This is a genomic window from Sphingopyxis sp. sgz302558, from assembly GCF_057220455.1.
On record NZ_JBXPUZ010000002.1, the window covers coordinates 112,427 to 170,097 of the forward strand.

The window sequence follows — 57,671 nt, forward strand, 5'->3', positions numbered from 1 at the left end:
GATCGAGTATAAGGACTATATGACCACCGCGCAGCAGGAAGCGATGCGCAAAAAGGTGCAAGCCGCGCTGGCGCTGGACAATCGCACGGCCGCCGCCGGCAATGCCGAGCGCATGAAGATGCGCGAGAGCCTTGGCTCGACCGAATATCAGGAATTGGTTCTGAAATAAGCGACCCATTCGGAACCAATGGCGGGCGGCAGTCATCCCTGGTCGCCGCCCGCCACACCCATTTTCCCAGCCATCGCCTGTAAAGGAGTGCCGCCATGGCCAGCACGCTTGCCCTGCCGATGCCCGCACCGCAGCTTGCCCTCAGCGAGCATCGCACGCTGCGTGTCACGACATTGTTCCTGCTCTACATTGCGCAGGGCTTGCCGCTCGGCCTCATCAACTTCGCGTTGCCCGGCTGGCTTGCACAAAATGGCGCGTCGGCGGCGGCAATTGGCGCATTGCTGGCGATGGCCAATCTGCCATGGACGTTTAAGCTTGCCTATGGCGTAGTGATGGACCGCTATGCCTTCCTCGCCATGGGGCGGCGGCGGCCATGGATCATTGCCGGTCAGCTGGGCATGATCGGCACTTTTGCGGTGATGGCGGTGATGAACCCCGACGCGGCAGACATTGCACTGGTCACCACCTTTGCCTTCGCGCTTGGCATGGGGTCAGCCATTCAGGACGTTGCGGTGGACGGACTCGCCGCCGACATCTTGCCCGAAAAAGAGATTGAGCGCGTGAATGGCGTCATGTTCGGCGGCCAGATGGCCGGTATCGCCGTTGGCACCGGGCTGGGCGGCACCCTGATCGCCTATCAGGGTGTGCCGACCGCTGCGCTCGCGCTGGCCGCAATTCTGGTGATGATTCTCGCGCTCGTGGTGGCGGTGCGCGAACGCGCGGGCGAGCGGCTGCTGCCGTGGACGGAGGGACACGCCACGCAGCGCAATCTCGACATCCATCTGGGCGCATTGTGGCCGATCATTCGCAACGTCTTTGCGGCCATGTCACAGCGGCAAATCCTGTTCCTGATGCTGGCTTTCGTGACGGCGCTGTCGGCACCCGGGATTTTGAACGGGGTCAAACCGATGTTCGCTACCGACGTGCTAGGGTGGCAGAAAGATACCTTCACCATCTGGTCGAGCCAGGCGCAGTTGCTTGCCGGACTGCCCACCGCGCTCGTGTTCGGCTTTGTGGCTGCGCGGTGGGGAGCGCGGCAGGCCTTCATTTTTGCTGCTTTGATGACGGGGCTTTGCGCGCTGGTGATGCTGGCGCTGCAATCACAGTGGGCCAGCCCTGCCGTCTTCATTGCCTTCATCTTTGCCACCGAAATTGTGCGCGCCATGCGGCTCGTTGCGGGCGGCGCGCTGGCGATGCGCTTGTGCACGCCCGCAATCGCCGCGACGCAGTTTGCGGTGTTTATGGCGGTGTTCAATCTGGGCTCGGTGCTTGGCGGACTGATGCTCGGCTGGCTCGACGGCATTGGCGGCATCCCAGCCATGTTGACTGCAGCGGCGCTGTTGAGCTTTGTGGCGGCCGGTCTGGCATTGACGGCGAAGGTGGGGCGGTAATGATCGCCGCACCAACTGCCGCAGCCAACCTTATTTCAGCCAGCCGCGCCGCGCGGCGAGGCGTGCCAGCATCAACAGGCCGACGGCTATCGCTACCACACTCGACAGGATAACCACCTGCGGGGTCCCGAATGCGGCGAAAACGCCTTCCGTCATGTCGCCGATGTAAAGGACGATATAGCCCGCCAGCGACAGCCCAAGCACCGGCGTGGCCGATTGGCGCCCTGCCAGCAGCAGCAGCGTTCCGATCAGCCCGCCAATCGTGCCGACGCCAAAGGCAATCGGCATCCACACCGGCAGCCCGGCATAAAGCGCGGCCTGTGCCGCCGTCATGCCGCCGTTCAACAGCATGGTCTCGTCGGCAAAAGTCTGAGTCGCGAACTGGTAAACGCCAAAGACGTTCCACAGGATGCCCAGCCCTATCACGGCGCGGAACCAGACAGGGGTGCGAGCAAAGGTCACTTGTTCGGACATGCAAAACTCCTCGGGGGCGGGTGTGCAGGGAGTTGCAGACCCTTGCCTTGGAGACGCGCACGGTCCGGCAGATTCGACAGGACGTCGAATTTATTTCGGCGCGATGTCGAAATGCATCACATCTTCCCGGGTGCCGAGCTTGGTATAGAGCGCAATGGCGGGGTCATCGCCATGGTCGGCCTGGACATAGATGACCCACGCGCCGATTTCGCGCGCCATGTCCTGCAAATGGCCAATCAGCGCAGTGGCGATGCCGCGCCGCTGGTGGCTGACGGCGACGGCCAAGTCATAGATGTAAATCTCGCTGCGCTCCTGTTCCAGCTTCGCCAGCACATAGCCGGTGAGCGCGCCAACGACTGCTTCACCGTCCAGCGCCGCCAGCGCTATTACCGTGGGATTGGCCAATTGTGCGCGCAGCCATTCGTCGGCGGGCGGCGTACTGGCATAATGCTCGGGATCTTCGAAGACATCAGCGAACAGCGCGTTGATGCCGCGCATTTGGGTGATGTCATTCGGGCCGAGGCGCTGTATCGACAAGGTCATTGGGTGTCGCCTCCTCGCTGATCACCGGCGTCTTTGTGCGCCCGCGCAGCGCATCAATCTCGGCCTGCCGCCGCGCCAGATATTGCTCGCGTGTGGCGCGATAGGGGTTGGCACTGTCTTCGTTGAGCGCGCGGATAGCCTCGTCGTTCTCGATGCGGTAATCCAGTGCGCTCAGCGTGCCCGCCGGGATGGCAACGATTGGCTCGTTGATCGGCGGTGGCAGGATGCTCCCCAGAAACAGCGCATCGACCGTGCCGCCGAACAAGTCACGCACCGTGGTCGATCCGATCAGCGGCAGATAGAAATAGGCCCCCGGCTTAACGCCATAAAAGCCCAGCGTGTTGGCAAAGCCATTGGGACGGCGTGGCAGGTTGAAGGGCTTTTTCTTCGCGACGTCGATGATGCCAGCCAGCCCGATGGTCGAATTAATGCCAAAGCGCCCGACCGTCTCGAACGCCTTGCCGACCTTCAATTGCAGCAGATAATTGACCGCCGCAATCGGCTCGCGCAGGTTCTGGAACACATTGCGCAGCGCCTTGCGCACCCCGCGCGGTGCGGCCTTTTCATAGGCGCGTGCCACTGGCGCGACCAGCGCCTCGTCCATCTCCTGCACCGCCTCAAAGCTCTGCACATTGACCGCTTGCAGCGGGTCTTCGGGCGGCGGCGCTGGCTCAGCGGTGACGATGATTTCGCTGTCAGCCGGCGGCTGGGGGGCAGGCGTCTGGGTGGTCGCCGTCGGCGCGGGCGCGGGCGCGATGACGGGTTCGGCCACCGGCTCGGCGACCAGCAAGGCAAGCGGAAGAAGCCAAGACTGCATGCTGTTGCACATTTCCTTCGGCCGGGTGGGAGGGGGTCGGCCAGTCGCTCAGCTTATCGCACACCAGCACCGATGCAACGCCCTTGATCGGCAAGGAAAATCCCGTCGTCGCGGCTCCGCCTCGCCTCAGCGATAGGTGACGCGGACCTGCGCGGCCGCTGCAACCGCTGCGGCGCGCGCGTCGTCCAGCGTACCTCCATCGACGCGCGCCAGCGCAACGCCCATGCGGCGATAGGGCCGGGTCATCGGTTTGCCAAAAATGCGGACATCGATGTGCGTCGCCGGATCAGGCGGTGCCAGCGCGGCGGCGAGGCCGGAAATGGCAAAATCATCGGCATCGCGGTCGGCCAAGATAACCGCGCTGGCGCTTGCAGCGGGCACCGCGATGGCGGGGATGGGCAATCCCAATATCGCGCGCGCGTGCAGATCAAACTCGCTCAGCGTCTGCGACACCAGCGTCACCATGCCGGTGTCATGCGGGCGCGGGCTGAGTTCCGAAAAAATGACCGCATCGCCTTTCACGAAAAATTCGACGCCGAAAATCCCGTGGCCGCCCAGCGCATCGACCACTTTGGCCGCCATCGCCTGCGCGCTGGCCAGCGCGACGGGTGACATGGCGGCGGGTTGCCAGCTTTCGCGATAATCGCCGCGTTCCTGCCGGTGGCCAATCGGCGGACAAAAGGTCACGCCATCCTTGTGCCGCACGGTCAGCAGCGTAATTTCATAATCGAAATCGACGAACGCCTCGGCAATCACGCGCAGCCGGTCACCGCGCATGCCCGATGCGGCATAGTCCCACGCCGCACCGATTCCGGCAGCGTCGCGCACGGTGCTTTGTCCCTTGCCCGACGACGACATGACCGGTTTGACAACCAGTGGAAAGCCGATCCGCCCTGCCGCCGCCGCCAATTCGTCGCGGGTCGTCGCATATTCGAAGCGTGAGGTGGCGAGGCCCAGTGTGCCCGACGCCAGGTCGCGGATCGCATCGCGGTTCATGGTCAGCTGCGCCGCGCGGGCGCTGGGCACAACGTGAAAGCCGTCGGCCTCTACCTCGGCCAGCACCTCGGTGCGGATCGCCTCTATCTCGGGCACAATATGGTCGGGACGGTGCCGAGCAATGACGGCGCGCAGCGCATCGCCGTCGAGCATCGAGAAAACCTCGCTCTCGTCCGCCACCTGCATCGCCGGCGCGGCGGCATAGCTGTCACAGGCGATGACATGGCAGCCAAGCCGCTTGGCCGAAATCACAAATTCGCGCCCTAACTCGCCCGACCCGAGCAACAGGATTTTGGCCGTCGGAGTCATGCGGGCCAGCTTGCCGTATCGTGATCGGGATGCTGGCGGTTCGACGCGCTGATGCTGCCGACCTGTGCCGCCATGGTTTCTTCGGTGGTGCCTTCATCGGGCAGCGCGGGCAGGCTGGCGATCCACGGCAACCGCGCCTCGATCCCGAACTGCATTTGCGGGGCAAAGGCGGCGGGCTGGTCGAGCGAGCCGGTGGTCACGCACAAATGCTTGCTGGTGCGATAGCTGTAGGTCAGCGGCGTTCCGCAATCGCGGCAAAAGCCGCGCGTGACATCGGCGGAACTGGCAAATTCGGCCGGTGCACCGCGTGTCCAATCGATCTGGTCGCGGTCAACACTGACCAGCGCCGCAAAAAAATTGCCCGCCGCCTTCTGGCACATGCGGCAATGGCAGATGTGCGACGTTTCCGCCTTTGGCACCGCGCGATATCGCACCGCGCCGCACTGGCATCCGCCGGTTACTGCCTCGATTGCCGTCGTCATCATCCTGCCCTTCCTCCGCGCGTTGGCCTATAGCGCCAATGCGATAGCAGCAAGGGGTGTCCGACATCAGGGTCGCAGGCGCAGCGCCCCCGACTGGAACAGCAGGACGAACAGCATCCCGCCGAGCACAATCACCAAAGATATGGCAAGGACATAGCGCAAACCGACGCCGGTCTTGCCCGCGCGCGCCTCGTCGGTGTCAACAACGGTGGTATCGCCTTCTTTATGGGCTGTCATGGTCCTGTTCCTCGCGCTGCCATGGCTGGTCACTGTTATACAGCATTGGCCCAAACCCTGGAAAATGTTTCGGGTAGTTGGCGGTTTCTGCCGCCGCTGGAGTGACAATCGCGGTTCACTACTTGACCGGAGGCGTCTCGGCTGGCGTTTCCCCGGGATAGTCCACGTCTCCGCCCTCGCCAGGAATCTCATCGGGCTGGTTTGGAGGAAGTTCGTTTGGGACCACCGGCTTGGGGTTGGGGTCATGCATGGCTGTTCCGATCGCATCGCGCGGCCAATCTTGCGGCCACGCCATGTCAACCGCTCAAGGCCGTGATTGTTCCGCCGTGAAGCAATGACGGAACGCTGCGCACGTTTGCTGTCAGATCAGGCCAAGAAGCCCAGATTGGCGCTGGCAAAACGACCGATATTCGGCGTCACGCTGGGCAGTTCGCTGGCCGACACGCCGAACCAGCTGGCCATCGTGGCGGCATATTGATCGGTGGCGATGGTCGGCAGCAGGCGGCCTTGACCAACCTGATCGTCGCTGCGCACCGAAATTTGCGGCGCCACGCCATAATAGCGCCCGCCATTGACCGCGCCGCCGATAACAAAATGGTGCGAGCCCCAGCCATGGTCCGACCCGTCGCCGTTCGATTGCAGCGTGCGGCCGAAATCCGACGCGGTAAAGGTCGTCACCTTGTCGGCAATGCCCATTTCGACGGTGGCACGGTAAAACGCATCCACGGCGAAATCGAGTTGTCCCATCAGATTGCCCTGATTGGCAATCAGATTGTCATGCAAATCGAACCCGCCCATGCTGACGAGGAAGACTTGTCGACGCGCGCCCAGCGCCTGTCGCGCTGCAATCATCCGCGCGACGATCTGCAATTGGTTAGCGAGGCCGTTGTTGCCAACCGCGGGGCGGAAGGATGTGGTCAGCGTTACCCCTTGCAACGCTTGTGAGACGACGCTTTCCGCATCGATCGACCGTTTGGCGATCCGGTTATATTCGGCTTCCAGAACATGATTGCTGGTCTGGGTCATCAAATTGCGCAGCGCGGCGCTGGCAGCAGATGAGCCGAATAGCGAATTGTTGCGCAGACTGTTCACCGCAATCGCGCCGCTACTGGACACTTGATAGGACAGGGCCTGCTGGCCCGACAGGAACACCGCGTTTCCGGTCGCCGATATGCAAGTGAACAGGCTGTTGGCGTTACTCGACAGGGCAAGGTCGCCCATGCGACCGCCCCAGCCGTCGGTAGCGCCCTCGGGCTTCGATGATTGCCACGTCGATTGCTGGTCATTGTGTGAAAACAGCTTCGCCGGACGCGGATTGGCTGCGTGGTTCGAGCTGTTATACTGCGCCAGCGTCAGCGGCGCGATGAGCGGTCCTACGTTCAGCACCGGCGCCATGCGCCCGGCATCAAACAGTGCCTTCATCCGCGTCATTTCAGGCGCGAGCGCATATTGCAGATTGTTGGTCAGCACTTGGCCGCCCGCCGGGGTCAGCGCCGTCCCCGCCAGCGATGCACGCGCCGGGGTGATGCCGCCCGCCGTTTGTCCCGGTCCGCCGCCGCGGATGGCGCTGTACAGATCATAATTGGTTGAATCAAAGGGGATCAGCGTGCTGTTGTGATCATTCCCGCCATAAAGAAATATGCACACCAGCGCCTTGTAATCATTTCCGGCACTGAAGGCGGCGGCTTCACCAATGCCGACCAGCCCGGTGGCCCAGGCCGATGCCGTTCCGGCAATCGCGAGTTGTTGGCTGCGGCGAAGGAAGGCGCGACGCGAAATTTCATCCATTCGGCTGATATGCATGACCGGACGCCTCTATTTCTGAACCAGATATTCGGGGGAAGCCATCACCAGCGTGATGGCGGCATGGATACGGCGCAGCTTGTCGGTATCGCTGCTGGTCTGGGTGACCGTGGTGGCGTCAAGCGCCGTCTTGATTGCCGTTTTGTTGGCGTCGGACAGTTGATTGGCCGTCAGCAACAGCGACAGGCGGTCGAGTAACGCCGTGCTGTCATGCGCGATCGCCAATTCGTTCGTGTAGTTCGGACGCACATCGTTGTTAACGCCATTGGTGGTGCCAATCGACGATGCCATGAAGTTGACATAGCCCGATGTGCTGGTTTCGTTGACGATCTGGAATTCGGGCGCGACCAGCGAATTGGTGGCGATGGCGGTGTTCGCGGGCACATAGCCGGGGCGGAAGAAATTGAAAACCGACGGCGATCGTAGCGGGCTTTGCCCCAGCCGTGTCGCAGCGTCCGACGTGTTGGCGATGGTCCAGTTGCCGCTGGTCGACGTCGCGCCAAAGGTCCGGCCCCACTGGGTGAAACGCAGCATCGGTTCGCGCACCTTGCCAAATGTGGGCGCGGTCAGGCTGGCCGCGCTGCGGGCGTCGCTGTCCATGAAAATGGCCTTGAACACCGCGCGCAGATCGCCGCGGGTTCCGCTGCCATTGTTGTTGAACACCCGTGCTACGCGCTCGACATAGGCGGGGCTGGGGTTACTGGTCACCAGCCGCTGGATCATCTGGCGCGCGAAGAACGGGCCCACATTGGCATGGTTGAACAGCGCGTCCAGCGCAGTCTTCAGCGCCGCCGTACCGTCGGTGTTGGCGGGGATGTTGGTACCAAGGAAATTGACCTCCAGCGTCGAATGCTGGCTGGTGGTCGAGGGGCGTTCCCATTTGGTCGGGTCCAGCGTCATCGGCTGTGTGACATAGCGGGTGTTGTTGATCAGCCGGTTGGGATCACCGGTTGACGGGGTGCGGACATTGCCGGTGAAATCCCAGTCATAGCCAGTGAACACCCGCGCCAAATTGGTCACGTCATTATTGGTATAGGTTTCAATGGGCTGGCCATTGCTGCCCAGCCGCGGCGTGCCGTCGATATTGAGTTCGGTAAGGCCGATGGTGAACAGCTGCATCACCTCGCGCGCGTAATTTTCGTCCGGCACGCGGCCCGTACGGGTATCTTCCTTGCGATTGCCGCGGGTGCTAAGATAATACCCCATCGCGGGGTTGAGCGTTACGTCTTCCAGCATCTTGCGGAAGTTGCCAAACGCGTTGGCGTTGAGCTGGTCCCAATGAAAGGCGATGGCCTGTGACCGCCAGCTGAAATCAAGCCCGGTCAGCGAAACCACGAAAAATTCGGACAAGGCCAGCGCTACCCGCTTGCGAACACCGTTCGGCTGGGACAGCAACTGGTTCCAAATCATGTAATCGCCAGGATATTCATTGTCGAAGAAGTTGGCCGACGTAACCTGATCATAGCCGCGCGACGCCAGCCAGGCGACACCGGTCTGGGCGATGGGCGCATTGATCTGTTCGTCGAGCCAGGGTTCAAACCCGATTGAACGGATGCTTGCAATTTCGGCAGTCGATACCGAAAGGCTGGCTTGCAGGATGAAGCGCGCCGCTTCGGCATCGGTCGCCGGTTTGAGCACGGTAGCGGCTGGCGGAGGCGCGCCGCCACCGCTATCTCCGCCGCCGCCGCCGCCGCATGCGGCCAGCAGGAGCGCTGCGGCCGGCGCCGTCTTGCTGCCCAGCGATGGCGTATTTTCCAGATCAGAGGCGATGACCGCAACATCATCGGGCATCGCAACTTCGGTTGCGTCCTCGGTATCCACGCGATGCAATGCGTCCTTCATTCTGGCCCCCTTGATGAAGCTGCAGTCGCCTCCGTCAGCAACGGATTCGGTTTCATCAGCGTGGAGAGATGGCAACGACGCTTGAAATTAGTCTTACGGCAATTGGTTAAGCCCGATTAGCCATGGCGGCGCAGGGTCGTTGTGGTTAAGATTTTTAACCGATTTTCAACTACTGGGGCGTAGGCGTTCTGTATGCCGTCAAGCCCCGCCTGTGCCAAAGTCATGTCCCTTTTCGGGGCACTTTTGTTGCCCGCGGCGGCGCATGCCGACGTGTTCGAATTAACCAACAGCGGCGAGCTCGTCCAAGTTTCGCAGCCCGTTTGGCAGCCCGAGGTCGCATCGCCGGTCGCACCGTCCTCCGGCATTGGTTTGGCTCCCGGTGCAGAAGGGATTCGCCAGAAAATTCAGGCAACTGCCGAGCTTTACGGGGTTAGCGGGGCTCTGGTCGATGCCGTGGCGTGGCAGGAATCGCGCTACAACGCGCGCGCCAAATCTTCAGCCGGGGCGATGGGTGTGATGCAGCTGATGCCGGGGACCGCGCGGCAGCTGGGGGTCAGCGACCCGCACGACGTTCACCAAAATATCGCGGGCGGCACGGCCTATCTGCGCGAGCAATTGCTGCGTTTTGACAACAATGTTCCGCTGGCGCTGGCGGCCTATAATGCCGGGCCGGGCGCTGTGCTGAAATATGGGGGAATCCCGCCCTATCCCGAAACCCAAGCCTATGTGCGCACGATCATGGGTCGCTTGACGACGGCCATGGCACGGCGCGGCGAAGAATGAACGAGGTCGTCATGACAGCCCTTATCCGCTCTATTCTGGCCCTAATCGCTGTCGCCGCCGCGATGACATCGCCCGCGCTGGCGCAGGTTGCGGGGGCCAACCCGCAGGGTTCTGGCCCGATCATCAACGCAATGGCGTGGATGCAGGGTACGCTGCTGGGCAATGTCGCGACCACGGCGGCGGTCATTGCAGTTGCGGTGGTCGGGCTGATGATGCTGACCGGCCGGATGAACTGGCGCTTTGGTGCAACCGTAATCATCGGCTGCTTTATCCTGTTCGGTGCGACGGCGATTGTTTCGGGGATCCAAGCTGCCGCCGTTGGTGGGTAGACCATGACCCCGCTCAACCGCACCCCCATCTTCCGGGCACTGACTCAGCCGCAGATGTTCGGCGGGGTGACCTACAGCTATTTCGTCATCAACCTTGTCGTGACGACAGAGATTTTCTTGATTACCCGGTCTTTCTGGGCGATCCCGGCGGCGGCGGTGATCCATGCCATCGGCTATATGGCGTGCCTTAAGGAACCGCGCATTTTCGACCTGTGGATTACCAAAGTCAGCCGTTGTGGCCGCACCCGCACCCACGATTTGTGGCGCTGCAACAGTTACCGGCCCTGATCCCCGATGCGCCGCTCCGCCGCCAGCAAAGTTGCCACGCTCGATCCCCGCGCCGGGGATCGCTTGCCCTATGCCGGGCATATCAACGGCCATACGCTGGCGACACGTGACGGCGCGCTGGTGCAGATGATCCAGATCGACGGTCTGGCGTTCGAGACGGCGGACAGCGAAACGCTCAACCATATGGCCGCAGTGCGCGACGTGGTGCTCCGCGGCATCGCCAATGCGAACCTAATGCTATACTGCCACGTCAACCGGCGGCGGGTCACGGCGGAATTGTCCGGCGAACAGCCTGCCGGTTTTGCCCGCGACCTCGACGAAGCCTGGCAATATCGGCTGGCGCGCAAACAACTTTACGTCAACGACATCGTGCTGACGCTGGTGCGGCGCCCGGCGCGGGGCAAGGTCGGGCTGGTCGAGCGGCTGACCAAATGGGGCAGCGGCAAGGCGGGCAGCGCGCAGCAACTGGCTGAACAGGCGCGTGACTTACGCGAACTTGATGCGGCACGGGTCAACCTCCTTTCGGCGCTCAACCGCTATGGTCCGCGTCTGCTGGGCTGCTACGAAGGTGCGGCAGGTGTGTGTTCCGAACCGCTCGAAATCCTCTCGGCGTTGTTCAACGGGGAAATGCAGCCAGTGCTCGAACCCGGCGGCGATGCGGGGCAATATCTGCCCTATAAACGCATCAGCTTTGGTCTCGATGCGCTGCATCTGAAGGGCGCGACCGAAGCAGTCTCGCGGTTCGGCGCCATGGTGTCGATCAAGGATTATCCGGCCAGCACCAGCCCCGGCATGCTCGACAATCTGCTGCGCCTGCCGCACGAACTGACGCTCACGGAAAGCTATGCTTTTGTTGACCGCCAGATTGCCGATGAACGCATTGGCCTCGCGCTACGCCGCCTGCGCGCAGCGTCTGACGAGACGACTTCATTGCGCCAGGGGTTGCTGGGCGCAAAAGACGAACTGACCGGCGGCGCGGCCGCTTATGGCGAACATCATTTGAGTGTCCATGTCCGTGCCGACAGCTTGTCTGCGCTGGACGCAGCCGTTGCCGATGTGCAGGCCGCGCTCGCCGATATTGGCGCGGTTGCGGTCCGCGAAGACATCAATCTGGAAAGCGCATTTTGGGGCCAATTCCCGGGCAATGCTGATTTCATCGCGCGCAAGGCATTGGTGTCGACCGCCAATCTTTCGGGGCTGATATCGCTGCACGGTTTTCCCATCGGCGTGCCGGCCGGCGGGCCGTGGGGCGAGCCGATGACGGTGCTCGAAACCACCTCCAGCACTCCCTATTTCTTCAATCTGCATGTTGGCGATCTGGGCAATTTTACGCTGATCGGGCCATCGGGGTCGGGCAAAACGGTGGTCCTGAACTTCCTGATTGCCCAGGCGCAAAAATTCGCCCCGCGCACCTTCTTCTTCGACAAGGATCGCGGCGCAGAGATTTTCATTCGCGCCATCGGCGGCCATTATGATGTGCTGCGTCCGGGCACGCCCAGCGGCTTTAACCCGCTGCAACTGCCGCGCAGCGCCGGCAATCAGGCGTTTCTACGGCAATGGCTGGCGCAGCTGCTCACTCCAGCGGGCGGCCAGCTGACGGCCGATGAAAATGCCATCATCGCCAGCGCGGTCGATGCCAATTTCGACCAGCCCACCGAATATCGCCAGCTGCGCTATCTGGTCGAGCTGCTTGCCGGCGGCACGCGCCCGGTGCGCGGCGACCTCGCCTCGCGGCTCGCGCCCTGGTATGGCGCGGGTGAACATGCGTGGCTGTTCGACAACCCCACCGACCGGCTGACGCTCGACGCGCGCACTTGCGGTTTCGACATGACCGCGCTGCTCGATCATCCGCTGCTGCGCACCCCGGCGATGCTCTATCTGTTCCACCGTGTGGACGAACGGCTCGACGGCCATCCGGCGATGATTGTGATCGACGAAGGGTGGAAGGCGCTCGATGACGAAGCCTTTGCCTACCGGCTCAAGGATTGGATGAAGACGATCCGCAAACGCAATGGCGTCGTCGGCTTTGCCACGCAAAGCGCCAGCGACGCCATCGAAAGCCGGATCGCCGCCACCATCATCGAACAATCGGCCACGCAATTGTTCATGAGCAATCCCAAGGCGCAGGCCAGCGACTATTGCGGCGGTTTCGGTCTCACCGAACATGAACTCGACCTCGTCCGTTCGCTGCCCGAGCATCTGCGCTGCGTGTTGATCAAACAGGGCGGCACCAGCGTGGTCGCGCGGCTCGACATGGGTGACATGCCCGACGCGATCACCATCCTGTCCGGCCGCGAAACCAGCGTCCGGCAATTGGACGCCATCCGCGCCGAACATGGCGATGCGCCAGATGCCTGGATGCCGCAGCTGCTGGCCGCTGCCGACGATGGGCCGGCCGTCTTGTGGGCGGGGGGCCGCCGCTGATGTCCGCCTGCGCCCCTATCAACCCCGCAGCGGGCAGCGCCGAAACGATGGTCGCGACCGTCGATTGCTATGTGCAATCGAATGTCCAGGCGGGCTATGCCAGCCTGATGGGCCCGGGCAGCCCATTCGGCACGGCGCTGACCATCGCGCTCACGCTCTATGTCGCCTTCCTTGGCTATCGCCTTATCTTCGGCCGCGCTGGCCTCAGTATGGGCGACATGGCGCCGCGAATGCTGCTGATCGGGGCGGTGCTGGCGCTGTCGAACAATTGGGCGACTTATCAGGTGCTGGTCTATGACGTGCTGACCGACGGCCCCGAGGAGATCGCCAGCGCGATCACCCCTGGCGCATCCACCGCTGACCTTAATGAACGGGTCGATGTGCTGGCGGGACGCATGGTCGATCTGGCCGACGCCTGGACCGAGTTTGACGCTCAAGTCATGGCGCAGGCACCGGCGACACCAAATGCGCAACCGGGTACCGCGTCCAACACCGCCGTACCGACGCCGGAAACGCTGTCTCCAGCGTCCAGCGGCGCACTTGGCCTGATTGCGCCGCGCGACTCCTTGGGTCCCAATATGCTGCTGGGCAGTGCGCTGCTGCTGGTGCTCGTTTCGGCTGGGGTGCTGGTAATTGCCAAGATTATTTTGGGTTTGCTGCTGCTGCTCGGGCCAGTGTTTGCCATCTTGGCTCTGTTTGCTGGCACGCGCGGGCTGACGCTGGGCTGGGCGCGCGCGGCCTTGATGATGGCACTCGTGCCGCTGATGGCGACCATGACCACGGCGGGCGCGGTGGCGCTGCTTGAACCGATCTTGACCGATATGTTTGTCGCTGCAGGGCAGGGTATATTCTCGCTGCGCTCGGCGCTGGCGATACTGGTCGTGCTGCTGGTGATGGTCGCGGTCGCGGTGCAGTTATTCCGCATCGGCCGCACCATTGTCGGTGGCTGGACGATCCAGTTGGGCGGCGCACCGGCTGCGCCATCACCCGCCGCCGCGGCGCCTGCGATGGCGGGCGAGGGCGGTGCCCCCACCATTTACAACGAACGCATGCAGGCGCTGGTCGGGTCGATCGAGCGTGCGGCGGTTGCCACCGGGTCGGTTGCAGCCGCGCCGCAGCGCCAGATTTTGTTGCCGCAGCGCAGCGAATTCGCCGCGACGCCAACGCCTGCGAGTGTGGCTAGCACCGACCGTCGTATCACGCGCGGCCGCGTTGCCGCCGTCCGCGCGCCGATTAAACCAGCGAGGAACGCCGCATGACGCCCCATCGCTCCCTTCTCCTGCTCGTCGCATTGGGCGCCGCCTTGCCGGTCGCCGCGCAGCAGGTCGACCCCGCACCGGTGTCGCCCAACATCCGCTATGTCGATTACAACGCCGACAGCGTCGTCCGGCTGACCGGCCACACCGGTTACCAGATGATGCTGGAGTTCGAACCCGGCGAGCGCATTGAAACGGTTGGCATCGGCGATGCCTCGGGGTGGCAGGTGACGCCCAATGGCGCAGGGACCGTGATGTTCCTGAAGCCCGTCGGGCTGCCGCAGGCCACCAATCTGGCCATCGTTACCAATCGGCGCCGCTATAATCTGGAACTGGTCGCACGGTCGGGGGCCAAGGTGCCGCAGCATCAGATCACCTATGCGGTGCGCTTTCGCTATCCGGCAAAGCCGACCGAATTGGTTCAGCCCGCCGCCGCGCCGCTAATCACGACGCCGCCCGAACAATGGAACCGCGCCTATAGCTATGACGGCGCGATCGGCACGGTGCCCGAACAGGTGTTCGACGATGGCAAGGCAACCTATTTCCGTTTTGCCGCAGGTGCGCCTGCACCGGCGATTTTCAGCATCACGCCCGATGCTGGCGAAAGCATCGTCAATTTCGCCATCCGCGGCCCCTATACGGTGGTCGAACAGATCGCACCGCAATTTGTGCTGCGCTCGGGCAAGGATGTGACTTTCATTTTCAATGATGCCTATGCCGCACCAACCCCAGGTGCTGACGCGCCGAAAAAGCGCGAGAAAAAGAAGAAGCGCGGTCTTTTCGGTGGCCTGCTTGGTGGCGGGCAAGCCGAACATCGCCCCGGCTTTGCCGCGGTTGTCAGCCCGACCGGAGGCCAGCCATGACGCTGCTCAAATCCGCCGACACCGATCCGCGCGCCGCCATGGAAGTCGACGATCTGAAGGCTGCCAATGCGCAACTTGCCTCGCCTGTCGCTATGCCGCCGGGTCTTTCGCCGGGGCTGAAACTGGGATTTGTCGGCATCGGCCTGCTCGGTATTTTGACCTTTACCACGCTCGCAACCAATCGCAGCGACGCCAATGTGCGGACCGCGGCGCAGCAAAGTGCGGCGGCGGTGCCGACGGCAGTGCCAAAAGGCGGCTTCGTTCCCCCCGCACCAACGTTGAAGCCCGGGCCACCTGAACTGCCGCCACCGGTTCTGGTGCCGCCCCCACCCAACGGGGCGCCCGTCCTGGGCATTGTCGGTCCGAACAATGCGGGCACGGTAAGCCGCTTCCAGTCGCCTGGCGTGGTGGTCGACCTCACGAAGGGCGGTGCGACGCCGTTGCCACCGACCCCTGGACTGGCAGGGACGAAGGAGGACGGACTGAGCGCCGAAGACCGCTTTGCCGACCGCGTCGCGCGCGCCGAAAATGCGCCCGCACGCGCCGTGCGCATCGCCAACAGCAGCTATACCGTGCCCGAAGGGGCGATTATCGCTGGCGTGCTCGAAACCGCGATTAACAGCGACCTGCCCGGATACGTCCGCGCGGTGGTCAGCCGCGATGTCATGGGCTTTGATGGGCGCCGCGTGCTGATTCCGGCGGGAAGCCGCCTGATCGGCCAGTATCGCAGCGGGTTGGCGGCGGGGCAGACGCGCGCCTTCATCGTATGGACGCGGCTGACGCGGCCCGACGGGGTGACCATCTCGCTCGGCTCGCCCGCCACCGACACGCTCGGCCGCGCTGGGCTGGGCGGCAAAGTTGATACGCATTTCCTGAAACGCTTTGGCTCGGCGATCCTTTTGTCGGTGGTGCAATCGGGGCTCGGCCTGCTTCAAAACAACAACAATGAAGTGGTGGTGCGCACTGCCGACGATGCCAAATCGGTGGCTGGAACCGCGCTGCAGAACGACATCAACATTCCGCCAACGGTAAAGGTGGCGCAGGGCACCGCGATCCGCATCTTTCTGGCGCGCGATCTTGATTTTTCGGGCACCGACGGCGGCGCGCCATGAACATGATGAGCGCCGTCGCGGCGGACGACGCCAATGTCTATTTAAGGTCATATCTCGCACCCCTCGGCCAATGGTTGGAGGCAGCGGACGTGACCGAGATATTGGTCAACCGTGCCGGCGAAGTGTGGGTCGAACGCAGCGGCGCGGCGGCGATGGAGCGCCACCTTATCCCGGCAATCGACGCGCAATTGCTCGAACGCCTCGCGCACCAGATCGCACGCATCAACCACCAGGGGGTCAGCCGCGAGACGCCGCTGCTAGCCGCGACGCTACCCGGCGGCGCACGGGTGCAGATGGTGCTGCCGCCCGCGACGCGCGGCGCGGTGGCGCTCGCCATCCGCAAACATATCGTCCAGGACATGTCGCTCGACGATTGCCTGGCGGGCTGCACCGCGCCAGTCGCCAACCCCGGTGCCGATACGGGATTGGCGGCGCAGCTGCTCGACGGCGATCTGACCGGCTTCTTGCGCAGCGCGGTCGCGGCGCGCAAAACCATCTTGCTATCCGGGGGTACCTCATCGGGCAAAACCACGCTCCTCAACGCGCTGCTTAAGGAAATTCCGGCGCATGAGCGGGTTATTGCCATCGAAGATACGCCCGAAATTCGGCTGGATCGCCCCAACGCTGTGGGGTTGGTGGCGGTCGCAGGCGATCAGGGTGAGGCGCGGGTTACGGTTGACGATCTGATGCGCGCATCGCTGCGTATGCGGCCCGATCGCTTGCTGGTGGGCGAACTGCGCGGCGGTGAAACCGTCACCTTTCTGCGCGCGATTAACACGGGCCACCCGGGGTCACTCAGCACCATCCACGCCAGTTCGGTCGATGGGGCCTTCGAACAAATTGCGCTGATGTGTATGCAGGCCGGGCTGGGCCTGACGCGAAGCGAGACCGTCGATTATGCCCGCTCGATGGTGGATATTGTCGTGCAAATGACGCGGCAAGCGGGGCGCCGCCACATCAGCGACGTTCGCTTGCTGAGCTGACGGGTCAGGCCGTGGCCGGACAATATTGCCGCAGATAGTCGCCGTGGGCGGGCATATGCTGGACCACATATTGAATGGATTGCTGGATCGCATCGATTTCGCGGCCCGTCGATGGCTCCTTCAGCGCATCGGCCATTGCATTGTGGCCGCCCATCATAATGCCCTGGCCCATCATGACCGCGGCCCAGCTGGTCTCGGTAAACAGCTCGTCATCCTCACGGAAAATCTGGCCATTGTGGCGGAACAGTTCGACCTTTTCAGTCAGGCTATCGGGCACCGCCATTGTGCGGCAATGGTTCCAGAAATCACTGTCGTCGCGCGTCGTCGCATTATAGTGGAGCACCAGAAAATCGCGGATGCGCGCATATTCCTTGGCGGTCAGCCGGTTGAAGGTTTCCTCCTGTACCGCCGTCACGCCGTCCAATGACAAAAGCGCGATCAGCTTGTTAATGCCAGTATTGATCAGGTGGATGGAGGTGGACTCCAGCGGCTCCATAAACCCTGCGGACAGCCCGAGCGCGACGACATTCTTGTTCCAGAATTTCTTGCGGCGGCCGGTAACGAAACGCAGATAATTGGGCTCCGCCCCCGGCTTGCCGGCCATGTTACCCACCAAAATGTCGAGCGCCTCCTGATCCTCCATAAAGCCGCTGCAATAAACATGGCCGTTGCCGTTACGGTGCTGCAGCGGCACCTGCCACTGCCACCCGGCGCTGTGCGCCGTAGCGCGGGTGTAGGGGAGGGGGCCGCTGCCGTCCTCGCGCACACAGGGCAGCGCGACGGCGCGGTCGCACGGCAGATAATGGGTCCAGTCCTCATACCCAGTTTTCAGGGCCTGTTCGATCAGCAAGCCGCGAAAGCCCGAACAGTCGATAAACAGATCGCCGGCGAGCACCGAACCATTGTCCATGGTGACGCTGGTTACAAAGCCGGTTTCGCCATCCAGCGCGACATCGGCGACCTTACCCTCAACCCGCACGACGCCGCGCGCTTCAGCATAGCCGCGCAGATATTTGGCATAGCGGCCCGCGTCGAGATGATAGGCATAGTTGACGGGTGGCAGATCTTCGCGCTGGTAATCCTCGGTGCGCGCGAATTTTCCGAAAAAGGCCGCCATGGTTTCCAGATTGAACAGCTGGATGGGCCGCTGATCGCCGCTGCTGCGATATTTGTGCCAGACATGATGGAAGGAGATTCCTTCCATCTGATAGCCATAGGCACCGAAAGGGTGAATATAACTGTCGCCCAGCTTGCCCCAATTGACGAACTGGATACCCAGTTTGAAGCTGCCCTGCACGGCAGCCAGCATCTCGCGCTCGTCAACGTCCAGCAGCTTGTTGAAATCCAGAAAGGGCGGGATCGTTGCCTCGCCGACACCCACGGTACCAATCACTTCGGATTCGATCAGCGTGATTGCTACCTGACGCTGCGCGCTCAGCCGCGACAGCGCGGCTGCGGCCATCCAGCCTGCCGTCCCGCCGCCAACAATGATGATCTGCTCAATGGCCATGGTGCACCCCTTGCTGCAGTCATGCTGCACGCATCACCTTATCGCAACACTGTCAAATGTGAACGTTCATTTTCCTGCTTGTGAACGCTCTCAATTATGATAATGTTGTGCACGACGGTGGATAAAAAATTTGCCGCAACAGGGATTATAGGGAGGATAGCTTGGCTCGCACAGCAGCAGCAGGGGCGTCGCGTCTGGCGGCACTTACCACAGCATCGACATTGGCATTGTGCGCTTTTGCTGCGCAACCGGCGCTGGCACAGGACGCCGGCGAAGCCGAAGAAACGCCGCCTGCCGCCGAACAGGAAGACGAAATCGTCGTCACCGGTTTCAAGGCGTCGCTGCAAAGCGCGCAGGGCATCAAGCGCGATGCCGACACTTTCGTCGACGTCATTACCGCCGAAGATATCGGCGCGTTGCCCGACCGCTCGGTGGCCGAAGCGCTGCAACGCGTGCCTGGCATCAATATCTCGCGCTTTGAACAGCGCAACGACCCCGACCGCTTTTCGGTCGAAGGGTCGGGGGTCATTATCCGCGGCCTGCCTTTTGTCCGCTCGGAACTGAATGGCCGCGACATTTTCTCGGCCAATGGCGGACGCGAGCTGTCGTTCAACGATGTCTCGCCTGAGCTGCTGGGCCGGGTGGAGGTGTTCAAGAACACGACCGCCGACATGATCGACGGCGGCATTTCAGGCACAGTCAACCTTGTTACCCGCAAGCCGCTCGACAAGCGCGGCTTCAATATCGCTGGCACGATCGAGGGCAATTATGGCGACCTTGCCAAAGAATGGTCGCCCGGTTTCTCGGTGCTGGCATCGAATACGTTCGAGACGGGTGCAGGCACGTTCGGCATCCAGCTCGCCTATGCCCAGTCGGAGCTGGTGACGCGCACCGACGCGTCGCAAATTACTGACCCGTGCTATCGCGCGCCGACGCTCGACCAGCCGTGCATCCGCATCCGGCCTGTGGGTTCGGGCGGTTTTGGCGGCACGCCGGGCGATCCGTCGACCTTCCCGCCCGCAAACGCCGTGTTCGTACCCAAGGGCGCAGGCGTCCGCACCACCGACCTGACGCGCGATCGCAACGCCTATTCGGCGGTGGCGCAGTGGGAAAGCACCGATGGCCGCGCGCTGGTGACGTTTGAATATCTGCGCGCCGAAACCGAAGCCACGCTGAATGAATTCGCCGCGCTGGCGCTCGTCAACGACGACGCGCTTTTCCCCGTGCTCGCGCCTGGCACCACGGCGACCTATGACGGCAACCAATTTGTCGCGGGCACACTGACACAGCTCCAGCCGTTCACCGGCGGGCGCGGCATCCCGACCGAGCTGCTCCGTTTCCAGCGCGAGGATGAAGCCAAGACCGAAGATTTCTCGCTGCACATCAAGCTCGATCCGACCGATCGGCTGCGCTTCAACTTCGAGGTGCAGCATATCAACAGTGACCGCACCGAGGACGGCTTCATTTCGGCGATGCAGACCTACACCGACGTCGCCATCGACAACAGCGGCAGCACGCCGCAGGTGCAGTTTCTGGAACCCGGCACCACGGGGTCTCCTGCGGGCTATTTCAATGATCCCGCGCGTACCTTCTACTGGTTCTTGATCGACAATCGCGTGCGCAACGAAGGCGACCTGACGTCAATGCGCGCCGATGTCGAATATGATGTCAGCGATGACGGCTTCTTCAAAAAGGCGCGCTTCGGGGCCCGTTGGGGTGACCGCAGCCGTGTCACGCGCAACGCCAATTTCTCCAACTGGGGCAATTTGGGCGCGCCGTGGACCGGGCGTGGCGGTAACTGGAACTGCGCCGATTTCCAAGCGTTCGGATGCGGCGGCGCCTATGTCCGCGATTTCCCCAATTCCGCGGCGCTGCGCAATCCGTTCGGCAGCAATTTCCAGCGCGGCAATGCGCCGGTGCCGTTCGGCGATGGATCGGCCTTCTTCTTTGGCGGCGATAATCTGGTCGCCGATTATCTGAGCGGCGCGATCCAGACGCAGGCGTCAGCCATCACTGCCTTCACCCTGACCCCCAATGCCTGGTTCCCGATTTCGGCGCGCACCAACGCGCTGCCCGGCGGACCTTGGACTGCAGGGGAAATTTCGGATGTCGAGGAGAGCACCTTCGGTGCCTATGCCCGCGCCGATTTCGGTGCCAATCTGGGCGGCGATATCGAGCTGGTTGGCAATATCGGCGTGCGCTATGTCGAAACGACGGTGCGCAGCGGCGGCTCGATCAGCTTCCCCACCGGTCAGTTTTTCGACACACCTCCCGGTGGCAATGGCGATGGTCGGGTAAGTGTCGCCGAGATATTGGTCGCTTGCGGCGCGGTCCAGCCGGGGCAGGTGGCACCGGGCTATTGCAGCCTGTCACCCGCGCGGCAGGCGCAATTTGCCTCGGTTTTCACCGGTGAGGTGATCGACGACAGCGCGAACATCAAGTTCGACAATTGGCTGCCCAGTTTCAACGCCCGCGTCGATTTCGGCAACGGGATGATCGTCCGCGCGGCGGTGTCCAAGGGGATTTCGCGCCCCGATCTCTCGGCCTTCGCGACCGGCGGCGGCATTTCCGACAATACCACCAATTTGCGGTCGGGCGGCACACTAGAGACTGGCCCGCTGTTCCAGATATTCACCGGCAACCGGCTGCTCAGGCCAACGTCATCGTGGAACTATGACCTGTCGTTCGAATGGTATTTCGACCGTGTCGGCTCGATAACCGTTTCGGGTTTTGTGAAAGACATTCAAGGCATTGTGAACGGCGGTGCCAATGTGCGCAGCTTTACCAGCCCCAGCGGTGTGACCACCGATGTGCTGGTCAACGGGCCGGTTAACAGCGACGGTGGCACATTGAAGGGGGTCGAGGTTGCCTACCAGCAAACCTATGATTTCCTCCCCGGGTTCCTCAGCGGTTTGGGGTCGCAGCTGACCTATACCTATGTCGATGCGGGCGATTTCAACAACAGTTCGCTCGGCGCCGAACAAAGCCCCTTTGCAGGCGGGCTGCCGCTGGCGGGCGTTTCCAAGCACACGGTCAACGCCACCATCTTCTATGAAAAAGGGCCGCTGTCGGCGCGTGCTGCCTATAATTGGCGGTCCGACTTCCTCCAGACGCCGCGCGACGTGATCTTCCCATTCTCACCCATTTATGGCGAGGCAACGGGACAGCTCGACGCGTCGATTTTCTTCGCGGTGACGCCCAATGTCAAAATTGGGGTGCAGGGCGTGAACTTGCTCGACGAGGTGACGCAGACCAGCCAGGTCATTGATTTCGATGGCACGCGCGTTCGCCGTTCGGCCTTCCGCAACGACCGGCGCTTCACCTTCCTGGCGCGCTTCGACTTCTGACCGGCGCGGCCGGGTGCTTGCGCAAGCGCGCATCGAAGATGCACGGTGGCGCAAGCATTGGAGTATGGCGTGATGCAAAAAATGATAGGTGCCACTGCGTTTGCGGCGCTGCTGGTGTCGGGGACGGCTGTTGCCGAAACACCGCGCGCCGATGGCGGCTGGCAGCTTGTCTGGTCCGACGAATTTGACGGGTCCGAACTCGATCGAGAAAAATGGAAGCCGGAAGTATCCTGCTGGGGCGGCGGCAACAACGAACGGCAATGCTACACCGGCAGACCCGCCAATGTCGAAGTGTCAGGCGGCATGCTGCGGCTGAAAGCGCGGACCGAGCGCTACACCGGTCCCGACCGGCCGCCCGAGATTGCCTCGATGCCCAACCCCAAGGTCACGCAGCCCTTCACCTCGGGCAAAGTGCGCACGCGCGGCCTCGCCAGCTGGCGCTATGGCAAGTTTGAATTCCGCGCCAAAATCCCAACAGGGCAGGGTACTTGGCCGGCGGTGTGGATGATGCCGGCGGACGACCATTATGGCCCATGGCCGCTGTCGGGCGAGATCGACATATTGGAGGCGGTCAACATCGGCGCCAGCTGTGATGTTTGCACCGGCGGCGTCGGCGAAAATCGCACGCTGAGCGCGGTTCACTATGGCGACCTTGCGCCAAAGAACGACCATATCCATCAGCGCGTTGGCTTGCCGGATCAGGCGCTGCCGTCTGACGATTTTCACATCTGGACGCTGGAATGGGGAAAGGGGCTGATGCGCTTTTACCTCGACGGGCGGTTTTACTGGCAGGTCACGGCTGACCAGTGGAACACGGCCTCGAAGCGCGCCAAAGGCAATCCCGTCGCGCCATTCGACCAGCCCTTTTACATCATGGCCAATCTGGCCATCGGCGGGCGCCTGTCCGAAGAAAATAATGACAAGGGCATCATTATGAACTCGCTGCCCGCTGAATTTCTGATTGACTGGGTCCGCATTTATCAGTGCAAGGATGATCCTGAAACGGGGTTGGCCTGTATGAAAGGCGTTACAGGGGACTAGGCGCAGATGGCGAGACGCCGCCAGGCGGTCACGATCAAGCATGTTGCGGCCGAAGCGGGGGTGTCGCTGCAAACGGTCAGCCGCGTCATCAACAACGAACCCAATGTCCGCCCGGCCATGCAGGCGCGGGTGCAGGCTGCCATCGATAAGCTGGGCTATGTTCCTTCGCTCGCCGCGCAGCGAATGAGCGGGTCGCGCAGCTATCTGATCCTCGCCATCAACGACCGCGACCGCACCATCGCCGACTGGCAGGCGCGTCAGGGCAGCGACTGGGTCGACCAGATGCTGCTTGGCGGCATGCTGAAATGTGCCGAATATGGTTATCGGATGATTTTCGAGCTGGTTGATACCCACAGCGACCATGTCGAGCGCGAACTGGGCGCGGCGCTGGCGGCGTTGCAACCCGACGGGGTGATCCTGACTCCGCCACATTCGGAAAATCCGCAAATCACCGGGTTGCTCGCCGCGCACAAAATCCCCTTTGCGCGGATCGGATCGCGGGAAGTTGGGCCCGGTATCGCGATGACCATGGGTGATGAACATTCGGCGCGGCTGGCGACCGACCATTTGCTCGGGCTGGGGCACCGGCGCATCGGCTTCATCGCTGGGTCGGGCGAATATAGCCTGTCGCAGCGGCGCATTGACGGGTGGCGCGACGCCATGGCGGCAGCGGGCCTCGCTACCGACGGGCTGCTGGCGCAAGGCGATTTCAGCTATGCCAGCGGCGCCATCGCGACATCCGCGCTGCTGGGCAGCGCCGCGCCGCCAACGGCAATCATCGCAAGCAGCGACCAAATGGCGCTGGCAACGCTCGATACGGCCGTACTGCGCGGACTGCGCGTGCCACACGATCTGTCGCTCGTCAGCTTTGACAACAGCCCGGCCGCCCGCTTTACCGACCCGCAACTGACCGCCGTCGACCAGCCCATCGCCGGTACCTTTTCGAAAGCGGTGGAACTCTTGATCGTCAACGGCGCCGCGCCGCCACCCGAACAGCCGGTGGTCATCACGGGCAGTTTGGTCGAACGGGGCAGCACCGCACCGCCGGGCGGCCATGCCGGCAGCTGACCCGGAAGGTACGCTCCGACAGGACCTGCGCTTCCTGATGCTTTATGCTGCTGCGGCGGCGGGCGGCGCGGTTGCTTATGTGCCATTCCTGACGATTATCTTGCCGCTGCAGGCGGGGGGGCTGGCGGGCGACGGCGCGCTGACGCTGCTGGCCTATGCCGCGCTTGCTGGAGCCGTGACGGCCAGCATTGCTAACATTCTGTTTGGCTGGGCCAGCGACCGCAGCGGCGTTCGCCGCCCATGGATTGCCGGGGGTTTGCTGCTGTCGAGCGCGCTGATGGTCGCCATGCCGCAGGCCAGCAACGGACCAATGCTAATCGCGCTGATCATCGCCTGGCAATTCGCGCTGAACATGATGCTCGCGCCGCTTGGGGCCTGGGCGGGCGACTATGTTCCCGACGGGCAAAAGGGGCTGCTCGGCGGCCTGCTCGCCTTTGCCCCGGCTTTGGGGGCCTTTGCCGGTATTGTCGTTACCTTCGCTCCGCTGGGCCTTGACGGGCAGCGCCACGCGGCGGTGGCGGTAATGACGTTGTTGCTTGTCGGCCCGCTATTGCTTGCCGGCTCCCCCCGGGCCATGCCGCTGCTGATGGCCCCGGCCGCGACCCCACGCCGCTTGAGGTTGGGTCCATCGGCCAACCGCATGTGGCTGGCGCGCCTCTTGGTCCAGATTGCCGAAGCGTCGCTATTTGCCTTCATGCTGCTGTGGTTTCAAAGCGTGGAGCCAGGCTTTGGCGAAAACCGCGTGGCGATGATTTTCACGCTCGTGCTGGCGGTGGCCGTGCCATGCACGCTGGTCATCGGGCGCTGGTCGGACCAGGCCGGTCGCCCCTTTGTGCCGCTTGCTATCTGTGCCGCGCTGGTCGCTGCCGGGCTGCTGGCGATGGCCGCGGCGACCAGCCTGACGGTGGCCATTGTCAGCTATGCGCTGTTCGGCCTCGCCAGCAGCATCTTCCTCGCGCTGCACAGCAGCCAGACCCTGCGCGTCTTGCCCGCCCCGCAGCATCGGGGCCGCGATCTGGGGGTCTTCAACCTGACCAACACCGTGCCTTCGTTGGTCATGCCTTGGCTGACGCTGGCGCTGGTGCCCGATTACGGCTTTGGCGCGCTGTTCATTGTGCTGGCCGGGCTGGCGGGGTTGGCGGGCCTGGTGCTGGCGACGATGAAGTAAGTCAGGCGAACGTTGTCTCGTCAACCGCCGGGCGACGCGCGTAGAGGCCAAAGGCGGCAATGATCGCATAGCACACGGCAGGAAGCAGAAACGCTGTGCCCAGACTGCCGGTCGTATCAGCGATGATGCCCGTTATCAGGGGGATGACTGCTCCGCCAAAGATAGCCACGTTGATGATGCCTGATCCGTCGGCTGCGCGCGCGCCGAGCCGTTCGCATGCAAGGCTGAAAATCGTTGGAAACATGATCGAGTTCATCAACCCGACTGCCAGCAGGCTATATCCTGCGACCGCGCCAGAGGTGGAGACGGATAGCGCGATTAGGGTAATCGCACCGACCGACACGGATGCCAGAATTTTGCCCGGGCTGACCACGCGCAACAGGGCCGACCCAATGAAGCGTCCAACCATGGCCCCGCCCCAATAAAGCCCGATCAGCTTGCCAGCAGCTTGCTCTTCCAGTCCAAGGACGTGGTCTTGCATGAGATAGTTGACGATCAGCGACCCTATGGCGACCTCGGCACCGACGTAAAGGAATATACACATTGCACCAAAGCTGAAGCGCTTACGGCGTAGCAAGTCGTTGTCAAACAACCACAAAACTGGGGCCAAGAGAATTAGGACCAGCCCGATCACGGCTTGACCTTGCGTCGCTAGGACAGCTCCGCCGATAACGAGCGCCAGTCCAAGTCCATAGCGTGCCGGCGTTACCAGCGCGCGTTCATCGGTGACAATCTCTTGCTTCAGACGGTTTCGGAACATCCACACCGCCGCCGCTACGATGGCGAGCGCAATGGCGATTCCGACATAGCCATTTACAATAGCTTGGCTTTCTGCCGTGCGATAAGCATCGAGCTCTGCCCCTGATAAATCCGCAGCGGTAACACTGGCCAAACTGCCAAGGATCAGGATCGACCCGGCAATGGGAAAAACGGTGGTGCCCAGCGAATTGAAAGCTTGCGCAAAAGTCAGGCGGCTGTGTGCCGTTTCAGGCTTCCCGAGCAGCGAGATCAGCGGATTTGCAACCACTTGCACGATGACCACACCACTGGCCAACACAAAGAGTGCGAGCAAGAACAAGGCATAGGTGGCGTTTTGCGACGCAGGAATGAACAGCAAGCATCCGACCATCATGATAAGCAATCCGGCCACGGCACCGCGCATATAGCCAATGCGCTTAACCAGCGCGGCACCCGGTATACCAATCACGAGGTAGGCGGTGAAAAAGCAGAACTGGACCAGCAACGCCTGCGTGTAGCTAAGCGTGAACAGCTCTTTCAGCTTGGGAATGATGACATCGTTCAGGCTGGTGATGCCGCCGAAGATGAAGAACAGCCCCATGACGAACAGCTGCAATTGCGGGGCGTCGATATGCGTTGCGTCACCCTGCGACTGGGGTTGCGCGCCAACTTGCAAGGCCATCCGTCTCTCCGTTGTTTCTATTTCGTTGCGACCGGGCAGGGGCCGTTCCCCCCACCCGCTTCAATACGCACATTGCGGATGGTGGCAACAAAGCCTTTGGGGGCCTTGATGCGCAGCGGCGATCCGACCGCGCCAAATTTGGTGCCCGCGTCGCGGAAACAGCGCAGGGGGACCAATGTTTTCAAGATGGTGCCGGCGGGCTTGCGGCTTGCCTCGGCGCGCAGGTTGAATGCCGCTTCGCCGAACGACACCAGCACCGGCCCACTCGCGGGCTGGTCGATGCGCCAGTCGATCAGCAGCGATGCCCCTTCGCCCAGCGGCCCTCGCAAATCGACCACCGGCCCATTGACGGCAAACTGCCCATCGGCGTTCCAGCGGAACTGCCGCGCATCTTCCTGCGCCGACAGGTCGACCGCGCGCGTGCTGACCGAACCATCGATGCCCAGATGCCAAGGTGCGGGCACCTTGCCGCGCACAATATAATTGGTCGCCTGCGTGCGCGCCTGCGCTGCGAGATCGACGCGTGGGTCTTCGTTCACCGCCGCCAGCCGCGCCGGCTTGGCGTAGGACAAGCCATAACCCGCCGCAAACAGTGGCTTATCGATTGGCGCGCGCGCATCGGCGGGCCAGGCAAAGGGCAGGCGGCCAACAAAGTCGCGCGCTGGCTTGCCGTCTGCTGCCGCCACCAGCACATCGGCAACGCCGCGCCCCTGTGTGCCAGGCAGCCAGGCGGCAACAAAGGCATCGGCCTGGTTGATCAGCTTGCCGGTGAACATCGGGCGTCCCGACAGGAACAGGACCACCACCTTGACGCCTTGTGCCTTCAGCCGGGCGATCAGCGCCATGTCGGCATTGCTGGTGGCAAAGGCCAAGTGGGGGACATCGCCCTCAAATTCGGCATAGGGACGCTCGCCGACGACGACTACGGCGACATCCGGCTTGGCGGCATAGTCCCCCTTGGCCGAGATGGTCGCCTGTCCGCCGCCCGCTCGCACCGCATCGGCGATCGCGCGGCCGATGGTCTGGCCGTTGGGGAAATCGGCCGCCTTGGTATCGGTGCCCTGCCAGCTGATCGTCCATCCGCCTGCCTGCATCGCCATGTCATCGGCGCCCGGACCCGCGATCAGTACGCGGCTGCCCGCCCGAATGGGCAGCGCCGCGTCATTGTTTTTCAGCAGCACCAGCGATTTGGCCACCGCCTCGCGCGCCAGTTCCAGATGCGCGGGCGCGCCGATCAACGCCGGATTGCCGCGCATCGTTGGCATATCGCCCATCAGGCCAAGTTTGAACTTTACCCGCAGGATGCGCCGCACCGCGTCATCGATGCGCGCCACCTTGATGCGACCATCTTTGGCCGCGGCCAACGTCGCTTGATACAGGCCCTTCCAGCTGTCGGGTGCCATGAACAGGTCGAGCCCGGCATTGATCGCCGCCGCACAATCGGTCGCCGCACAGCCCGGAATCTGGCCATGGCCGTTCCAATCGCCCACCACCAACCCGGCAAAGCCCATGCGGTCCTTCAGCACATCGGTCAGCAACGTCTTGTTGCCATGGTGCTTGACGCCGTTCCAACTGGAAAAGCTGGCCATCACGGTCAGCGCCCCTGCGTCGATGGCAGGCGGATAACCTTGCGCGTGTTTGGCTATCAGTTCGGCCTCGGTGATGCGTGCATCGCCCTGATCGCGCCCATCGGCGGTGCCGCCATCGGCCAGAAAGTGCTTTGCCGTTGCGGCCACGCGCAGCGGATCGAGCGGGCGACCAGCGACCAGCTCGCCCTGCAGCCCCAGCGTCATCGCCCGGGCATAGCGGGCCACCAGCGCCGGATCGGCGGCATAGCCCTCATAGGTGCGACCCCAACGCACATCCTGCGGCACCGCCAGCGTCGGCGCGAAAGTCCATTCGATGCCGCTGCCCGCGATTTCGGCGGCGGTGGCAACGCCGATGCGCTGGATCAGCGCAGGATCGCGCGCCGCGCCCAGGCCGATGTTGTGGGGAAAAATTGTCGCGCCGGGCACATTCGAATGGCCGTGCACGGCATCGACCCCGAACAATATGGGGATACCCGCTCCAGTCCGCAACGATGCTGCGCGAAACTCGCCGACCAGCTTTGCCCATTGCGCCGCGCTCGCGCGTTCATTGCCATAGGGCCCCGAATTGCCGCCCGCCAATATTGATCCCAGCGGATATTGGGCCAGGTCGCCGGGCTTGATGCTGCCGATATCGGCCTGAATTATCTGGCCGACCTTTTGCTCCAGCGTCATGCGCGCCAATATGTCGTCAATGGCCTTTTCGGTCGCGGGCGAGGTGATAGCGGCGGGGCTGGCCGCAGCGGGCCACAGCGATGCGTCGGCATCGGCACTTCCTGTGGCTTTGCCCGCCTGTTGGTCCCCGATCTCGCACCCGGCCAATGCCAAGGCAAGCAACGCCGCATAAGCGCCAAACCGCATCTGTCTCTCACCCATGATGAAATATTGTGAACGTTCTCACCAAGGAATGACATCAAGCGCGCGGCAAATCAAGCCAGTTGGCAATTGCGAGCCAGCTTGCCTAATTGGGACAGGCAATAACCGACGGCTGTTCCTTCAGCACGGCGAGGGCAAAGGGCGCCATGCCGCCATTGTCATGGCCGATGCCGGGTGCCAGCGCGCAGCTCCAGGCAAAGGTCATCCCCCGCTTTCCCGCGTCGGCGCGGGCGGCGGCAAAAAAGGCGTGGCCGCGGGCCAGGCGGTGCGGGCCTTGCGCCATGGCCTCGGGGTCGCGCGGCAGGCTGGGGTAATTGGGGTCGTTGTCGGCTGTCCCCAGCAAAACCGTCATGCGGGTGGCATAGGCCGCCTCGGGCGTCCAGATCCCGTCCGGCAGGCCCCCGGTGCCGAACGGCCAGCGATAGCGCGTATCGGGAAACATATAGGACCCGGCATTGGCTGATACCGCGCGCTCCATCCGCTTGGCGTGGCCGGTCATCACAAACCGATGCGCAAACTGTGCGCCCGCCGAATGGCCGAACAGCCAATATTGCGGCCGGGTCAGCCCCTCGCGCGCGCGCATTGCGTCAAACAGCGGCTCGATGGCTGCAAAGCTGCGCTGCGCTATCGGCGTGGCTGCCCCGGCCTCGTCGAGCACGTTGCCATGATTATAGCCGCGCGCGCCGGGAAAGCTGGCGCTGGTAAATTCGGGCACCACAACCACCAGCTTTTCGCGCGCGGCAATATCGATCCATTCGCTAATGTACCGGTCAGCATCGCGGCGCACGCCGTGGAAAACGAACAATATGGGCGCATCGGCGGGCGTGTCGGCGGTGCGCAAATACCACACCGGCAGTGCTGGCCCGCCCCAGCCCGAAAAGGTGAAACGCTGGACCCCGCGCGCAGCCAACTTGTCGGGAGTATCGGCAGCGGTCGTGGCGGTCGCGGGCGCCGGTGCCGATGTCACCGGTGCCTGTGCTGACACCGGGCTGCAACCGGTCAAATAAAGCGCGCCGGTGGCCGCGACCAACAATCTCTTCAATCCAGTTCTCCTGCTGACGGACATGCCAGCTTTTCCAAATACAGCCGCGCCACGGCCTCGCCGATGGCTGCGGCACGCGCGGGGCTGTGCGCATCGGCGAGCTCGACCGTAAAGGCGTCGGCCGTAAGGCGGCTCTCGACCCAGCTTTTGAGCGTATTGCCCTCCGCCGCCTGTGTCGGGATGACGGCCAGCCCCGTTGCCTTACCCACGCCATCGGCAAATTGGCGCGCGGCGATGCTTGCGGTCTTGCTGGAATACAGCGCATCGTGCCGCGTTGAATGGAAATCGAGCACTGCGACGAATTTTGCGTCCGCCGATGCCTTGACCACCCACTGGCCAACTCCGGCGGTTTCGGGCTCGCTAAAGCGGCCCCAATCGCGATTGGGATCAATCCGCCCGGCGTTCGTGCGCCAATGGCCGCGCGCAATGCCATCAGGGTTGATCATCGGCGCAAAGACGAACGCATGGCCGGGGCAGCGCGTGGCCGGATCGGCGGCGAGCAACGTCTCGGCAAAGGCATCAAATGCGGCCGCGCCGGTGGTTTCGGGCGGGTGCTGGCGCGCTGCGAAAAAATGGATAAGCGCCGCGTCCACAGGCCCATGGCGGAACAGCGGTACCGGCCGACCGTCGCGGCTGGTAAATTGGCCGACCAGCGCGACCCTGCCCGCCTGTTGCTGGCTCGCCCATTGCCGCTGCACGTCGGCCAGTGGCCGGATCGGCTGGGCAGCCATAACGGCCGACCCGGCAAAGGCCGGGATGGCGATGGCAATGGTGCTCCCATCGGGCGCCGCGGCGCTGACATCCAGCCGCTGCCACGCGCCGCCATTCACTGACAACCACGGCGAATAGCGATGCCGCGCGCCGTAATAGGACAGCGTGACCCGCCGCATTACGGGCGACGCCTGTGTCAGCCGGGCGGCATACCAGGGGCTGGGGTTGATCGGCTCGATCTCGGGCCGGATATCAAAGGTGACCGTGCCATCGGCCCCAATGGAGCAGGCGGCAAAGGCACCGCCATCGAACGCGCGATCAACGGCAATTCCTGCCCCTTCGCACGCTCCCTCCGTGGGAGAAGCGGCGCTGCTGTCCGGCACTGTACCGGACAGCAGCAGCGCTAGCAGAAGGTTAGAACTTTTTGCGAAGCTCGACATGGATCACCCGTCCGCGCGCGGTGTAAAGCTCGCTGTAAAAGCCATAGGTTTCGTCAGCCAGCGGCGGATCCTCGTTGAACAGATTGTTCACCGCAACGCGCAGCCGGGTGCCGTCGAGCGGGGTATTGTTCTTGATGGTATAGGCGATCGACAGGTTGGCCACAAACTGATCGCTGACCCGGAAGAAATTGGCATTGGGATCATCCGACACCAGCAATACGTCGCGCACCACGCTGGTGTCCCATACTTCACCGGTATATTGGCCATAAAGGCCGATTTCGACCGGGCCTTTTTCCCAGTTGATCGATCCGCTCAGCCGCCATTTGGGGCGGCCGTCAATTTCCAGCAACTCGCCAAGGCCGCCGACGGTGACATCGGCCGGCAGCGTGCCGTCGGCGATTCCCGCCAGCAGTTCCTCGCCATCGGCGCCAGCGCTCTGGACGAAGCTATCCAGCCGCGCCGCATTCAGCCGCAAGCGGAAATCGCCGATCCCGAAATCGGGCACGCGATAATCCATCCCGATATCCCAGCCCTTCGACACACGGCTGTCGAGATTGAGATAAGGATCAAGCACGCGGATGATCGCGCCGGTAGGGGCAAGGCTGGTGCCGGTGAACAGGGCGATATCATCGGCGGTGGGCGCGGCGCGGATCACATTGGGGTTGCTGCTGCCATTAAGGCGGCGCAGCAAATCGAGCGCAATCGCGTTGTCGTCGCCAAAGGTGCCGACCAGCCCGGTCTGCTTGACCCGCCAATAGTCGGCGGTCAGCGTCAGTCCGGGCAGAAAGTCCGGCTCCAGCACGATGCCCAGGTTGATGCTCTCGCTGTCTTCGGGCTTCAGGCTCCGCGCGCCCGAACGAAAGCTGATGACGCCCTGACCAGGACAGGCATCAAGGCTGGACAGCAATCCCTTTTCAACGCGTGCCTGACAGATGACGAAATCATCGCGGGTGTTGGACCTCGTGGTGCCATCGTCATTGACCTGCACCAGGTTGGGGGCGCGGAACCCCTGCGACCAGGCACCGCGCAGTGTGACGCCGGGAATGGTGGTCCATGATGCTGCGACCCTTGGAACCACGGCGGTTGCATCGATATCTTCGAACCGCTCGACGCGTCCGGCCAGTTGCAGATTGAACGATTCGACCAGCGGAATATTCATGTCCTCGCTGACCAGCGGAACAAACACTTCGGCAAAGGCGGAGTAAACCGTGCGCGTGCCATCGGTGTCAGGCGACGGGCTGGTCCCGGCGACGTCGCTGCCGTTGGTTACCCCGGCAATGACGCTGTCTGTCCAGGTGATGGTGCCATCGAGCCGCGGGTCACGATCGTCGAAGAATGTTTCGCGCCGCCATTCGATTCCGGTCGCCACGCCCACATTGCCGCCCGGCAAGGTAAAGAGGTCATCGCGGCTGATCTTGAAGTCGGCCAGCGCCAGGCTGGTACCGCCCTTGCGGAACACGTTGATGCGGAACGTGTCGATCACTGCTGTCGGATTGGGCGTGCAATCTCCCTGGCCTGGATCACCGGTCGCGCAGCCGCCATTAAACGGGTTGTAGGCGTCGGGCGTGGTCCGGTTGATTGCCTGCTGCAGCAGGGTCAGCGAAACACGGTTGGTTTCAAGGTCGGTCACCTTTGCTTCGGAATAGACGAAGCCGGTATCGAAGTTCCAGGCGCCAAGGTCGCCGCGCAGCCCGGCGACCAGCCGGAAGCTATCCTTATCGACCAGCACGTCGCGGTTGCCGGCATCGACGAAGCGATAGCGCTCCATGATCAGATCCGCGCCGCCGGCGGGAATGGTGGTACCGGGAAGGCGGTTGGGATTGGGCGCGCCGCCGGGCAGCGTGGTTGCGCCAAATGGGTTCCAATAGGCATTGCGCGAAATGCCGACGGGAACTGCGCTCAATATCGCCGAGGCGTCGTTCTTTCGGGCATTTTCAGAGCGATAATAGCTTCCCTCGAAATAGGCCTCCAGCGAATCGGTAAATTCGTAATTCAGCAGCGCCATCGCATTGTAGCGGTCCTTGCGGCTGATCAGCGTGTTGCCGAAAATCGTGTTGTAACGAACAGCGGTGGTCGGCGTTTCGCCATTGCGGGCGCAAATGCCGTTGCGGAAATCCATCCGGCAGCCGGTGAAGGTGCTGGGCTGCAGATAGAAGTCATCATCGTTGATCGGCGTGCGGCTGTTGGGCGACGTTTGAATATCGAACTGGCCGAACGGGCCAAAGGTGTTGCGGTTGTTGAACGAGGCATCGCCAGCAAAATCCGTTCCCGCTACCAATCGGGTGCGGTCGTCATCGCTCGAATAATCGCGGCCTTGGGCACTGAGCCCATTTTCGTGGAAATATCCGCCATAAACGGTCAGATTGCCGCGGCCACCGGCGAAATCAAAGCCATAACCGCCACTGATCGACGCGCTGTAAAGGCTGGTGCCAGTCGACGCGCGCCAGTCGGCTTCAAGGAATCCGCCGCGCATATTGCCCTTCAGCACGGTATTGATCACCCCGGCGACGGCATCGGCGCCGTAGACCGCGGAAGCGCCATCGCGCAGCACCTCGATGCGGCGGACGCTGCCCGGAGCAATCTCGTTGGTGTCGGGGCTGACCACCGGCACCAGCAATTCGGTCTGGAACCCGGGATGCAGGTTCATGCGCCGGCCGTTGATCAGCAGCAATGTGTTGCCGGTGCCCAGGTCGCGCAGGTTGACCGATCCGACATCGCCGCGGACATTGTTCTGCGTGGTGGCATTTTGTTCGTTGAACGCAACGGCCCCTGTCTGGGGAATCGAGCGGAACAGTTCGTCGCCCGATGACGCCCCGGTATTTTCGACCTGCTGCTCGTCAAGCACGGTGACCGGCAACACGTCATTGATCTGCGCGCCTTGGATCTGCGAACCGACGACAACGATTTCGGGTTCGGCCGGTTGCTCGGTCGGACTTGCGGCGGGATCAGCGCTCTGATCCTGCGCATGGGCAGGCACGGCCAGCAGGGCGATGGTCAATGCCGCCAGGCTGCTGCCTTTGGCAAAAATTGTTTTGGTGTTCATTTTGGTCCTCCCTCTTGGCGGTCGCGCCGCCATGTTCAATCTGCGTCTTGTTCCACCGGTGCCCGCGCAATGCTGGTTGCGCTGGCGAACTCCCCCCGCTTCAACACGGCTGCAAATTTTTCCTCGTCGATGGCATTTTCCCAGCGCGACACCACGACGGTGGCGACGGCGTTGCCAATGAAATTGGTGATGGCCCGGCATTCGGACATGAACCGGTCGATGCCCAGAATCAGCGCGATGCCGGCGACCGGGATCACCGGCACGATCGCCAATGTCGCCGCCAGCGTGATAAAGCCTGCGCCGGTGACCCCCGCCGCACCCTTGGAACTCAGCATGGCGACAAGCAGGATCAGCAACTGGTCCGACAGCGTCAATTCAATGTTCATCGCCTGGGCAATGAACAGCGCTGCAAGGGTCATATAGATGTTGGTGCCGTCCAGATTGAAGGAATAGCCCGTCGGCACGACGACGCCGACAACCGGGCGCGCGCAGCCCGCGTCTTCCATCCGCTCCATCAGGCTGGGCAGCGCCGCTTCGGATGAACTGGTTCCCAGCACCAGCAACAATTCCGCCTTGAGATAGCGGATCAGGGTGAAGATGGAAAAGCCGCTGAACCGGCACACCAGCCCCAGCACGACCACCACGAACAACGCCGAAGTGATGTAAAAAGTGGCAACCAGCGCCGCCAGATTGGCGATCGACGCGATGCCATATTTGCCGATGGTAAAGGCAAAGGCCCCGAACGCTCCAACGGGTGCGGCGCGCATGAAAATAGCCACCAGCCGGAAAAAGGCGTGCCCGATCGATTCGAGCATATGGACGACCGGCTCACCGGCCTTGCCGACACCGGCCAGCGCCAGTCCGAAAAAGACGGCGAGGAACAGCACCTGTAGCAAATTCCCCTGCGCGAATGCCCCGACAAAGGTCTCGGGTATGATGTTAATCAGGAATGACGTGACGGACTGGTCCTTGGCCGCGGTGACGTAATTGCCAACCTCGGCATTCGACAGACTGGCGGGATCGATGTTCAGGCCGTCACCGGGACGCACCACATTGGCGACGACCAGGCCGATGATCAGGGCCAAGGTGGAAAAGGTCAGGAAATAGGCAAAGGCCTTACCCACCACGCCGCCAAGCTGGGCGATGTCGCGCATTCCGGCAATGCCGGTGACAATCGTCAGGAAAATGACCGGCGCAATGATCATCTTGACCAGACGGATGAAGCCATCGCCAAGCGGCTTCATCGCCACGCCCGTTTCGGGCCAGAAATGGCCGATCAGGCCGCCGAGCAGAATTGCGGCCAGCACCTGCACATAGAGCTGGGCATAAAGCGGTTTGCGCTTGGCAGGCATCGGGGCCGCATCAGCGGCCAGCAGCGTCGCAGCGATTATCCCTCTCCCTGAATCTTCGTCGCCATTATTTGGCGTTTGTTGACAGCGTGGAGGCGGGTTAGCGAAGCGCAAGCACAAAATGTGTCGGCATAACTATCGGAAAATTAAGCCATAAGGCACAGAGCAAGATCCATAATGTGCGGATTTCCGCTCAAATTGGTTGAAGCATGGCGGATTTCCGCCCACACCCTTCGTGATGGCGTCGATTCACACGTTCAACCGGCTGTCGCTGGCCATGCTTGCAGCGCTATTGGTCATCGGCGGCGCGATGGTCGCGGCAGCCGCCAGCATTGCCGCCAATCGAACGCATGCCCAATTGACCGCCGAGGCGGCGCAGTCGGCGGACTTGCTCGGTGCCCTGCTGGCCAGCGAAATCGAACATTATCGGGCGCTGCCGCTGGCGCTCGCTAGTGATGGACAGGTTGTTGAAGCATTGACCTTGCCCGACGCCGCTGCCCGGGCGCGGCTCAGCGACCGGCTGGCGGGGCTGTCGCGCGAAATTGGTGCTGCGGCCGTCTATCTTATCGGGGCCGACGGCATCACCATTGCAGCGAGCAATGCGCGCGAACCCGGCAGCTTTGTCGGCGTTGATTATCGTTTCCGTTCCTATTTCAGCGCAGCGATACGCGATGGCCAGGGCTTTCAGTTTGCGCTGGGCTCGACCACGCGCCGTCCTGGCTTGTTTATCTCCGAACGCGTCGACAGCGGCGGCAAAGCCATTGGCGTGATTGTCGTCAAGGTCGAGTTCAACAAGCTGGAAGGCAACTGGAAGCGTGCCGGGTCGATTACGCTGGTCACCGATGCGCGGGGCGAGGTCCTGATAACCACCGAGCCGGCGTGGCGCTTTCGCCAGATTGCCGACGTGGTACCTGGCGTATCGGCCAATGCCACGCTCCATCGCCTGACCTTGCCGCAAAGCCCATCGGCGCAGATTTTTCGCCGTGCCACCACCCGCACTATTTTGCCGGGGTGGCAATTGCATGCCTTGCTGCCCACCGATGACCGCGTCGCTAGCGCGGTGACGGCGGCATCGGCGGTAACCGCTTTGACCTTGCTCGCGGTCAGTGGGGTCTTGTTCTGGCTAGTCCTGCGCCAGCGGCGGATTGCGGTCCGCGCACTCGAGGCAGAAAAAAGCCGTGCCGAGCTCGAGGATCGGGTCGCCGCGCGCACCGCCGAACTCAGCGCGACCAACGCGCGGTTGGTCGAGGAAATGGTCGAACGCCACCGGATCGAGGAGGCTTCGCGGCTGGTGCATGAGGAGTTGGAACAGGCCAATCGCCTCGCCATCCTTGGCCAGATTGCGGCTGGCGTCACGCACGAAATCAACCAGCCGGTGGCGGCGATCCGCACCTTTGCCGACAATGCCGATGTGTTGCTGGGGCAAGGCCAGACGGCCCCGGCGCGAACGGCGATCGCGCGCATCGCCAAGCTGACGGAACGCATCGGGGCCATTACCGGAGAACTGCGCGCCTTTTCCGCCAAGCGAGCAGGCGGCGCCCGCTTGCTCAGCATCGATGCCGCGCTCGATGGAGCCCTGCAATTGGTGGGCTCTAATCTGCGCCAGGCCAAAATTACGCTACACCGTCCGCCGCGTGATTCCGAAACCAAAATCTGGGCAGACAAGATCCGCGTTGAACAGATACTCGTCAATCTGCTGCGTAACGCCGTTGATGCGCTGGCCGAAACAGCCGATCCAACGATCACAATTCAAACCGGCAGCAAAGCAGGCTTCACGGAAATCCGCATAACCGACAACGGCCCCGGGATCGCGCCCGACATTGCCGCGCTGCTCTTCACGCCGTTCCGCACGACCAAAGCACAAGGCTTGGGGCTGGGGTTGGTCATTTCGCGCGACATTGCGGCCAGCATGGGCGGCGAGCTCAATTTGTTGCCGGCCGCTTCAGCGGGCGAATGTGGAGCGACCTTTCAGCTCCGCCTGCCGGCGGCCGCGCCATGACGGCCCCGCCTGCCGTCCTGCTGGTCGATGACGACGACGATCTGCGCGAAGCGTTGGCGGCGGCGCTGGCGCTTGCGGACCTGCCGACCGTCAATGTAGCGGACGGCGCGCAAGCGCTGGCGGTGCTGGACCGTCACCCGATCAAAGTCGTCGTCAGCGATGTCCGCATGCCCGGGCTGGATGGTCGCCAATTGCTGCAACGCATTTTGGAACGTGATGCCGAAATGCCCGTCATCCTGATGACGGGTCATGGCGACATTGATCAGGCCGTGGCCGCGCTAAAGCAGGGCGCATATGATTTCCTTGCCAAACCCTTTGCGACCGAACGGCTGATCGAAGCTGTTGAGCGGGCCATCGGCAAACGCCAGCTGGTGCTGGAAAACCGGAGCTTGCGGGCTGTTGTGGCGCGACAGTCGGAACAGCAGCAATTGCCGCTCATGGGCAACTCGCCAGCGGTCCAGCAACTGGTGCACGCCGTCGCGCAAATCGGCGGAACGGGTATCGACGTGCTGATCGAAGGCGAATGGGGCACGGGGAAGCAGGCTGTCGCCCAGCTGCTGGCGCGCGCCGGAGGCGAGCGGCGCCCGCCGCCGATAACTTTTGCGTGCGAGGCATTGCCGGAACATTTGCTGGACGCCGCATTATTTGGCCATTCGGCTACCTCGGTGCCGCGCCGGGGCCGCGAACGCGAAGGAGCGGTGTCCGCGGCCCGTGGGGGAACGCTGCTGCTGTCCGGGGTTGAGTGTCTGTCGCTGGCGGTTCAGGCGCGCTTGCTCCACGGCCTGACGCCGCGCGAAATCGATGCGGCTGGCGGCGCGGCCCGCGCTGCCGCCGCGCAAGCCGGCGCGGAGTTGTCCGTCCGGGTCATCTCTACGACCACGGCCAATCTGCCCGATCGCATCGCGGCAGGCACTTTTCGGGCCGACCTGTTTTTCCGGCTGGCACCGGTTCGGCTGGTTGTGCCGCCGCTGCGCGAACGGCGCGGCGATATCCCGATGGTGTTCATGCGCATGTTGTCAGCCGCCGCCGAACAATATCGGCGGCCGGTCCCCGACCTTTCGGATGCAATGTTGGCGCGACTGACCGATCATGATTGGCCAGGCAATTTGCGCGAGCTGCAAAATTTTGCCGATCAGACCATTTTGAATCTGGCGTCCGCTGACGCCAAATTGGCGGGGGGCGCGATGTCTTCGCTACCGGAGCGGGTTGCCGCGTTTGAAGCAGAAGCCATCCGCTCCGCGCTTCGCGCCGAAGCCGGGCGCATTTCCGCCGCCTGCGTCCGGCTTGGTGTGCCGCGCAAGACTTTCTACGACAAACTCACCAAATATGCGATCAAACCGGCCGACTTTCGGCCCTAGGCAGTTCGCAAATTGCCGGGGTGATGGCGCCTCATTCCCACTCGATTGTGCCCGGCGGCTTTGACGTATAGTCATAAACCACGCGGTTGATGCCCTTCACCTCGTTGATGATGCGCGTCGCGACGCGGCTGAGGAACGCAGCTTCAAAGGGGTAAATGTCTGCGGTCATGCCGTCGGTCGAGGTCACGGCACGCAGCGCGCAGACGCAGTCATAGGTGCGCCCGTCGCCCATCACGCCGACGGTGCGCACGGGCAATAGCACCGCGAACGCCTGCCAGATGGCGTCATACAACCCAGCGCTCCGGATTTCTTCGAGATACACCGCGTCGGCCTTGCGCAATATGTCGCAGCGCTCCTGCGTTACTTCGCCCGGAATGCGGATGGCCAGGCCGGGGCCGGGGAAGGGGTGGCGGCCCACGAACGCGTCGTTCAAGCCGAGCTCGCGGCCCAGCGCGCGCACCTCGTCCTTAAACAGTTCGCGCAAGGGTTCGACCAGCCGCATGTTCATGCGTTCGGGCAGCCCGCCGACATTGTGATGGCTCTTGATGGTAACACTCGGCCCGCCGGTGAAGGACACGCTTTCAATGACATCGGGATAGAGCGTGCCCTGTGCCAAGAAATCGGCCCCGCCCAGCTTGCCCGCCTCTTCCTCGAACACATTGATGAATTCCGCGCCGATGAATTTGCGCTTGGCCTCGGGGTCGGTGACGCCCGCCAGCCCGGCCATGAACCGCGCCTCGGCGTCGACCACCACCAGCGGGATGTTGTAATGGTCGCGAAACAGGCGTTCGACCTGTTCGCGCTCGCCCAGCCGTAGCAGGCCGTGATCGACAAAGACACATGTGAGCTGCTCGCCCACCGCTTCGTGGATCAAAATCGCTGCAACCGAACTGTCGACCCCGCCCGACAGGCCGCAAATCACCCGGCCTGAACCAACCTGCGCGCGGATTTCGGCGATCTTCGTCGCGCGAAACTCGGCCATGGTCCAATCGCCCGCCAGCCCGCAAATCTTGTGCACGAAATTGCTGATCAGCTTGGCGCCGTCGGGGGTATGTACCACCTCGGGGTGGAACATGGTGGTGTAATAGCGTCGGGCCTCGTTTACGCAGATGGCAAAGGGCGCGTTCGGGCTGGTGCCAATAACCTCAAACCCTTCGGGCGCGACCGTTACCCGGTCGCCATGGCTCATCCACACCGGATATTTGTTACCAACGCTCCAGAACCCGTCGAACAGCGGGCTGGCCTTGTGAATTTCGACATCGGCGCGGCCAAACTCGGCGGCATGACCGCCCTCGACCATACCGCCGAGCTGCGTGCACAGCACCTGCTGGCCGTAACAAATGGCGAGGATGGGCAGCCCGCTGTCGAGGATGACTTGCGGGATGCGCGGGCTGCCTTCGGCGGTGACCGATGCGGGGCCGCCTGACAGGATGATCCCCTTGGGCTGCATCCGCCGAAACGCAGCCTCGGCGGAATTGAATGGAGCGATCTCGCTATAGACGCCCGCCTCGCGCACGCGGCGCGCGATCAGCTGGGTGACCTGGCTGCCAAAATCGACGATCAGGATGGTTTCGGATGGCTGGATGGACATGGCTGGCCGTTAAGGGCGGCTCCAGCGAAAGTCCAGCGTCACTCCACGTCGCGCAGCGGCACCAGTTGGCGACTGACAAAGGTCGCCAGTTCAGCCACCGACCGGCGCGCATCGGCGCTGTCGTGCCGCTCCAGCACGTGCATCCGTCCGGGCCACAGGCGCAGATCGACGCGCGTCCCGGCCGCCGCCGCGCGTCGCGCCAACAATTCGGCATCGGCAAACAGCGGGTCACCGCGATTGGCGTGGATGGCAATGGGCGGCAGCCCGCGCATGACCCCATGTGCCGGGTTTATCGCAGGGTCACATGGATCGGCCCCGGCCAGATAAAGACGCGCGCATTGCCGGGACGCGGCGTCAAGCTGCGCCGAGGCGGGGTTGCAATCGACCCATGGCGATAGCAGCGCCAGTCCGCCCGGTGCCTCTCCTCGCGCCGTCATACGCTGCGCCGCCGCCAACGCGATGCAAGCGCCCGCCGATTCGGCGACCACTATGACCCGGTTCGCGGCGATGCCCTGTGCTGCCAGCACGGCAAAGGCCGCCACAACGTCCTCAATCGCAGCAGGCGCGGGATGTTCGGGGGCCAGCCGATAGTCGCACACCAGTGCATCCACTTCCGCCGCGCGTGCGATGCGCGCAATCATCGCGGTGAATTGCGGGCTGCGCTCCACCACAAATGATCCGCCGGGAACATAAAGCAGCAACGCATCATCGCGCCAGCCGGGCCCCGCGATACGCGACAACGCGGGCCCCGACGGCCAGGCGCGCTCCACGCGCAGCCCCAGCACCGCCGCCTCCATCAACATCGCATGCTTCGCCTCGACGGATCGGAAAGCTTCGCGCATACGGGCATAGCGGGCGGCCCGATCCACCGGATCAGCGATCGCTGTGGCCCGCCGCAACGCAAAACCGATATAGGGCGACCACAGCGCCCGGTCGAACCGCCAGCGCGCATCGGCCAACCAATGTGCGGCCAGCGGCTCAGCGCGGGGCATCGCCGCTATCTGGACCCCCGGCAGGTTCAACGCGGTCGCGGTCACCGATGGCTTTCCTCAAACCCTGTTTTGCCATAGGCTGGCATCTCAGCTGGGGGTTGGCAATGCGCTTCAAGGGAACCGACCGCAACGCCGTCGAAAAACACGTCGCCGCCTCGGCAGTGGTGACCGACTATGCGCGTCTTTATCCCTCAGCGTTACGGCGGACCGTGGACATCGTTACCGGGATGGCCGCCGACTATGCTGCCGAAGGGATCACGCTGATTTTTGATGTGCCAGATGCACCATCGGCGCGCGCCGAACGGCTGCAGGCCCAATTTGGCCTGACCGCGACCGAAGCGCAGCTGGCGCTGCACATCGCCGACGGTGGCGATCTTGGCGGCTATGCGGCGGCACGCGGCGTGTCGCGCAACACCGCGCGCAACCAGTTGCAGACGGTGTTTGAAAAGGCCGGAGTGCGGCGCCAGGCCGAACTGGTCAAATTGCTCACCGATTTCTGAGATAATTTTTGCGCATAGTATGTTCGTATCATGCGGGGCTTTCCCGCACCAATTAGGCCTGCCCGTCGAGACCATGTTCAATGGAGGGCAGCGTGATGCTTCGTTTTGCGGCGACCGTTTCGACCATAGCTCTGCTGGTTATCGGGGCGGATCCGGCCCATGCGCAAATGGATGGGACCACTGTACTGGGTCGGCTGAACAGGGCCGGTGCTGCAATAGAAGAGGCGCTGGCGGCGGCAGAAGCCGCGCGGCTGGCCGGACAGTGCGAAAGGCGCGATGATCGGCTGAAACGCGCCGTCAAGATTATCGAAGAATTGGAGAAGTTGCAGGCGCAGGGAAATGGCCTCGGCGGCGATCCTGAACGAACCCGTGAGACGCGTGCGCGGGCCCAGGCAATTTTGAATGCACCTTGCCCGCCGCCTGCGGTACCGCCGGCGGCCGCTACGCCCGTGGCTGCGCCAGAACCGGGACAGACGCGCACATTAGAGGATCTGCAGATCGAATATGCCGCAACCTTGTGCGGCCCCGAACAAGAAGCCGCAAAGCAGCGGTTGCTGGTGGCGCTGCAGCGCATCATCGACGCCGAGCGCAATCCGGCACGGCGCGACCGTTTACTGGCGCGGCGCGATGCGATTGCTGCCAGGCCGGTGCGACCGTGCGACGGCGCAGGAAAACCCGTGCCCGATCAGGCCGCCCCCGCCGCAGCGGCCCCGCAGTCCGACGGGCCACCATCCAGCATCATGGACGACATGGGCGAAACCGCGCCGAGCCGGACATCGCTGGATGTGCTGCGCGAAAGGCTGGACAAAAATGTCGACGAATGCGGCAATCGCTCGGAATTTTTTCGGCTCAAGCGCGAACTGGTCGATGAAATCGAGCGGCGGATCTCGGTCGAGACCGACCCGTCAAAGCTTGCTGACCTGCGCGAGCTTTATCGTCGTTATTCGGCCAAGCTGCCATCGGAATGTCCCAAGCCGCAGCCCGAACCGCCGAAGGCTGGCCCCGTGGGACAGTTGCCTGCCGACGGGTCTCCGCTCGCAGCTGTCGCAGTCTTGCAGCAAGACCGCCGGGCGCGTCTCGCCAAAAGGGCCGCCATATTGGTGCAGGTCTATTATCTTGCCGCGTTGATTCCGCAGATGGGAATTGGCGTGCGCCGCGATGGGGCGCCCGGCACAGCGCCCGAACGATTTGCCGGACAAACGCGGCACCGCGTCAACGGTCTTGGCATCAGCGCAGGTTTTCAAACCAAGCTTACACCCGAATTCGATCTGACCCTGGGGGGCAGTTATGCAAAGGGTGATGCGGAAACGGCGATCAATTCGCCCGCGACCAGCGCCGGGCAGCCGGTCGATACCGGAATCGTTTACGGGCGCCTTTCAAACGGATCATCGGGCATCATCGCGGGCTTTGGCGGCACGGGGGCTGCAACGGTTGACCTCAAAGAATGGGGCGCCGAAGCGCAGCTTGGCTGGACCATCCCCAGCTCGCCCGGTGCAGATTTTTCCGCGCGGCTCATCGCAGGCGTCGATTACACGCACAGTGTCCGCGACTATGACATGGCAATTGCATCCAGTGGCGCGTCGTCCGGATTTACCTTCAACTTCGCCCAGATGCGCATGCAGCGGCTGGAAGAGGACTATTTTGGCCTGGCGCTCGGCGGCGAGATTGGTTTCGAAATTTGCCCCGATGCCGACTTCAAGCTTCAGGTAAGCGGCGGCCCTTATCGCGTCGATACCCGGTTCGTTGGCACCGAGCGCAACAGCGCGAATTTTGGCCCAGTGGGCAATCGCGATCTCACCCTGACCTTCCGCGAGCAAGACGATCGCTGGGGCGGACGGTTCAAGGGCGTCGCAGCCATCGACTATCATCTGAGCGATACGCTGAGCATAAGCGGCCGTCTGCGCTACGAATATCGTTCCGATGTCGGGGCGATCGAAAACCCAAATTCGGGCGATCAAGTGTTCTTCGACGGCCGGACCACCCGACTGACCACGCAGGATTGGCAGGCCTGGGATGCCGCTGTCGGTCTCAATCTGCGCTTCTGAAAAAGGGACTAGCCGATGCAAAAACTGGGCTTCATCATCGCAATGGCCACGCTCGCTGCCACCGCTGCAACATCCCCGGCGTCCGCGCAGGGGCAAACACGGACCCTTGAGGACCTGGTCGGCGAATATCGCGATCAATGCGGCAGAAATGGTTCAAAGGAACGTCTGTTGTTGGCGTTTGATCGCGCCATTGCCGCCACCAAAAGCAAGAAACGGAAAATGCTGCTGATGCGGCGACGGGACTTGGTTGCCAATCCACCAGCGCCAGTTTGCCCGGATGATCCGGCGCTCACCGCCACTGCCCCGACAGCTGCCCCAGGGGCAACGGCATCGGATGGCACGCCGGCGGTCGAAGACGTGTGCCTGCGGCCTGCACCCAATCCCCGAGCGGGTGAATGCGAAAAGTTCAAATTGCTGCTGGGCCGCTGGTCCGGCGGGCGCTCAGGCAGCGTGATCGAAACGGTCCTGACGCCCGATGGAACCATCGTCGGAACCATCGTCCAGGTGGGACAACGGGGCCGCGACAATGGCTATGAACCTGGCATGGTTGTGCTGCGCGGTTTCAGCCCGAAATTGTCGGGGGGCACCTGGATCGTCAACGCCAGCGGCGGGCAGTCGCTGAATTTGAACGTCTATGATGGCGAGGTGCGGTCGACTTGGACACCGGGCGGCATTTTGGTCATTACCAAGGCCGACCCGAATATTTTGGGTTTCCCGTCCGGTGTGCAACTGCGGCTGGCGGGCGGAGAAAATTGGACCCGGATGTAGGGTGCCGCGGGGCCAGTGTGACCGTGCGGCGATCCTGAATAAATGCAGCGACGAAATCGGCACCGCCCAATAGCAGCGGCTCGTTGCCATGTTTTTGCGACATTTTGCCCCTAGCCCAAGGGAACCTCCCGCCTTGCCAAGGGTTTGGCCATGGACAGGGCGGGGCTTGGCGCAGCACAAGAGCGCCCGTCAAGAACAAAGGGCTCAACTCTCCCCATGGCTTTTCCGAACCGATTTCGCCGCATGATGCGGCTGCTGCTGTCTGCCACCGCGTTGGGATGCGCGCTGCCGGCCCATGCCGACATCGCCGCGCCCGCCGAGGCGCCGCCTGCCACGCAGCAGGAAACCGCGCCGACTGCCGAAGAAGAGCTCGACGATGACGACATTGTCGTCACCGCAGAACGCCTCTCGGGCCAGCTCGACACCGACGTGCCGGCCGAGATTGAACTCGATGAAGCCGCCATTGCCAGTTATGGCGCCACGTCGGTTGCCGATTTGCTCGCCGCGCTGTCACCCCAGACACGCTCGGGGCGTGGTCGCGGCGGCGGACAGCCGATCGTGTTGGTCAATGGCCGCCGCGTCTCGGGCTTTGGCGAAATTCGCAACATTCCGCCCGACGCCATCGCCAAGGTCGAGGTTTTCCCCGAAGAGGTCGCGCAGCAATTTGGCTATTCGGCCGACGAGCGCGTCGTCAATTTCGTGCTCAAGCCCAATTTTCGCCAGCTCGCCATCGACCCCGAATATGGCCTCTATACCCAGGGCGGGCGCCAGCGGTTCGAGCTCGACAACAATTTCCTGACCATCGGCGAAAAGGGGCGGCTGAATGTCAACGCCACCTATGAAACCGAAAGCCTGCTGACCGAGGCGGAGCGCGACCTCACCCCGGTCAGCGGCAACGCCGCCGACACCGTCGCGCGCAGCCTGCTGCCCGCCTATGACCGCTATATCGGCGACGTCAGCTATGCCTATTCGCTCGACAAGCTGACCCAGCTAACGCTCACCGGCCGCTTTGAGCAGACCGATAATCTCAGCCTGCTTGGCCCAGGCGCGGGGGGCGTCGCCGATCCGCTCGAGCGCGACAGCCGCAACCGCACGCTGTCTGGCGGGGCGAGCGCCAACGGCCGGATTGGCAAATGGCGCTGGACATTGTCGGGCAATTACAGCGACGCGGACCAGCGCATCTTTACCGACCGGCTCGCCGGATCCCCCGACCGCTTTGATAGCAGTCAGCAGGCCTTTAATGGCAATGCCACCATGTCGGGCACGCTTACCGAGGGATGGGCCGGGCCGATCCAGACGACCTTCAGCGGCGATTACAACGGGCTGCGCTTTGACAGCCGCTCGGACCGCAGCGGCGTGGTGACCACGACCGATCTGGCGCGCGATGTGTTCGGCGCCAACAGCTTCATTTCGCTACCGCTGCTCGACCCCGAATATGGCATTGCCAACGTTGGCCGCCTGTCGCTCAACGCCAGCTTTGGCCTGCGCGATGTGTCCGATTTCGGCGGGCTGCAAAGCTGGGGCGCCGGGCTCAACTGGTCGGTGGCTCGCAACCTGTCGTTTAACCTTGGCTATAACAGCGACGAGGCCGCGCCGGGGATCCAGCAGCTGGGTGCGGCCCCGCTGGTCACGCCGCAGGTCGCCTATTTCGATTTTGCCCGCGGTGAAACCGTGTTCATCGAAACCGTGTCGGGCGGCAACCCGCTGCTCAACGCCGAACAGCGCCGCGACCTGCGCTTTGGCATGAACTGGCAGGTGATCGACGATCTGGGCCTGTCGGTGCAGGTCAACCGCAACCGCAGCAACGACACCACCAACGCCTTCCCGATCCTGACACCAGAGATAGAGGCCGCCTTTCCCGACCGCGTCACGCGCGATGCGTCGGGCCAGCTGGTGCGGCTCGACCTGCGCCCGGTTAACTATGACCGCACCGAAACCACGCAGCTGCGCTGGGGCATCAATTTCGGGCGCAGCTTTGGCCAGCCGCAGCGCGGCCCCGGCGCGCAGGGTGGCCCGCCGGGTGGCGGCCCGCGCGGCGCGGGCGGTCCCCCGCCGGGTGCAGGGCAACGCCCCGCTGGCGGCCCTCCCCCGGGAGCGGGGCGCGGCGGCGGTGGCGGCGGTTTTGGCCGGATGATGGGCGGTCCCGGTGGGGGGCGCTGGCAATTGTCGCTCTATCACACCGTCAAATTCGACGACACCATCCTGATCCGCCCCGGCGTACCCGAACTGGATTTGCTGGATGGTTCGGCGGTGGGTGAAGGCGGCGGCGCGGCGCGCCACGCGCTCGAACTCGACGGCGGTATCTTCAACAATGGACTGGGAATGCGCTTTTCGGGCCGCTTCGACAGCGGCAGCCGCGTCGATGGCGGACTGACGGGCAGCGATCTCGAATTTGGCGACCTCGCCACTTTCAACCTGCGCGCCTTTGCCGATTTCGGCAGCCGCCCCGGCATCATGAAGGTCGCTCCCTGGCTCAAGGGCTTTCGGCTCGCGCTCACGGTCGACAATATCTTTGATGCGCAGCGGCGGATTACCGACAACAGCGGCACGGTGCCGCTGCGCTATCAGCCGGGCTATATTGACCCGCAGGGCCGTTACGTGGAAATCAGTCTGCGCAAGGCGTTTTGATTTTCTCCCCCATCGTGACCCAACCCCCTCGTCATGCTGAACTTGTTTCAGCATAACGAAACGATGTCGCTTGTTATGCTGAAACAAGTTCAGCATGACGCGGGTTGGGTTTTGGGAGTTTGAACATGCGCGCAATTGCACTTTTCACCGCACTATCCCTCCTCACCACCCCACTCGCTGGGCAAACCGCGCCCAAAGACCAGGGCGACCGCTATTCGGGCGCGCCGCACGCCAGCCGCTCCTCGGTGCTGGGGCAAAATGGTATGGTCGCGACCAGCCACCCGCTCGCGACGCAAATCGCGCTCGACGTGCTGAAAGACGGCGGCAGCGCGGTTGACGCGGCCATTGCCGGCAACGCCGCGCTGGGGCTGCTCGAACCCACCGGCAACGGCATCGGCGGCGATTTGTTCGCGATCATCTGGGATCCCAAGAGCGGCAAGCTCCACGGCCTCAACGCCTCGGGCCGCTCGCCGCGCGGGATGACGGCCGACCAGTTCCGCAAGTGGGTTTCCACCAAGCCGCTGTCGCGCCGCGACACGGCGGGCACCATCCCCGATTGGGGCGCAGCGTCGGTCACAGTCCCCGGCGCGGTCGACGGCTGGTTCGAATTGCACGCGAAATTCGGCACGCTGCCGATGGCGCGCATCCTGGCGCCCACCATTGCCTATGCCGAAAATGGTGCGCCGGTGCCCGAACTGATCGCCCGCTACTGGGCCACCAACACGGCGGGGTTCGAAGGGCTGTTCAAGGAAGGCGCGATCGAAGAAATCGACAATATGCGCCGCGTTTTCCTGCCCGGTGGCAAGGCTCCGGCGGAGGGCGAGATTTTCAAAAACCCCGATCTTGCGCGTACGCTGGCGACCATCGCCAAGGATGGCCGCGACGCCTTTTACAAAGGCACGCTGGCGCAGGCGATGGACGGCTATTTCCAGCGGATTGGCGCGCCGCACCGCCTCGCCGATTTTGCCGCGCACAAAAGCGAATGGGTCGACCCCGTCTCGACTAACTATCGCGGCGTTGATGTGTGGGAATTGCCGCCCAATGGACAGGGCGTCGCCGCGCTCCAGATGCTCAACATCCTCGAAGGATTTGACCTGAAAGCCATGGGGCGCGGTTCGCCCGATTTCTGGCATGTGTTCGTCGAGGCGAAAAAAGCCGCCTATGCCGACCGCGCGCGCTTCTATGCCGACCCCGCCTTCGCCAAAATCCCGCTCGCCGAGCTCTTGAGCAAAGACCGCGCCGCGCGCCAGCGCGCGATGATCGATATGGCCAAGGCGGCGCAGACCGACATGCCGGGCCTGCCCATCGACAGCGCGGCCAAGGATACCATCTATATGACCGTCGCCGACAAAAACGGCATGATGGTCAGCCTGATCCAGTCCAACTATCGCGGCATGGGTTCGGGCCTGATCCCCGATGACGGCAAGGGCGCAACCTTGGGCTTTATGTTCCAGGATCGCGGCGCGCAGTTCACGCTCGAACGCGGCCACGCCAACGAATGGGCTCCCGGCAAGCGCCCCTTCCACACCATCATCCCCGCTTTCCTGACCAAGGATGGCAAACCGCTGATGTCCTTCGGCCTGATGGGCGGCGGCATGCAGCCGCAGGGCCACGCCCAGATCGTCGTCAACATGGTGGATTTCGGCATGACGGTGCAGGCGGCCGGCGACGCCGCGCGCTTCCACCACGACGGCTCGACCGATCCCGAAGGTGGCAAGCCGATGACCGACGGCGGCGTGCTGGAACTCGAAAGCGGCGTGCCCACGGCAATCGCCGAGGAGCTCAAACGGCGCGGCCACATCGTGAAATACAGCGTCGGCCCCTATGGCGGCTATCAGGCCATCTGGCGCGACCCCGTAACCGGCGTCTATTGGGGCGCGAGCGAGTTCCGCAAGGACGGGCAAGCGGCGGGGTATTGAGACCAATGCACCAGTCCAAGTCGCCGAGCGACACTTGCTTTCGGTAACTTGGCGGCAAAAATCGCCTGCAGCGGAAATGATCCTATTGCAGTCATTCGTGGATGCTCTTTATTGAGCAGATGGACGTCATCCCAGAGCCACCACTTCCCTATGAACAAGTCGTCACTCAGAAACTGCTGGATTGCGGTCTGACTGATCATGGTTTCACAGTGAAATTCGAGGATTACCTGCAATCATATGAGGTGGTTATCTATCGATCGGCAAACGTTGCACCGGACATGTATCCGTGTATCCGTGCCGCGGCGGGAAACGAGGTCGTGACGTTTGACGACCAAGAGCTGAGCAGCGGCTACAACGCGTTTTTGACCGAACTATATCGTCCCAAGATGATCGAAGATGCCGAGGCCGAACTTGCCAAGCGAGGTTTGCTCAAGGGTTTTCCCCAACGCGCAGAATTTTTGACTGACGCTCTTTTTGCCGAGGCTATCGAAGTCCATTGCGGCTTGGAAAAGGGAGAGGCCATCCGACCTTTCGGCGGCGCGCTCGCGTTTCAACCATCGCCAGAAGCAGTACATGACTTCAACAAATTCCATGAGCGTTACTCTTGCTTGATTTCCGCAATTATGTTGGTGAGCGCGAGGAACGAAATGAGGATCGGCTTCATTGGAAACGGTGCTTTTGCTTCGCCCGACTGACCCGAGGCGGTTCGGGCATGCACCCAGATCTTGTCTATCTGCGTCATTGCGAGGAGCGTAGCGACGCGGCAATCCAGAGCGGCCCCAAAGCCAATCTGGGTGTCACACCGCTCTGGATTGCTTCGCTTCGCTCGCAATGACGGGGAGTACTAAACCCGCCTAATCAGCAAATTCCGGATTTCGCTCATATCCTCCATCGCGAACCGCACGCCCTCGCGCCCCAGCCCGCTGTCCTTGACCCCGCCATAGGGCATATTGTCGACGCGGAAGCTCGACACATCGTTCACGCACACGCCGCCGACGTCGAGGTGATCCCATGCCTCCAGCACCTTGTGCAAATCGCGCGTGAACAGCCCGGCCTGCAGCCCGAATTTGCTGTCATTGACTTCGGCCAGCGCGGCGTCCCAGTCGGTGAAGCTGGACAATATGGCGAGCGGCCCGAACGCTTCCTCGCGGTACGCATCGGCGCTGCGATCGACATTTTCCAGCAGCGTCGCCTCGAGCATATTGCCGTCGCACCCGCCGCCACACAGCAGCCGCGCACCACCCGCCACCGCGTTGTCGATCCAGCCTTTCAGCCGCGCAGCTTCCTTCGCGGAAATCATCGGGCCGATAAAGGTCTTGCGGTCCTTGGGGTCGCCCGCGATCAGCGTCTTGGCGCGCGCGACCAGCATGTCGCGGAACTGGTCATAGATGCTCGCGTGGATGATGATCCGCTGCACGCCGATGCAGCTCTGCCCCGACTGATAGAAGGCGCCGAAAATGATGCGCTCCAGCGCATGATCGAGGTCGGCGTCCTGATCGACCACCACGGCCGCATTGCCGCCGAGTTCGAGCACGACCTTTTTCTTGCCCGCCTTGGCTTTCAAATCCCAGCCGACACCCGGCGACCCGGTGAAGGACAGCAGCTTCAGCCGGTCATCGGTCGTGAACAGGTCGGCTCCGTCGCGGCTCGCCGGCAAAATGCTGAACGCGCCCTCGGGCAAATCGGTCTCGGCCAGCACCTCGCCCATGATGATCGCGCCCAGCGGGGTCAGCGACGCGGGCTTCATCACAAAGGAACAGCCCACCGCAATTGCCGGCGCGATCTTGTGCGCCGCCAGGTTCAGCGGAAAATTGAACGGCGAAATGAAACTGCACGGCCCGATCGGCACGCGCTTCCACATCCCCAAATAGCCCTTGGCGCGCGGCGAAATGTCCAGCGGCTGAACCTCGCCATAGTTGCGCGTTGCCTCCTCGGCGGCGATGCGAAATGTGTCGATTAGCCGCGTGACTTCGCCCTCGGCATCGGCAATCGGCTTCCCCGCCTCAACGCACAGCGCATAGGCGAGCTCGTCGAACCGCTCGCGGAAGCGCATGACGCAATGATCGAGCACCGCTTGCCGCTCATAGGACGCCATTCGGGCCATCGGTTCCGCTGCACGCACCGCGCCGGCAATCGCCGCATCGATCACATCGGGCGTGGCGAGCGCCGTGCGAAACGCGACCTCGCCGGTGAACTTGTCGGTCACGGCCAGATCGGTGTTCGGCTGCGCTGCCTTGTTGTTGAGGTAAAGGGGGTAAGTGAGGTTAAGTTTCATCGAGCATATTCTCCGTTCCCCGGCGAAAGCCGGGGCCCAGGGCTGGGTTGAACGACCGTGGCGCCTGGGGACCCTGGGCCCCGGCTTTCGCCGGGGAACAGGAAATGAATGTCACATCTCCTTCGATATCCGCTTGATATCGATGTTCAAAATCTGGTCATTCTCGCTGTAATCGACCGGGCAGTCGATCAAATGCACCCCCGGCGTATCGCGGCAATGGGCGAGCAGCTCCTGCAAATGCGCACTGCTTTCCACCCGATGCCCGTGTGCACCATAGCTTTCGGCATATTTGACGAAATCGGGGTTGTTATAGGTCAGGCCGAAATCGACAAAGCCCATGTTGGCTTGCTTCCAGCGGATCATGCCATAGGCGCTGTCGTTCAAAATCACCACGGTCAGGTTCAGCCCCAGCCGCACCGCGGTCTCCATTTCCTGGCTGTTCATCATGAACCCGCCGTCGCCGCACACCGCCATCACCTTGCGGTCGGGATAGAGCATTGCCGACATCATCGCCGATGGCAGCCCCGCGCCCATCGTCGCCAGTGCATTGTCGAGCAGCACGGTATTGGGGCGATAGGCGGTGTAGCCGCGCGCAAACCAGATTTTGTAAACGCCATTATCCAGGCAGATGATGCCATCGTCGGGCATCGCGTCGCGGATCGATTGCACCAGATGCGGCGGGAATATCGGGAAGCGCGCATCGGCGGCGAGCGGCGCGGTATGATCCACCTCGCCCTGGCGAAAGCGCAGCAGGTCGGCGCATTTCCACGTACCGCTGGGGACGATGTCTTCCTTCATCTGCCAGATGGCATTGGCGATGTCGCCGATCACCTCGACATGCGGGAAGTAAACCGGATCGACTTCGGCGGTCTTGGTCGACACATGGATCACCGTCGGCCCGCCTTCGCGCATGAAGAAGGGCGGCTTTTCAATCACATCATGGCCGATGTTGACAATGCAGTCCGACGCCTCAACCGCGCGGTGGACAAAATCGCCCGCCGACAGCGCGGCACAGCCCAGAAACTTCGGGTGGCGCTCGTCGATCACGCCCTTGCCCAGCTGCGTCGTCAGGAACGGGATGCCGGTCTTTTCGATGAACTGGAGCAGCATACGGCTGGTCATCGTCCGGTTCGCGCCCGCGCCGATCACCAGCACCGGCGATTTGGCGCCCTCCAGCAATTTCACCGCCTCGCGGATGGATTTGGCGTCCGCGTTCGGACGGCGCGAATGGCTGCGGTGCAGCGGTACGCTGTCGGTATATTCGTCGGCAATATCCTCGGGCAGCTCGATATGCACCGCGCCCGGTTTTTCCTCTTCGGCGATGCGGAACGCTTCACGCACGCGGCTCGGGATATTGTCGGCGCTGTGCATCTGGTGGGTGAATTTGGTGATGGGCGTCATCATCGCGCAGACGTCCAAAATCTGGAACCGGCCCTGCTTCGACTTTTTGATTGGCTTTTGCCCGGTGATCATCATCATCGGCATGCCGCCCAACTGCGCATAGGCGGCAGCGGTGACGAAGTTGGTCGCGCCGGGGCCCAGCGTGGCGATACACACGCCGGTCTTGCCCGTATGGCGGCCATAGGTCGCGGCCATAAAGCCTGCGCCCTGCTCGTGCCGGGTCAGAATCAGCCTGATTTTCTTGGATCGCGACAGGCTGTCCAGAAAGTCGAGATTTTCTTCGCCTGGAACGCCGAAAATATATTCGCAGCCTTCTTCTTCCAGGCATTGGACGAACAGGTCGGATGCTTTGGTCTTGCCGCTCTTGTCGGACATATCTGCATGGCCCCCATCGCTTCGCGCGCCCGGTGCGGGCGGCGCGCATAACCCTCGCTGGCGACCGTCAGCATTCATGCCGGGCCGGTCCCGTCACCAAAAAGGCGCGAGTCCCTGTGCCTGACGGGCGGGAATGTAACGAGGGCTTGGGGGCTTGTCACCCGCCGCAATTGCCGCTGCTTGCTGCGGCCATCGGGCGGAACGGCATCTCGGCCGTCCCGCCCGAACCAGCGCTTACTGGTCGCGCATCGCCACTTGCGGCGCGTCGACGTCAACCGCCTTGCTGACCAGCACGTTCACCGACACGCGGCGGTTCTGGGCGCGGCCTTCGGCCGTCGTATTGTCGGCGGCCGGGTCCGATTCGGCCATGCCGGCGGGCGTCAGCACGCGATAGGGAGCCCAGCGGCACGCCTGCTGCAGATAGTTGATGACGCTGCTGGCGCGCTTTTCGCTCAGCGTCTGGTTATATTCCTCATTCCCGACATCGTCGGTGTAGCCGAGTACCAGCATCAGCGAATTGTCGGTCGCACTGGCTTCGGTCGCGGTGGCGCACAGCTCGGACTTCGCCTGCGGCGTCAGCTGCCATTTGCCGGTGTCGAAATAGACGTTGGTGGTGCGCTTGATGTTGTATTTGTCGATGTCGCTGACGCGGCTGCGCAGCGCCTCGGTGGCGGCCTCGTTGCGCGCAAACCGCTGGTCGGTGCCATTGTGGATCATCGTTGCGGTCTTGAAATCGCTGTTGCGGAACGTGATCTGGCTGGCGATCAGGCCGCTCTCGGCCGACTGCAGCGTCTTCACGGTGACGGGCAGGCCATTGAGCAGCGCTTCGCTGCCGCGCTGGCTCTTGCCGCTGAACAGGCCGCCGCCAGCGCGAATACGCGTCGCGTCGGTAATGGTCACGACTGTGCTCGATCCGTCGGCGGCAACAATTTTCAGCCGGTCATCGTCGCGCGCGGAAATAATGCCCTTGATTTCGGGGCCCTTGGCCATGCCAACCCCGGTGACGACGATGTTGGCATCGCCATTGCTCGACTGCGCCGTCACCGCGACGGGCGCGGTCGCGGCCAGCAAAATGGCCAGTGTGGCGACCCCTGTTCTCGTTGAAACGCGCATGCTTATTCTCCTCCATTCGGTCCCGATCTGGGACAAATAATGGTATCAACCTCTGCGCTGCGCTAACGGTTGCAGCGGAATGCTGCCGCGACAGGCCATAAGAGCCATTTGCACGGCGAACCGAGCAACCCGACGCTATCAGGCGTTAAGATTCGGTTTTCGGCGGTTGGGTGGGGGAATTTGGGGGTGGGCGGTTATCGCCGGTTCAACCGGTGGCAGCACAGTCGGAAAATTTCAATCTGTGCCCCGACGAAAGTCGGGGTCCAGCGAGCGTCCATTGAGCCCGGCGTTCGCCGGGGCACGGCAAAATTTGGCAACTGGCGTCGACGCTCTAATCAACGTCGAACAGTCCCGCCAATTGCTCCACCATCGTCCCGCCCAATTGCTCGGCATCCATGATCGTCACGGCGCGGCTGTAATAGCGCGTCACATCGTGGCCGATACCGATGGCACACAGCTCGACCGGTGATCGTTTCTCGATCCAGTCGATCACCTGGCGCAGATGCTGGTCGAGGTAAGCGCCATGATTGACCGACAGCGTGCTGTCGTCCACCGGCGCGCCGTCCGAAATCACCATCAGGATGCGGCGATCCTCGGTTCGCGCCAGCAACCGCGCATGCGCCCACATCAACGCCTCGCCGTCGATATTTTCTTTCAGCAACCCTTCGCGCATCATCAGACCCAACGACTTGCGCGCGCGGCGATAGGGCTCGTCGGCGGGCTTGTAGATGATATGGCGCAGATCGTTCAAACGCCCCGGGTGCGCGGGGCGGCCAGCGGCCAGCCAATCCTCGCGGCTCTGCCCGCCCTTCCACGTGCGCGTCGTAAAGCCCAAAATCTCGGTCTTCACGCCGCAGCGCTCCAGCGTGCGCGCCATGATATCGGCCGAAATCGCCGCGATGCTGATCGGCCGCCCGCGCATCGACCCGCTGTTGTCGATCAGCAAGGTGACGACGGTATCGCGGAAATCGGTGTCGCGCTCGATCTTGTACGACAGCGACTGGCCGGGCGCGACAATGATGCGCGCCAGCCGCGCGGCGTCGAGCAAGCCTTCTTCCTGGTCGAAATCCCACGCGCGGTTCTGCTGCGCCATCAGCCGGCGTTGCAGCCGGTTCGCCAGCTTCGTCACGGCGCTTTGCAGATGCGCCATCTGCTGGTCGAGAAAGCCGCGTAATCGGGCGAGCTCGTCGGCGTCGCACAGCTCGGTCGCCAGCACCACCTCGTCATGTTTGTCGGTGAAGCGCTTGTAGTTAAAGTCGGGAATGTCGGCGGGCAGGCGGTTGGGGCGCACCGGCATCATGCCGTCATCGCCATCCTCCGCCATGTCGCTTTCGCCTTCGCTCTCCATTTCGTCCAGGCTGGGGTCGCTGTCGCCATCGTCGGCCTCGTCGCCCGTCATTTCGGCGCGCGCCTCGACATCGCCATCGCCGCCGCTTTCGTCGCCTTCTTCCTGCTCCTGCGGTTCGTCCTGCGGTTGGTCTTCCTCGTCGGCGCCCTCATCCTCGTTGGCGCTCTCCAGCGGGTCATCGGCCTTGATCAGGTCAAGATGTTCCAGCGCGACCCGCGACGCCGCCGCAAAAGCCTTCTGGTCGTCGATCAGCAGGCCCAGCGCCTCGAAATCCGCGCCCGCTCCGTCGCGAATCCAGTCGGACAGAAAGGCAAGGCCTTCGTCGGTGTTCGCCGGCGGGGCGTCGCCCGTCAGCACCTGGCGCAGCATCAGTTCGATGGCGGTCGACACCGGCACATCTTCGCGGCTGCGCGCCCGCGCAATCGGGTCGCTGCGCATGCGCATGGCCAGGCTGGCGGACAGATTGGCGCGCATCCCCGCCATCGACCGTGCGCCCAGTGCTTCCACCCGCGCACGCTCCATCGCGTCGAACGCGGCGGCGGCGACGGGCTCAGATGGCCGCGCCGCGCCATGCACGGCGGCATTGTGGTGCTTCAGCTTCAGCGCCGACCCGTCAGCAAAGCCGCGCGCCTCGGCCACCTGCTCGGCGGGCAATGCGCGCGACGGGGTGGGTACCTTGATCGCCTTGCCGACGACGGTGGGCGCATCGGCGGTAAAGCCGACCTCGACCTCGGCATCGCGCGTCACCGCGCGCGCGACGCCGGACAATGCGGCTTTGAAATCATCGAGAGGCGAAGGGGCGGACATATCGCAGCCCTAACGCGGCTCAGGCGGCGAGGGAAGGGGCGGCTTGTCCAATGCTGGCGGTCGCGGCTGTGGGTGCGGGCACTGGCCAATCGATGATTTGCCCCGGCAAGGCCAGACGCCATGGGGCGGGCCCCGCCGCGATCCAATACCAGCGCCCTACACGGAGCGCGACAAACCGACCCAGCTCCGCCATGCCAAGCCGCCGGTGCGCGGCGAGCGAAGTCAGATTATAGTCGGCAATGCTGCTCGCGCTCCACTCCAGTCCGCGCGTGTTCATCCATGCGCCGACGCCCGCCCACAGCGCCGCAAAGGCGCGGCCCAGCCGGTGATCGGGGTGCACCCACATGCCGGTATCCCAGCCGCAGCCCGCAGGGGGGTGGAAACGCAGCGGCAATTCGCCCTCTGTGCACGGCCCGGCGCTGACCCAAATGACGCCCGCAAGCTGATCGGTGGCGGTAAAGGCGCCAAGGCAACGCATGCCCTGTGCAAAGCGCGCAGCTTGCTGCGCAACGCCAATATCGATCGGCCGCTGCGCCAGCGCCTTTGCATCCAGCTCGATGACGGAAAAGCCGCGCGGCATGGCCGGCAGCGCATGGCGCGGCACCGCCACCACATGCGCGCGCTGCCACGCTACCAGCCGCAGCCGCACCGCCAGCCGTGCCACCGCATAGGAAGCGACGCCGACGAGGCCGAGCAACTTGATGGTGGTTAGCGCGGATGGCATCGCGACATCCTAGCGCTGGTCGCTAAACACTTCGTTGCCTTGCGCTTATTGGGGCAGCGCACATGCCTTGGCGTGATCGGAATTGGGCCCATTGGGGTCATCGACCAGCCGGAACACATGCGCCTG

45 protein-coding genes (2 of these 45 running past the window's edge) are annotated in these 57,671 nt (G+C 63.1%); 22 read left to right on the forward strand and 23 right to left on the reverse strand.

The features are described from left to right. A protein-coding gene (locus AC2TC0_RS05845; protein WP_484716577.1) for a hypothetical protein crosses the window boundary here: on the forward strand, nt 1-169 show its final stretch. 278 nt of this gene lie to the left of the window's left edge; only the last 169 of its 447 coding nucleotides appear in the window; its start codon lies beyond the left edge, outside the window; it ends in the stop codon at nt 167-169. A 95-nt stretch (nt 170-264) separates the two neighbouring features. Beyond that, nucleotides 265-1,560 carry an MFS transporter gene (locus tag AC2TC0_RS05850; protein ID WP_484716578.1) on the forward strand — a complete coding sequence of 432 codons (1,296 nt, stop codon included), beginning with the start codon at nt 265-267 and terminating at the stop codon, nt 1,558-1,560. Between the two features lie 30 nt (nt 1,561-1,590). Here AC2TC0_RS05850 and AC2TC0_RS05855 read toward each other — a convergent pair whose 3' ends face one another. From AC2TC0_RS05855 to AC2TC0_RS05890, 8 genes are all read right to left on the reverse strand, one after another. Next, entirely contained in the window at nt 1,591-2,034 is a 444-nt protein-coding gene (locus AC2TC0_RS05855; protein WP_484716579.1) for a hypothetical protein, read from the reverse strand. A gap of 90 nt (nt 2,035-2,124) precedes the next feature. Then, nucleotides 2,125-2,577, reverse strand: coding sequence for an AAC(3)-I family aminoglycoside N-acetyltransferase (locus tag AC2TC0_RS05860; RefSeq protein ID WP_484716580.1), 453 nt, complete (start codon nt 2,575-2,577; stop codon nt 2,125-2,127). Beyond that, a complete protein-coding gene (locus AC2TC0_RS05865; RefSeq protein WP_484716581.1) occupies nt 2,543-3,394 on the reverse strand; it encodes an MlaA family lipoprotein in 852 nt (283 codons plus the stop codon). Before AC2TC0_RS05865 ends, AC2TC0_RS05860 begins: the two co-directional genes overlap by 35 nt. A 126-nt stretch (nt 3,395-3,520) precedes the next feature. Further along, a complete protein-coding gene (purT, locus tag AC2TC0_RS05870) occupies nt 3,521-4,699 on the reverse strand; it encodes a formate-dependent phosphoribosylglycinamide formyltransferase (RefSeq protein WP_484716582.1) in 1,179 nt (392 codons plus the stop codon). Beyond that, a complete protein-coding gene (locus AC2TC0_RS05875) occupies nt 4,696-5,184 on the reverse strand; it encodes a GFA family protein (RefSeq protein ID WP_484716583.1) in 489 nt (162 codons plus the stop codon). The genes purT and AC2TC0_RS05875 overlap by 4 nt, the downstream gene beginning before the upstream one ends. 63 nt (nt 5,185-5,247) lie before the next feature. Continuing rightward, nucleotides 5,248-5,418: a hypothetical protein gene (locus tag AC2TC0_RS05880; RefSeq protein ID WP_484716584.1), complete on the reverse strand. Its 171-nt coding sequence runs from the start codon at nt 5,416-5,418 to the stop codon at nt 5,248-5,250. Nucleotides 5,419-5,784: 366 nt separating this feature from the next. Further along, on the reverse strand, nt 5,785-7,221 hold the full coding sequence (locus AC2TC0_RS05885; protein WP_484716585.1) for a DUF1501 domain-containing protein: 1,437 nt from the start codon (nt 7,219-7,221) through the stop codon (nt 5,785-5,787). 12 nt (nt 7,222-7,233) lie between these two features. Beyond that, nucleotides 7,234-9,063: a DUF1800 domain-containing protein gene (locus AC2TC0_RS05890; protein WP_484716586.1), complete on the reverse strand. Its 1,830-nt coding sequence runs from the start codon at nt 9,061-9,063 to the stop codon at nt 7,234-7,236. A 270-nt stretch (nt 9,064-9,333) separates the two neighbouring features. On the opposite strand from AC2TC0_RS05890, the gene AC2TC0_RS05895 reads away from it, so the two are divergent. The 8 genes from AC2TC0_RS05895 to virB11 are packed head-to-tail and all read left to right on the forward strand — an operon-like array spanning nt 9,334 to nt 17,101. Then, nucleotides 9,334-9,846, forward strand: a complete 513-nt coding sequence (locus tag AC2TC0_RS05895) for a lytic transglycosylase domain-containing protein (RefSeq protein WP_484716587.1) — start codon at nt 9,334-9,336, stop codon at nt 9,844-9,846. Between the two features lie 11 nt (nt 9,847-9,857). Then, entirely contained in the window at nt 9,858-10,175 is a 318-nt protein-coding gene (locus AC2TC0_RS05900; RefSeq protein ID WP_484716588.1) for a TrbC/VirB2 family protein, read from the forward strand. Between the two features lie 3 nt (nt 10,176-10,178). Then, nucleotides 10,179-10,463 carry a VirB3 family type IV secretion system protein gene (locus tag AC2TC0_RS05905; RefSeq protein ID WP_484716589.1) on the forward strand — a complete coding sequence of 95 codons (285 nt, stop codon included), beginning with the start codon at nt 10,179-10,181 and terminating at the stop codon, nt 10,461-10,463. Between the two features lie 6 nt (nt 10,464-10,469). Continuing rightward, nucleotides 10,470-12,887 carry a VirB4 family type IV secretion/conjugal transfer ATPase gene (locus AC2TC0_RS05910; protein WP_484716590.1) on the forward strand — a complete coding sequence of 806 codons (2,418 nt, stop codon included), beginning with the start codon at nt 10,470-10,472 and terminating at the stop codon, nt 12,885-12,887. Then, the gene (locus AC2TC0_RS05915) at nt 12,887-14,146 is read left to right on the forward strand and encodes a TrbL/VirB6 family protein (RefSeq protein WP_484716591.1); all 1,260 of its coding nucleotides are present in this window, start codon (nt 12,887-12,889) and stop codon (nt 14,144-14,146) included. Before AC2TC0_RS05910 ends, AC2TC0_RS05915 begins: the two co-directional genes overlap by 1 nt. Next, nucleotides 14,143-15,006, forward strand: coding sequence for a TrbG/VirB9 family P-type conjugative transfer protein (locus AC2TC0_RS05920; RefSeq protein ID WP_484716592.1), 864 nt, complete (start codon nt 14,143-14,145; stop codon nt 15,004-15,006). The genes AC2TC0_RS05915 and AC2TC0_RS05920 overlap by 4 nt, the downstream gene beginning before the upstream one ends. Next, on the forward strand, nt 15,003-16,118 hold the full coding sequence (gene virB10, locus AC2TC0_RS05925; protein WP_484716593.1) for a type IV secretion system protein VirB10: 1,116 nt from the start codon (nt 15,003-15,005) through the stop codon (nt 16,116-16,118). Before AC2TC0_RS05920 ends, virB10 begins: the two co-directional genes overlap by 4 nt. Beyond that, a complete protein-coding gene (gene virB11 / locus AC2TC0_RS05930; RefSeq protein ID WP_484716594.1) occupies nt 16,115-17,101 on the forward strand; it encodes a P-type DNA transfer ATPase VirB11 in 987 nt (328 codons plus the stop codon). The genes virB10 and virB11 overlap by 4 nt, the downstream gene beginning before the upstream one ends. Before the next feature lie 4 nt (nt 17,102-17,105). Here the strand turns inward: virB11 and AC2TC0_RS05935 are convergent, their stop codons facing one another. Continuing rightward, nucleotides 17,106-18,611 (reverse strand): tryptophan halogenase family protein, encoded by a 1,506-nt coding sequence (locus AC2TC0_RS05935; RefSeq protein WP_484716595.1) that lies wholly within the window; start codon nt 18,609-18,611, stop codon nt 17,106-17,108. A gap of 161 nt (nt 18,612-18,772) precedes the next feature. On the opposite strand from AC2TC0_RS05935, the gene AC2TC0_RS05940 reads away from it, so the two are divergent. From AC2TC0_RS05940 to AC2TC0_RS05955, 4 genes are all read left to right on the forward strand, one after another. Then, complete coding sequence (locus AC2TC0_RS05940) at nt 18,773-21,958, forward strand: TonB-dependent receptor (RefSeq protein ID WP_484716596.1); 3,186 nt, start codon at nt 18,773-18,775, stop codon at nt 21,956-21,958. Between the two features lie 72 nt (nt 21,959-22,030). After that, nucleotides 22,031-22,999 (forward strand): glycoside hydrolase family 16 protein, encoded by a 969-nt coding sequence (locus AC2TC0_RS05945; RefSeq protein WP_484716597.1) that lies wholly within the window; start codon nt 22,031-22,033, stop codon nt 22,997-22,999. Nucleotides 23,000-23,005: 6 nt separating this feature from the next. Further along, nucleotides 23,006-24,067, forward strand: coding sequence for a LacI family DNA-binding transcriptional regulator (locus tag AC2TC0_RS05950; protein ID WP_484716598.1), 1,062 nt, complete (start codon nt 23,006-23,008; stop codon nt 24,065-24,067). Further along, nucleotides 24,054-25,235 carry an MFS transporter gene (locus AC2TC0_RS05955; protein WP_484716599.1) on the forward strand — a complete coding sequence of 394 codons (1,182 nt, stop codon included), beginning with the start codon at nt 24,054-24,056 and terminating at the stop codon, nt 25,233-25,235. The genes AC2TC0_RS05950 and AC2TC0_RS05955 overlap by 14 nt, the downstream gene beginning before the upstream one ends. Nucleotide 25,236: 1 nt before the next feature. Here AC2TC0_RS05955 and AC2TC0_RS05960 read toward each other — a convergent pair whose 3' ends face one another. The 6 genes from AC2TC0_RS05960 to AC2TC0_RS05985 form a co-directional block, all read right to left on the reverse strand. After that, nucleotides 25,237-26,655: a sugar MFS transporter gene (locus AC2TC0_RS05960; protein ID WP_484716600.1), complete on the reverse strand. Its 1,419-nt coding sequence runs from the start codon at nt 26,653-26,655 to the stop codon at nt 25,237-25,239. 17 nt (nt 26,656-26,672) lie between these two features. Beyond that, nucleotides 26,673-29,117 (reverse strand): glycoside hydrolase family 3 protein, encoded by a 2,445-nt coding sequence (locus tag AC2TC0_RS05965; protein ID WP_484716601.1) that lies wholly within the window; start codon nt 29,115-29,117, stop codon nt 26,673-26,675. Between the two features lie 85 nt (nt 29,118-29,202). Beyond that, nucleotides 29,203-30,159 carry an alpha/beta fold hydrolase gene (locus tag AC2TC0_RS05970; protein WP_484716602.1) on the reverse strand — a complete coding sequence of 319 codons (957 nt, stop codon included), beginning with the start codon at nt 30,157-30,159 and terminating at the stop codon, nt 29,203-29,205. Beyond that, the gene (locus tag AC2TC0_RS05975) at nt 30,156-31,310 is read right to left on the reverse strand and encodes a M14 family zinc carboxypeptidase (RefSeq protein ID WP_484716603.1); all 1,155 of its coding nucleotides are present in this window, start codon (nt 31,308-31,310) and stop codon (nt 30,156-30,158) included. Before AC2TC0_RS05975 ends, AC2TC0_RS05970 begins: the two co-directional genes overlap by 4 nt. After that, nucleotides 31,285-34,353, reverse strand: a complete 3,069-nt coding sequence (locus AC2TC0_RS05980) for a TonB-dependent receptor domain-containing protein (protein ID WP_484716604.1) — start codon at nt 34,351-34,353, stop codon at nt 31,285-31,287. Before AC2TC0_RS05980 ends, AC2TC0_RS05975 begins: the two co-directional genes overlap by 26 nt. 35 nt (nt 34,354-34,388) lie before the next feature. Beyond that, complete coding sequence (locus AC2TC0_RS05985) at nt 34,389-35,705, reverse strand: dicarboxylate/amino acid:cation symporter (RefSeq protein WP_484716605.1); 1,317 nt, start codon at nt 35,703-35,705, stop codon at nt 34,389-34,391. A gap of 235 nt (nt 35,706-35,940) precedes the next feature. Between AC2TC0_RS05985 and AC2TC0_RS05990 the strand changes: the two genes are divergently transcribed. Then, nucleotides 35,941-37,701, forward strand: coding sequence for a sensor histidine kinase (locus tag AC2TC0_RS05990; RefSeq protein ID WP_484716606.1), 1,761 nt, complete (start codon nt 35,941-35,943; stop codon nt 37,699-37,701). Beyond that, nucleotides 37,698-39,059 carry a sigma-54-dependent transcriptional regulator gene (locus tag AC2TC0_RS05995; protein WP_484716607.1) on the forward strand — a complete coding sequence of 454 codons (1,362 nt, stop codon included), beginning with the start codon at nt 37,698-37,700 and terminating at the stop codon, nt 39,057-39,059. Before AC2TC0_RS05990 ends, AC2TC0_RS05995 begins: the two co-directional genes overlap by 4 nt. 31 nt (nt 39,060-39,090) lie before the next feature. Here the strand turns inward: AC2TC0_RS05995 and guaA are convergent, their stop codons facing one another. Further along, entirely contained in the window at nt 39,091-40,650 is a 1,560-nt protein-coding gene (gene guaA, locus AC2TC0_RS06000) for a glutamine-hydrolyzing GMP synthase (RefSeq protein ID WP_484716608.1), read from the reverse strand. A 38-nt stretch (nt 40,651-40,688) separates the two neighbouring features. Beyond that, entirely contained in the window at nt 40,689-41,687 is a 999-nt protein-coding gene (locus tag AC2TC0_RS06005) for an alpha/beta hydrolase fold domain-containing protein (RefSeq protein WP_484716609.1), read from the reverse strand. Between the two features lie 59 nt (nt 41,688-41,746). Here AC2TC0_RS06005 and AC2TC0_RS06010 point away from each other — a divergent pair, with 59 nt between their 5' ends. From AC2TC0_RS06010 to AC2TC0_RS06035, 6 genes are all read left to right on the forward strand, one after another. After that, a complete protein-coding gene (locus AC2TC0_RS06010) occupies nt 41,747-42,142 on the forward strand; it encodes a helix-turn-helix transcriptional regulator (RefSeq protein WP_484716610.1) in 396 nt (131 codons plus the stop codon). 92 nt (nt 42,143-42,234) lie between these two features. Next, nucleotides 42,235-44,187 carry a hypothetical protein gene (locus tag AC2TC0_RS06015; protein ID WP_484716611.1) on the forward strand — a complete coding sequence of 651 codons (1,953 nt, stop codon included), beginning with the start codon at nt 42,235-42,237 and terminating at the stop codon, nt 44,185-44,187. A gap of 15 nt (nt 44,188-44,202) precedes the next feature. Further along, on the forward strand, nt 44,203-44,955 hold the full coding sequence (locus AC2TC0_RS06020) for a hypothetical protein (RefSeq protein ID WP_484716612.1): 753 nt from the start codon (nt 44,203-44,205) through the stop codon (nt 44,953-44,955). Between the two features lie 243 nt (nt 44,956-45,198). Further along, entirely contained in the window at nt 45,199-47,583 is a 2,385-nt protein-coding gene (locus tag AC2TC0_RS06025; RefSeq protein ID WP_484716613.1) for a TonB-dependent receptor plug domain-containing protein, read from the forward strand. 125 nt (nt 47,584-47,708) lie between these two features. Then, a complete protein-coding gene (locus AC2TC0_RS06030) occupies nt 47,709-49,502 on the forward strand; it encodes a gamma-glutamyltransferase family protein (RefSeq protein WP_484716614.1) in 1,794 nt (597 codons plus the stop codon). 101 nt (nt 49,503-49,603) lie between these two features. Continuing rightward, nucleotides 49,604-50,197 carry a hypothetical protein gene (locus AC2TC0_RS06035; RefSeq protein ID WP_484716615.1) on the forward strand — a complete coding sequence of 198 codons (594 nt, stop codon included), beginning with the start codon at nt 49,604-49,606 and terminating at the stop codon, nt 50,195-50,197. Nucleotides 50,198-50,346: 149 nt separating this feature from the next. Here the strand turns inward: AC2TC0_RS06035 and AC2TC0_RS06040 are convergent, their stop codons facing one another. The 6 genes from AC2TC0_RS06040 to AC2TC0_RS06065 form a co-directional block, all read right to left on the reverse strand. Beyond that, nucleotides 50,347-51,777 (reverse strand): aldehyde dehydrogenase family protein, encoded by a 1,431-nt coding sequence (locus AC2TC0_RS06040; RefSeq protein WP_484716616.1) that lies wholly within the window; start codon nt 51,775-51,777, stop codon nt 50,347-50,349. Between the two features lie 111 nt (nt 51,778-51,888). After that, nucleotides 51,889-53,553: an acetolactate synthase large subunit gene (locus AC2TC0_RS06045; RefSeq protein WP_484716617.1), complete on the reverse strand. Its 1,665-nt coding sequence runs from the start codon at nt 53,551-53,553 to the stop codon at nt 51,889-51,891. Between the two features lie 234 nt (nt 53,554-53,787). Beyond that, complete coding sequence (locus AC2TC0_RS06050) at nt 53,788-54,666, reverse strand: OmpA family protein (RefSeq protein WP_484716618.1); 879 nt, start codon at nt 54,664-54,666, stop codon at nt 53,788-53,790. Between the two features lie 331 nt (nt 54,667-54,997). Then, nucleotides 54,998-56,821 (reverse strand): cobaltochelatase subunit CobT, encoded by a 1,824-nt coding sequence (gene cobT, locus AC2TC0_RS06055; RefSeq protein ID WP_484716619.1) that lies wholly within the window; start codon nt 56,819-56,821, stop codon nt 54,998-55,000. Between the two features lie 19 nt (nt 56,822-56,840). Beyond that, nucleotides 56,841-57,545, reverse strand: coding sequence for a GNAT family N-acetyltransferase (locus tag AC2TC0_RS06060; protein WP_484716620.1), 705 nt, complete (start codon nt 57,543-57,545; stop codon nt 56,841-56,843). 45 nt (nt 57,546-57,590) lie between these two features. Then, nucleotides 57,591-57,671, reverse strand: the final stretch of a protein-coding gene (locus AC2TC0_RS06065; protein ID WP_484716621.1) for an alpha/beta hydrolase. It continues 1,107 nt past the right edge of the window; the window shows 81 of its 1,188 coding nt (coding positions 1,108-1,188); its start codon lies off the right edge, out of view; its stop codon occupies nt 57,591-57,593.

What these genes read in the sequence shown, in the direction of transcription:
- AC2TC0_RS05850 (WP_484716578.1), top strand. Translation starts at nt 265, where the DNA reads ATGGCCAGCACGCTTGCCCTGCCGATGCCCGCACCGCAGCTTGCCCTC.
- AC2TC0_RS05855 (WP_484716579.1), bottom strand. Translation starts at nt 2,034, where the DNA reads ATGTCCGAACAAGTGACCTTTGCTCGCACCCCTGTCTGGTTCCGCGCC.
- AC2TC0_RS05860 (WP_484716580.1), bottom strand. Translation starts at nt 2,577, where the DNA reads ATGACCTTGTCGATACAGCGCCTCGGCCCGAATGACATCACCCAAATG.
- AC2TC0_RS05865 (WP_484716581.1), bottom strand. Translation starts at nt 3,394, where the DNA reads ATGCAGTCTTGGCTTCTTCCGCTTGCCTTGCTGGTCGCCGAGCCGGTG.
- purT (WP_484716582.1), bottom strand. Translation starts at nt 4,699, where the DNA reads ATGACTCCGACGGCCAAAATCCTGTTGCTCGGGTCGGGCGAGTTAGGG.
- AC2TC0_RS05875 (WP_484716583.1), bottom strand. Translation starts at nt 5,184, where the DNA reads ATGATGACGACGGCAATCGAGGCAGTAACCGGCGGATGCCAGTGCGGC.
- AC2TC0_RS05880 (WP_484716584.1), bottom strand. Translation starts at nt 5,418, where the DNA reads ATGACAGCCCATAAAGAAGGCGATACCACCGTTGTTGACACCGACGAG.
- AC2TC0_RS05885 (WP_484716585.1), bottom strand. Translation starts at nt 7,221, where the DNA reads ATGCATATCAGCCGAATGGATGAAATTTCGCGTCGCGCCTTCCTTCGC.
- AC2TC0_RS05890 (WP_484716586.1), bottom strand. Translation starts at nt 9,063, where the DNA reads ATGAAGGACGCATTGCATCGCGTGGATACCGAGGACGCAACCGAAGTT.
- AC2TC0_RS05900 (WP_484716588.1), top strand. Translation starts at nt 9,858, where the DNA reads ATGACAGCCCTTATCCGCTCTATTCTGGCCCTAATCGCTGTCGCCGCC.
- AC2TC0_RS05905 (WP_484716589.1), top strand. Translation starts at nt 10,179, where the DNA reads ATGACCCCGCTCAACCGCACCCCCATCTTCCGGGCACTGACTCAGCCG.
- AC2TC0_RS05910 (WP_484716590.1), top strand. Translation starts at nt 10,470, where the DNA reads ATGCGCCGCTCCGCCGCCAGCAAAGTTGCCACGCTCGATCCCCGCGCC.
- AC2TC0_RS05915 (WP_484716591.1), top strand. Translation starts at nt 12,887, where the DNA reads ATGTCCGCCTGCGCCCCTATCAACCCCGCAGCGGGCAGCGCCGAAACG.
- AC2TC0_RS05920 (WP_484716592.1), top strand. Translation starts at nt 14,143, where the DNA reads ATGACGCCCCATCGCTCCCTTCTCCTGCTCGTCGCATTGGGCGCCGCC.
- virB10 (WP_484716593.1), top strand. Translation starts at nt 15,003, where the DNA reads ATGACGCTGCTCAAATCCGCCGACACCGATCCGCGCGCCGCCATGGAA.
- virB11 (WP_484716594.1), top strand. Translation starts at nt 16,115, where the DNA reads ATGAACATGATGAGCGCCGTCGCGGCGGACGACGCCAATGTCTATTTA.
- AC2TC0_RS05935 (WP_484716595.1), bottom strand. Translation starts at nt 18,611, where the DNA reads ATGGCCATTGAGCAGATCATCATTGTTGGCGGCGGGACGGCAGGCTGG.
- AC2TC0_RS05945 (WP_484716597.1), top strand. Translation starts at nt 22,031, where the DNA reads ATGCAAAAAATGATAGGTGCCACTGCGTTTGCGGCGCTGCTGGTGTCG.
- AC2TC0_RS05950 (WP_484716598.1), top strand. Translation starts at nt 23,006, where the DNA reads ATGGCGAGACGCCGCCAGGCGGTCACGATCAAGCATGTTGCGGCCGAA.
- AC2TC0_RS05955 (WP_484716599.1), top strand. Translation starts at nt 24,054, where the DNA reads ATGCCGGCAGCTGACCCGGAAGGTACGCTCCGACAGGACCTGCGCTTC.
- AC2TC0_RS05960 (WP_484716600.1), bottom strand. Translation starts at nt 26,655, where the DNA reads ATGGCCTTGCAAGTTGGCGCGCAACCCCAGTCGCAGGGTGACGCAACG.
- AC2TC0_RS05965 (WP_484716601.1), bottom strand. Translation starts at nt 29,117, where the DNA reads ATGGGTGAGAGACAGATGCGGTTTGGCGCTTATGCGGCGTTGCTTGCC.
- AC2TC0_RS05975 (WP_484716603.1), bottom strand. Translation starts at nt 31,310, where the DNA reads ATGTCGAGCTTCGCAAAAAGTTCTAACCTTCTGCTAGCGCTGCTGCTG.
- AC2TC0_RS05980 (WP_484716604.1), bottom strand. Translation starts at nt 34,353, where the DNA reads ATGAACACCAAAACAATTTTTGCCAAAGGCAGCAGCCTGGCGGCATTG.
- AC2TC0_RS05985 (WP_484716605.1), bottom strand. Translation starts at nt 35,705, where the DNA reads ATGCCTGCCAAGCGCAAACCGCTTTATGCCCAGCTCTATGTGCAGGTG.
- AC2TC0_RS05990 (WP_484716606.1), top strand. Translation starts at nt 35,941, where the DNA reads ATGGCGTCGATTCACACGTTCAACCGGCTGTCGCTGGCCATGCTTGCA.
- AC2TC0_RS05995 (WP_484716607.1), top strand. Translation starts at nt 37,698, where the DNA reads ATGACGGCCCCGCCTGCCGTCCTGCTGGTCGATGACGACGACGATCTG.
- guaA (WP_484716608.1), bottom strand. Translation starts at nt 40,650, where the DNA reads ATGTCCATCCAGCCATCCGAAACCATCCTGATCGTCGATTTTGGCAGC.
- AC2TC0_RS06010 (WP_484716610.1), top strand. Translation starts at nt 41,747, where the DNA reads ATGCGCTTCAAGGGAACCGACCGCAACGCCGTCGAAAAACACGTCGCC.
- AC2TC0_RS06020 (WP_484716612.1), top strand. Translation starts at nt 44,203, where the DNA reads ATGCAAAAACTGGGCTTCATCATCGCAATGGCCACGCTCGCTGCCACC.
- AC2TC0_RS06025 (WP_484716613.1), top strand. Translation starts at nt 45,199, where the DNA reads ATGATGCGGCTGCTGCTGTCTGCCACCGCGTTGGGATGCGCGCTGCCG.
- AC2TC0_RS06030 (WP_484716614.1), top strand. Translation starts at nt 47,709, where the DNA reads ATGCGCGCAATTGCACTTTTCACCGCACTATCCCTCCTCACCACCCCA.
- AC2TC0_RS06035 (WP_484716615.1), top strand. Translation starts at nt 49,604, where the DNA reads ATGCTCTTTATTGAGCAGATGGACGTCATCCCAGAGCCACCACTTCCC.
- AC2TC0_RS06040 (WP_484716616.1), bottom strand. Translation starts at nt 51,777, where the DNA reads ATGAAACTTAACCTCACTTACCCCCTTTACCTCAACAACAAGGCAGCG.
- AC2TC0_RS06045 (WP_484716617.1), bottom strand. Translation starts at nt 53,553, where the DNA reads ATGTCCGACAAGAGCGGCAAGACCAAAGCATCCGACCTGTTCGTCCAA.
- AC2TC0_RS06050 (WP_484716618.1), bottom strand. Translation starts at nt 54,666, where the DNA reads ATGCGCGTTTCAACGAGAACAGGGGTCGCCACACTGGCCATTTTGCTG.
- cobT (WP_484716619.1), bottom strand. Translation starts at nt 56,821, where the DNA reads ATGTCCGCCCCTTCGCCTCTCGATGATTTCAAAGCCGCATTGTCCGGC.
- AC2TC0_RS06060 (WP_484716620.1), bottom strand. Translation starts at nt 57,545, where the DNA reads ATGCCATCCGCGCTAACCACCATCAAGTTGCTCGGCCTCGTCGGCGTC.